The sequence below is a fragment of the Flavobacterium sp. GQ95 genome, assembly GCF_059758655.1.
In genome coordinates this window covers 1-44,764 of sequence record NZ_JCAXEB010000021.1, presented here as the reverse complement: position 1 = coordinate 44,764, position 44,764 = coordinate 1, and the positions used below count along the sequence as shown (strand labels likewise).

General features: G+C 33.9%; 20 protein-coding genes and 2 pseudogenes. 4 read left to right on the top strand and 18 right to left on the bottom strand.

The annotated features are described in order from the left end of the window. Window positions 1-4,244 precede the first annotated feature (4,244 nt). From AC6CH4_RS24620 to AC6CH4_RS24610, 3 genes are all read left to right on the top strand, one after another. Window positions 4,245-4,526 carry a DoxX family protein gene (locus AC6CH4_RS24620; protein ID WP_498107737.1) on the top strand — a complete coding sequence of 94 codons (282 nt, stop codon included), beginning with the start codon at window positions 4,245-4,247 and terminating at the stop codon, window positions 4,524-4,526. A gap of 2,089 nt (window positions 4,527-6,615) precedes the next feature. After that, window positions 6,616-8,091, top strand: coding sequence for a DUF1254 domain-containing protein (locus AC6CH4_RS24615; RefSeq protein ID WP_498107735.1), 1,476 nt, complete (start codon window positions 6,616-6,618; stop codon window positions 8,089-8,091). Between the two features lie 2,482 nt (window positions 8,092-10,573). After that, window positions 10,574-10,699 (top strand): hypothetical protein, encoded by a 126-nt coding sequence (locus AC6CH4_RS24610; RefSeq protein ID WP_498107733.1) that lies wholly within the window; start codon window positions 10,574-10,576, stop codon window positions 10,697-10,699. Between the two features lie 755 nt (window positions 10,700-11,454). On the opposite strand, the gene AC6CH4_RS24605 is transcribed toward AC6CH4_RS24610, so the two are convergent. The 10 genes from AC6CH4_RS24605 to AC6CH4_RS24560 form a co-directional block, all read right to left on the bottom strand. Further along, the gene (locus AC6CH4_RS24605; RefSeq protein WP_498107731.1) at window positions 11,455-11,727 is read right to left on the bottom strand and encodes a hypothetical protein; all 273 of its coding nucleotides are present in this window, start codon (window positions 11,725-11,727) and stop codon (window positions 11,455-11,457) included. Then, a complete protein-coding gene (locus tag AC6CH4_RS24600; protein WP_498107729.1) occupies window positions 11,727-11,885 on the bottom strand; it encodes a hypothetical protein in 159 nt (52 codons plus the stop codon). Before AC6CH4_RS24600 ends, AC6CH4_RS24605 begins: the two co-directional genes overlap by 1 nt. Window positions 11,886-13,261: 1,376 nt before the next feature. Then, window positions 13,262-13,954: a hypothetical protein gene (locus tag AC6CH4_RS24595; protein ID WP_498107727.1), complete on the bottom strand. Its 693-nt coding sequence runs from the start codon at window positions 13,952-13,954 to the stop codon at window positions 13,262-13,264. Between the two features lie 2 nt (window positions 13,955-13,956). Then, window positions 13,957-17,988: a PKD domain-containing protein gene (locus AC6CH4_RS24590; protein WP_498107725.1), complete on the bottom strand. Its 4,032-nt coding sequence runs from the start codon at window positions 17,986-17,988 to the stop codon at window positions 13,957-13,959. A 1,922-nt stretch (window positions 17,989-19,910) separates the two neighbouring features. Continuing rightward, a complete protein-coding gene (locus AC6CH4_RS24585; protein ID WP_498107723.1) occupies window positions 19,911-20,072 on the bottom strand; it encodes a hypothetical protein in 162 nt (53 codons plus the stop codon). Between the two features lie 747 nt (window positions 20,073-20,819). Next, a complete protein-coding gene (locus tag AC6CH4_RS24580) occupies window positions 20,820-21,818 on the bottom strand; it encodes a helix-turn-helix domain-containing protein (protein ID WP_498107721.1) in 999 nt (332 codons plus the stop codon). Between the two features lies 1 nt (window position 21,819). Then, a complete protein-coding gene (locus tag AC6CH4_RS24575; RefSeq protein WP_498107719.1) occupies window positions 21,820-22,800 on the bottom strand; it encodes a helix-turn-helix domain-containing protein in 981 nt (326 codons plus the stop codon). Window positions 22,801-23,269: 469 nt separating this feature from the next. After that, window positions 23,270-25,006, bottom strand: a complete 1,737-nt coding sequence (locus AC6CH4_RS24570; protein WP_498107717.1) for an OmpA family protein — start codon at window positions 25,004-25,006, stop codon at window positions 23,270-23,272. A 14-nt stretch (window positions 25,007-25,020) separates the two neighbouring features. Then, window positions 25,021-25,944 (bottom strand): PorP/SprF family type IX secretion system membrane protein, encoded by a 924-nt coding sequence (locus AC6CH4_RS24565; protein WP_498107715.1) that lies wholly within the window; start codon window positions 25,942-25,944, stop codon window positions 25,021-25,023. 287 nt (window positions 25,945-26,231) lie between these two features. Continuing rightward, window positions 26,232-27,458 (bottom strand): T9SS type B sorting domain-containing protein, encoded by a 1,227-nt coding sequence (locus AC6CH4_RS24560; RefSeq protein ID WP_498107713.1) that lies wholly within the window; start codon window positions 27,456-27,458, stop codon window positions 26,232-26,234. Between the two features lie 1,461 nt (window positions 27,459-28,919). On the opposite strand from AC6CH4_RS24560, the pseudogene AC6CH4_RS24555 reads away from it, so the two are divergent. Then, window positions 28,920-29,192: pseudogene (locus tag AC6CH4_RS24555) on the top strand (transposase); the annotation flags it as partial. A 1,266-nt stretch (window positions 29,193-30,458) separates the two neighbouring features. Here AC6CH4_RS24555 and AC6CH4_RS24550 read toward each other — a convergent pair. The 8 genes and pseudogenes from AC6CH4_RS24550 to AC6CH4_RS24515 form a co-directional block, all read right to left on the bottom strand. Then, entirely contained in the window at window positions 30,459-31,214 is a 756-nt protein-coding gene (locus AC6CH4_RS24550; protein WP_498107743.1) for a phage tail-like protein, read from the bottom strand. Between the two features lie 1,712 nt (window positions 31,215-32,926). Beyond that, a complete protein-coding gene (locus tag AC6CH4_RS24545) occupies window positions 32,927-34,288 on the bottom strand; it encodes a TlpA family protein disulfide reductase (RefSeq protein WP_498107711.1) in 1,362 nt (453 codons plus the stop codon). A 1,877-nt stretch (window positions 34,289-36,165) separates the two neighbouring features. Next, window positions 36,166-36,330: a phage tail-like protein gene (locus AC6CH4_RS24540; RefSeq protein WP_498107709.1), complete on the bottom strand. Its 165-nt coding sequence runs from the start codon at window positions 36,328-36,330 to the stop codon at window positions 36,166-36,168. Window positions 36,331-36,693: 363 nt separating this feature from the next. After that, complete coding sequence (locus AC6CH4_RS24535) at window positions 36,694-37,149, bottom strand: phage tail-like protein (protein ID WP_498107741.1); 456 nt, start codon at window positions 37,147-37,149, stop codon at window positions 36,694-36,696. Between the two features lie 1,485 nt (window positions 37,150-38,634). Continuing rightward, a complete protein-coding gene (locus AC6CH4_RS24530) occupies window positions 38,635-39,429 on the bottom strand; it encodes a phage tail-like protein (protein ID WP_498107739.1) in 795 nt (264 codons plus the stop codon). Between the two features lie 25 nt (window positions 39,430-39,454). Continuing rightward, window positions 39,455-39,727 carry a phage tail-like protein gene (locus AC6CH4_RS24525; RefSeq protein WP_498107707.1) on the bottom strand — a complete coding sequence of 91 codons (273 nt, stop codon included), beginning with the start codon at window positions 39,725-39,727 and terminating at the stop codon, window positions 39,455-39,457. Between the two features lie 160 nt (window positions 39,728-39,887). Further along, window positions 39,888-43,784, bottom strand: coding sequence for a tail fiber domain-containing protein (locus AC6CH4_RS24520; protein WP_498107705.1), 3,897 nt, complete (start codon window positions 43,782-43,784; stop codon window positions 39,888-39,890). Between the two features lie 136 nt (window positions 43,785-43,920). After that, window positions 43,921-44,764, bottom strand: a pseudogene (locus AC6CH4_RS24515) (hypothetical protein); the annotation flags it as partial.

Sequence of the window (44,764 nt, the reverse complement as noted above, 5' to 3'; positions counted from 1 at the left end):
ACAGATATGGAGTTTTAAGACCAATTAAATCCCATCTTCTATAGTTTAAATTATAACCCAAAAACTCTCCATTTAAGAAAGGCATGAAAAACATTCCTATTTTAATTGGAGTTTTTTTTACAATAAGAAAGGTTATAAAAGATGAAAAAAACGATCAAATTAACCACAATATTCCAATCTAATCTTGCCTTATTTTGAAATAATTGTCGTTTTTACATCCTCTTCCAGTATTGAAAACGTTTAATTATTAATACTCAAATTACGCGCATTCCTATAAAATTTCACGCTTCTATTTCTGGAAAATAAAAACATATGAAAGTGCAAAAGTTAAAAAAGAAGGATTTGACTTTGGGGTGAAATCGACCTGGAACTTTTAAAACATCATTGAGGATTACTAGAATAAACAAAGTTATTCTTCTCTGTTATCTCCTGAAAAAATGATATATACTCCAATTATAAAACAAATTACAAAGAATACCATTTGTAATATATCTTTAAAAGATACATTAAAGTATATCAACCAATAGGAAGTAATTGCTTTTAAAAAGCACAACAATAATTTCATCTTATTTAATATTTAAAAAATTAAATAGGTGAAAAAGATTAGGTTTTTGGGATTCGAAAGATAGTTATAATTTAAATTCCTTTTATCAAAATTCAGCATTTTTAAATAGGAAAAAGATATTTATAATTATATATTTTGAATCCAGATCTCACACAAGAGAGCAACCCATTGGAAATGGTTAAGATAGACATACTGAAGATATCAGTTAGATCTGCCGCATGTTGCTGGAAAAAAATTATCAGCCTCTGCTTATTTGGCGCTGGTTCGCTCAAGGGCTATCATTAAGATCACATCTTTGTGCTCGTTGATTAGGATCTTACACATAGATGGAATTAATACTCCTTGATATGACATTAAGTAAGTATTTGTCTGTGTTGAAGGCTCTTGGTCATCAGCTATACGATCCAGCCATAAGCTGTGAGCAGGCGAGTGATCTTTCAAAATAAATATTGGGTTCATTAGACACAGGCTATCATTACCCTCTTACTCCCCCATACAGATATGCAAGTTTCTTTTGGTGTGCGTTAATGATATATAAACACTTACCATCCTCATTAAATTTTTCTAAAAACCATTTCAGTGTTTTTATAGTACATAAGACTATGAAAATTTAACAATATCAAGTTATAAAAAAACTATAGGGTAAAAGATAATTCTTTACAGTAAATACAAAGTACAAAATTTTTAGTCTGAGATAAAAAGCAGGGATCCCATTTTATATTAAAAAATCAAATTTACTTCTTATCTTTTTTAACTGGATCATTAATTTGACTAAATAAATCTGTTCTTCCTGTTGTGAGTTTAACGATATCGGGAGAACATTCGTAATGTGAAAGTTTTAAGTTTTCAATGGTATTATGTATCCATACTTTAAACTTGGTATCAAGCCATGTAGCAAATTTTAAAGCAAGTAAGCCAAGCCATTCATATAGATATCTTGTTTAGGCTTTGAAAAACAAAATATCCTCTTTTTAAATACTGGAGAATAGCCATTTAAATCTGCGTTTCATTTTCAAGATACGCATTAATAATTTTTTTTGTACATTTTAAAATAACAAAATCACGGACAAACTTATTAAAAATCTTTCCTATTTCTGTAGCATTAACTTTAATATTCATATTGTTTTCTATAAGAAAAATGAATCTATATCCTGATAAATAAAATCTAATGTTTTCATAAGTTCTAAATTACGATAATAGTCTGAAAAAAGATACTCGAAGGAGAACCTTTAAAAAAAATCACATTAATTAAATTCGGCATTTAATCATTTCAAAATTAATTAAAGAAATATAAGATCTAAAGTAAAACACTACGTCGTTATACACACGCATTTTTTTAATCACATACTCATCAAAAAAAGCACTGCGATAAATCCTCACAATTGGTTTTTTAAAGAAATAATTTCCAATAGGTTACTTAATTTTAGCAAATATTTATAATAAATTTTCCCCAGTTGACATACTCCAGAGAAAGTTAATTTAGAAAATTTGCCCATGTGTGGACTATCTTTCCAGGAAATATTCTATATCGACAGGAAAATAATCCCGAAATGAAACAACATTTAAGGGCTCCTCTTTTTAGTTTTGAGTACCGGGTTTTTCAATAACTTTAATTTGGATCATGCCCAACCAGAGGTATCGCGGATCTAAATGAGAAGAGAATTAACACTAATAAAAACGGAATAGTGAATAATTAAGAAGTCTTGGTCAATTAATTATTATCTTTCACTACACATTATAAGAGAAAAAATAAGTAATGCAACAACTACAGCGATACTGTTTTGATTATGACAAATGGGATCCGGCAGCAAATTTACTAATACGAATTGGTTACCTAATATAAAATACATCATGGCAATCCATCAAGTTAATTTTTTTATGGAAATTCAAGATTATCTTTTAAATATTCAAATTATTGCAGTCCAAAAAAATATCATAGAAAAATACATGTAATGAAAGCCTTTTTGTATATGCTTTGCAGGCTGGAAAACTCAATTTCACCTAACTTAATTTTACGTATTAATCAGACCAAATGTGTCAATGAGCAAAATATGGCAGAATTACCTCAGATAAAAAACGAACTGACAAATCAATTATGCATTATTCACAGATTAATCGTTGTTTCCACTACTCATTACATTACAAACACATACAAATAAACACCTAACAAACAATACGTTAAATAATATTCCACTTACACAAGTATAACTGCGTAGTGTTTTTTCTTACATTTTCATATTTAGGTGTTACTTTTGGAATAAGTATATTACTTTTCTTGATCTAAAAGTAGTATAGTAATTTGATTTTATAGGTAAATCAAATGGGTTTTTAATAATTTGGGGGAAAAGGTGTCCGGCAATGGGCACCTTTTTCATTACAGTATTCGCCCCGCATTAAAAGCTTTTTATTTAAAATGCTTGAAATCGTAGATATATTATTTAAAAAAGATACTTTAAATTTGCGCTTTTGAAACTTTTAATTTTTGAATTATATACTTTCAAATAATCAAAATAGTCAATTTTGATATGCACTTACAGATTGCCAGTGGCTTACAATTGTAGTATTGAATTTTTATGCAGAAAAATAATTACTAAAGACAAGCCGCTTAATTGAATGATTCGCTAATAAATTAGATTATTCTAGCTTTAAAGGATTGAAAAAATTCCGGAACAATGAAAACCGATAAAGAAAATAAGATCTATTTTTCACCTCCATTCATATTTTAATATATATATGTGTATACCTGAGTAGCGCTTTTCCGTAAACCATATCATTTATTGTTTAATTTTATTTATGTCAATATTTAGAGTAAGTGAAATTTTGAAGTGGGAACATTCAAATTCTTTACGTTTTTTTTGAACTTAAGATGCCCGAAAGGGCATCTTTTTTGGCAATATAAATTATAAACTTTAGACCAGAATTTTGGACATATTAACAAAATAACAGCTATTTCTTTAAAGCTACATTTCTTTAAACATACACATATTAGTTTATCCAACTAAGACCTGTGAGTAGAAAAGGAAACCCTTAAAACAAAAATGTGTTATAAGAAGATCTAAACCATTAGTAAAAAACCTAAATTGATATTACCTATTAGTATCTTTAAAAGAGACAAACTCCCAAAATTTAAAATTGTTTGATACAGAGGGTGAATATAGATTTTCTAATAAAGTGAAATGAAGATTAATTTGCTATGAAAATTCTATTTCTTCTTTTTTTAAGCCAGTAACAATTTCCAATATCAAATCATCAGATAAGAAATCATTTCTTCTTTTTTTTGCGGCATCCGCCTGAATTTTCAATAATTTGGTAAGAATATATTTTGATTTTTCATTATTACATTTTTGTATTATTACAAAATAAAATGTGATATGCTAAAAAAATTTACTTAAGAGAAAATGAGGGTTTGCATTGCCCAATAACAATAGAGTGAATATTAATTGAATACAACTTTTGAAATTCAAAATATTAGTTATCAACTAGAAATAACTTTATAGGATTTTTTTCTAAACCCTATTGATACGTTTAACTATTAAGTACTTAATTAAACTAAACAATTACAAAATGAAAAAATCAATTAAAAACTAGATTACTGCTTTGTAAGCCAGTATTATTCGACATATTGTTTATTAATGCCGGACTTGATAAATTCTTTCACTATATGCCATTGTCAAAAGAAATGCCTGAAAAAATACTCAAAGCTTTTGGCTCTTTTATGGAAATTGGCTGGTTAATACCACTTGTAGACATTGCAGAACTTAATGGGGCTATTGATTATTATACCAAAAACAAGGACTTTAGGCGCGTTGATTCTCTTATAAGTAATGGTTGTGGTATACTGCTCACTAATATCTTTCAAGAATCAAGCGATTTACCAATTGCATTAATTTTAAGTACTATTCTAATTTGGATGATGTTTGAAAACAGACAACAATATTTTCCAATATTAAAACAAAATTAAAATAACACAATTTAATTTTGAAATTAGATGGATATATTATAAAATCTAAACTTATTAATAATGGTATTTTGATGTTTTTTATTCTTAAATATTGCTAATCAATTTTTATTAAATAAAATTCAACTTTAAAGGTTGAAATAGTAATTAAGAGTGGTTGGAATTACCATTTACGTTTAAAGTGTTGAAGGATTTCCATCAGAAAGCATTATAATTTGATAACTGTAGTACGTTCTTAATTCCATAACAAATTTATTTTTGGATCAAAAGCCTTTTTATGATCTATATTTTTCAAACTTGAAAACTTCGGTCTCCCGAACTTCATTTTAGACTATGAAAGCCAAGTGCATTTCGAAGCTAAATAAAGGGCAATACTTTAGATAAAAAAGGATCCTAAATCAATAAGGCATTATTTGTCAATTAATTTTTATTTTTCAATACGCATTAGCTCACAAAACAATCATCCAAACAACTCACAAACAATAAGTTAAATAATAATTTAAATACACAGGTATAACTGTGTAGCGTTTTTTCTTACATTATATTACTTTAGAATTACTTTTGAAATAAATATATTGCTTTTTTAATTACACGAAAAAGTTTTGTAATTTGATTTCATAGGTTTGGGTTTTTTGTTATTTTTGGGAAAAGTGTCCAGCGATGGGCACTTTTTTATTTTAGTAATTGTCATGCTTTAAAAAGTATTTTATTTTCTCTTTAACTAATTAAAATTAATTCGCATTTGGCAAGAAATATCATTCAGGAAAACAGTTGGCGTATATTAAAAAACAGTTTCATTACTTTGCATCTTTGACAAATGAAAACACCTCCCAGCCAATTTAAATAAAAAATTAAATGTAAATAAACATGTTTATTTTTCTCATTACGCGTTAACATACGAAGGATGAAAATACAGTAATTCTGCCACTTCGCCTATAAATATTTCCAAAAATCCAATTCTTCATCATATCATATGCATCTTCAGATCTCATGAATCCAAAAAACATATAAAAAACCAAACTAGGAGGCTTACGTTTTATACAAAAACATTTAATTGAACGCTAAACTTTTGAGTTACAATATCAATCAAAGACATTATCATTATATATTAGGTTATTTATTTCTGTAATTGATTTGCGAGCAATATTCAATTACAGATTTTATTTTTTTTGGCTCTCATATCAATTTAATTCATTTTCTAAATCGCAATTTTAAATTTTAATATCTGAGAGATCCAAGCCGTTTGTGTAGAGCGGAAAACCCATTTTACCCTATAATATGGGAATTTGAATAACATTCTCAATACTAAAAATTTACTTTATTGATAAAAAACTTTATTATAAACTTAATGCTTCTTGATAATCATAGTGGAAAAGTTCTTATAAATTCCAATTTTAAAAAAGCTTCAATTCACTACACAATTATAATTTGCGATAAAAAAACTTTTCATCTACTTAAATTAGACCCATTTTTTACAAAAAAGTAAAGTATAAAATTAATTAAAACTTTCTAAAGGTAGATTTACAAGATTTTTTTTTCACAAATATACATATGCAATTCTCAAGCCCTTATAAATAAACAAGTTATACTAAATTCATCTACACGCGTATACATGTGTAGTATTTTTCCTTAAATCGTGTTCTTTTACGATTACTTTTGAAAAGTAGGTCATTTTTGAATTCTATTGGGTATAGATTCGATTTGGTTAAGAGGTGCCCAGCAATGGGCATCTTTTTATATAGTTAAGTTTTTCTATTTAAAAATATTTAGCCAGCCTTATTTCTTGTAATAAATTAAATTATATAAGTATGAAACAAAAATTAAGTAGAATTTCAATAAGGATTATAACCTCGTATCGTTTTTTTTATAATTAGTTGAGAAAATGACGAATCATCATCAAATAATCAAAATTAAAGTATACAATGAAATTCGTAAAGCATTAGTTGAGCCATTTAGGTATTTACCAAAAAAACATAAATAATTAACCAATAAACAATTAAACCAAGAACAACTAATTAAATTTGAATAAAATAAGTAAAATTTGAACTAGATTAGTTTTCAAAAATCTTTAATTATCAAAAACAATTTTACAATGAGAACAATAAATTTTCGATTTTTTCACATTACAATCATAGCATTATTATTGATTACCGTATTTCAATCCTGCAAAAAATCTGATGCCATTAACAAGGCTAAACAAGCCGATAAATTGGTTGGCATTGCCGTACCAGGCATTGCTGAAACCAAAGCGATTGCCCAGGAAGGTTTTGTTTATGGATTACCCATAGTCATGAATTATGCTGTGATGCACGAATATGCAGTCAATACAAACTCAGGCCAGTTTAAAGCACCGTTTAATGAAATCAGCAACTCAGCCCATGTTGCTACATATGAGGATACCGCCATAGTATCTCCAAACAGTGATACTCCTTATTCCATACTCTGGTTGGATTTACGAACTGAACCCATAGTAATTTCTGTACCTGCTGTCGATAGAAAGCGCTATTATGTGGTACAATTGATAGATGGGAATACTTATAACTATGGTTATATTGGAAGTCGTAGCACGGGTATCGAGGCAGGGAATTATCTTGTTACCGGGCCAGATTGGAAAGGAAAAATCCCAAAGGGTATCAAGAAAAAATTTACATCCACGACTCCTTTTGCGCTAACTATTTTCCGTACGCAACTTTTCAATCCTGCGGATATGCCTAATGTGGTTAAGATACAATCTGGTTATAAGTCACAGCCATTGTCTAACTTTTTAAATCAACCTGCACCTGCAGCTGCACCAAAAATTGATTTTCTTCCTGCCACTAGTGCTGGAATTAAAGCGAATTTTTATCAGTATCTGGATGCAGCTTTGGCTTTAATTCCGATAACTCCAGAAAACAAGGACATTCGTGCCAAACTTGCAACTATAGGTATTGGCCCTGATAAAAAATTCGAATTCTCGGATCTGTCTTTAGAACACAAAGCAGCCATTTTATTAGCCATGAAGGATGGTGATGCTGCAGTTGCAAAATATTTGGTTCATGGAACCAAAAAGATTAATGGCTGGAATGTCAGTGCTTTTTTTGGAGGCGAAGAATTTTATAAGGGAGACTGGCTTAAGCGTGCTGCTGCTGCAAAAGGAGGTATTTACGGCAATGATGCTCTTGAAGCAATGTATCCAATAACAAGAGAGGATGTCAAGGGACAGACTTTAGATGGAAGCAAGCACAATTATACCCTTACTTTTAAGGCCGGCCAGCTTCCTCCTGTAAATGCTTTCTGGTCGGTTACTATGTATGATGGTAAAACGCAGTTTTTGATTAAGAACTCAATCAACCGCTATTTGATTAATTCACCGATGTTGACAAATATGAAAAAAAATGCTGACGGGTCATTGACATTATACATTCAAAAAGATAACCCGGGAACAGATAAACAAAACAATTGGCTGCCTGCTCCAAATGGAGCTATTTATTTAGTCATGCGCCTTTATTGTCCAAAAACTGGAAAACCATCTATTTTACCAGTTGGTTCTGGAAGCTGGAATCCACCAGGAATTATTCAGGAAAATTAAATTCTTTTTCGCCATTATAATCAAATCCTTGTTTCTGACATAAAAGCAGAATCAAGGATTGCCTTTTTTTAATAATACCTGATTTTATTTTTTTATTTGCAATAAGTTTCAAAACAATCTATGACTCAGTCATCTAAATTAACATCTTGTAACGTACTTAGATTCTTATTTCATATAATTAGCTTCACAGTTTTTAACATTGAATTAAACCATCAAAAACAAAGCAGTTGGTCGCTTGTTAATAATTTAGAATACTTATATCTTTATGCAGTCCATAAATTAATAATTAAACTCAAAACTAAAAAAAATAAAGAAGCCATCTCAAATCAGACGGCTTCTTTTAAAAATGATTGAGCTAAGATTGACTCTTTCTGACAACAGTTTTAGATATAAATCACTAAAGTTTTTTCAACATTTAATGACATATTAACATATAATATTTCACTTGAGACAAGTCTCAAATTCACCTTAATATCAAATACCACAAAGATATTAAAGGCAAAAACAAATTAAATTCCCAAAAACAAATTTAACTCTAAGAACGTGTATATGTGCTTAAAAAGTATTGTGGTAACCCTGAACTTTCAAAACTGCTAACAGAAACAAATAAGACGCCAGCACAACAACATCATAATTGATTAGTCTCTCCCTATATTTAAATCAATATATTTTTCAAACATTATTTGAATCCTAATGACGCAAATCTATACTAATAAACAAACTAAAGTCACTCAAAAAAGACATTAAAACAATACAATAAGTCACTTTCTCCAAAATAGGTTCAACTTCAGATTCTCCGTCTTTTTTTCTGAAATTTTGTCAAATTTCATTTCAAATAAAAAAAATACAATTGCTTAATAACAATTCTGATTCGAAATCATGAAGTTGTAAGACAATTTTTCAAACAATAGAGAGTAATTTTTTTAACACCTCTCTCCTTTTTAGCCAAAAACACACTGTAAATCATTTAATTATCCATTTTAAAATATAATCATAATCGAGCGCGATAAAATACCGCACCTTCTAAGACAGTAAATTAATTTAAGTAAAAATCGGATGCTTTTATCGTCGTGACATTAGTATTATCTTTGATAAAATTTAAAAGAATTGACATAAGGAGACAATTCACATCTGACATTAAAGAAGAAAAAACGATCTTTATTAATCACTTACTATTTTTCAAAATATTTTTTGATTCACTGAATTATTTACAACTGGCTTTCAAAATAGTCCAGAAAACTGCTATCAAAAACATTATTGTCGTTTTCTAGAAGTTCATGCAAATCAATTTTAATATTTTTATATTCAATCAAGTCATACCACACATATAACTTACCCATACAGTTTGGACAGATAGTTTTACCAGCCCATTTTCTAAGCTTAATTTTTATGCCTGTATTACAATTAGGACAAGTATGATATTCACTCCACATAATATAAAAATATAAAAACAACGAAGTAAGACAACATATTAAAATGATTCTTAATTTTTGCTTTGTTTTTCAAACTTCACCCATAACAGAGATTTATTCTCTCCAAAAACCATCTGCTAAAAATCAACTTTAAAGCATTTTTTACACTTTAAACTGTTTATCTCTTTTAAGCACTTCAAAATCAGAAGCAGGTGCAATAGCAAACACAGACCAAAAACATGTGTTTCTTTGTTTATTTTTTTTGAAAATAAACAAAGAAATTCAAACAAAAGGAAAAACATAACATTGCAGGCTTTGGCCCTTCGCAAGAATTAATTCTCAATTAAAACAATAAAAAAAACTGAATTGACATTACTTTTGATTATTATATAAGAATTAAAAATTATGAATAAATTAACGAAAAATACAAATCCAAAAAAAAAGCAATTCACGATAAACAATTATAACCCATACCACTTTTTTGTTTTATGCAAAAAATACTGTTGAACATTAAGCATACAGCATCTTTACTACAACTCCACACCTACATTTCTTTAATTTAACCTCAAAAAAATATTGAATAATTTCAAGGCCATGACTTATACCCATCAAGAATATTATATCTGTCTTAAAATCTTTAAAATCGCCTGATAAAAGGTTCGAATTTCGCAACGTGAGAGACACTAGAAATTAAAAGCTACCAGATCAATACACACAGGTTTTAGTTTCAAATGTGACTATGGAAAATTTAACCCATTAAGAGATAAACACACTATCTAATTCTTTTTGAAAAGATACAATTGTTTTTTTTCTTAATATCTTATTCAATTTTATCACAAAATTCGAATATTGCTTGCATGCATGTGCACCCCCCTATAAATGCAGAAAAAAATCCTGCTTTTTTTGCGCTTGCTAGCCGATCCCCGTCAGCCGCTCCATGATTAATAAAATATAGAAATCATAGAAACTTTAAATCAAAACCGACAGATCGTATCGGAAATTGAACTGACCTGCAAAACGAAAGCTCCCCTGCTTCTTGAAATCTCTCAATCTCTGAAGCAGATAAACAAATGACAAAAAAAGTGAAGGAAGCTGGAAGGCTTCCGGATATCATACTATCGGATTCATTAATTATAACACTAAATTCCTATTTACAACTTTGCAGATCAAAGGGATTTATACGCACATCTTTATAAATATTATTGGCTCAAATGCAATACAGCTCTATCACATTCAATACACCATAGTATGTGCCATGCTTTAAGATTGCTAAAAATAAATCCGAAGGTATTTATTGAAGGCATTACTGCCATTGCATTGGCAGTGTATTACGACTTGTATGACCTTATTAAACATTAATAATTGTAGGCAGATGTCAGGTAAAAAGAATATTTTGTAAGCATCCACATACCAATATATTATGCGATCTAATTCAAATCCAGCCAACATTTGCGCTTGTCATATTGACGGCAGAAAAGCAGATATAATATGCAAGAGCAATTACATATTGACCTGAAAAATTGGGATGCTAAAAAACAAAACCCGAATAATTTAAAGAACGGCCATTGGATAAACCAGATAGCAAATCTATCAGTTTTAATCAGGCTTATTTACACGACAAATAAAGAAAAAAGAATATTGAATAAACAAACTTAAAATAGGAAAAACAAATCTTAATCTCTCTCGCTAAAAGAGCCGGAGTTATTGATTTTACAAAATTTTTCAAAAATACCGAATACCAAAGACATGCAACATAGTGTTTTCCAAACTTAAAGCAAGTAAAAAAAAATGAAAAATAAAAACACGGAAGTACTTGGGATTATCCTATGAAAAAAGCACCCGGAAATTTAATCCCGGAAAAATAGTTCTCAGACGTTAAAAAAGAATAAAGGCAAGAACATAAAAAGATGCTTAACAAGACAATTCTCAAAAGAAGATAGTGTCCCACTAATTAAACACGGAAATACTCCGAACTATCGGAGCTTTTGCACTTATTTTGATAATATTCCAAAAGAATAGTTTTTTCGTTTAAGGACTCTTCTAAGGAAAGAATGGTATCTTTTAATTTTATAATTTCTAAATCTGATTGGTTTTCCTCATTTATATTAATTTCTTGATATGTTTCCTTATTAATCTGATATACCCAATACGAAATGATTGTTAATACCGGAATAGCTATAATTAGTGCAATTATTATTGCCCCTTCTATTTCTGGAGTAGTCATTATCTTTTTTTTATACTTATTCGAATAGATGCTCTTTCTGTGGTTGTTTGTTTTGATAAGTTTTCATTATCAAAACCGATCATTGTCAATAATACGATTAATGCTATTATTGGTGTTACCAATATTGCGAATGCTATAGTTAATTTTATTTTTTTCATAGTGTTATTTTTATCTTGAAAAGTACTAAGCGCTTTGTAGATGATAATGATTGTTGCTTTCAAAAACACTTTTGTTTCTTTTGTCTTTAACTAGTAGAATTTCCACCAATTACAATTCGAAATACTATTATTTATTTTCCCTTCATCTTCAACCCGAAGGGACATATTTAATTTCTCACCACCTAAAGAGATAGTAATTCTTCATTTTTTTAGCCGGTAATTGCGTAGCAAAGAGAGAAAAGCTCCAGAAATCAACTCAGTCACTTGTTGTTTTCTACTTCTTGGTCCGTATGAAAATGTTTCGAATAATTAATATCATCAATTGACAGCATAGCTTCTTTATTATGAAAATTTTGGAGGTATTGTTATAGATGACTGAGATTTTTTATCAATAATTCAGCATTCTTGTTGAGTATTCTCTACACTTCTCCTTCATTTACAATAGAACAATTATTCCTTTTTTTGATCGTGAATCTGATATTTTTTTATACTAAATTGCTATTAAAAAAAATTGAAACCCCATATTGTATTGTCTGCATCAAACAATAGCTCTTTTGAGTTAATACTTTAAAAAAAATAATATTATACATTTTAAAGTTGATACACATGCGAATAAAAAACATTGCTAATGTTGATCCTAATAAAATTTTCTCCATTTCGTTTTAATTTAAATTATTAAAACTGATTTAACTATTTTTGATCTGGATAAAAAAACGCCTAACGACACTACACGTTAGGCGTTATAAAAAAATATCCAAAAAACGAAAGTAATCAGCTTTCTTCATAAAGTAGCTGGCAAATATCTCTAAGTTAGTTAAATTATTCAAAGACATAAAGACATTAAAATAATAGATTTAGTCATCTTTGTAAAATCTAATGATTCTGAACACCTGTTTCTAATTTAAAATGTAGAAAACAATTAAAAGAAATCCATTTATGTGTTTCATAATTCTTTAGTTCTAGTTATTAGCAAGCGTCGATCTGCAGGCTTTCTATTCATTATTATATAAGAGGGTCAGAAATTGCAATATCATAAAAACAGATAAGCCCTTCCTATGCTTAAAAGCATATTGACTCACGAGCAGCAATCTAACACTAACCAGCAGTTTTGATTTTTTTAAAGTTTTAAACAAATAGTTTCATATATTCATCTCTCACTAATAAATAATATCTTTTTAATTTTTAAATTGCCGCAACCTATCAAATATTTTTTTTGCAACAGAAATATTTAATTCATTAAGAACATTCAGCACCGTGCTTAGAATTTGAGTTCTGTTGCAAAATCTATAGGAAGTGTTTTTGAGATAAACGCCCTGTCATAAATTCCTGATTGCTGCTTTAGAAACAACCCGGTTAGCAAAAAACAGTGATGTAGCTTAATTGGTCTTAAAACTCCATATCTGTCCCTTAGTCTGGCTTTCGTGGTTATCTTTCACTACAACCTGCCAAAAATACGCTGTATTGGGTTTCACGCTAACATCTGGTATCCTTGGCATGGTATTATCTGTAGCTATTTTTTCTGTTGGGGGATTTGTAGTGCCAAAATACACATCATAAACAAGCGTGTCGCCGGGATCCGGATCCGTAGCACTCCACTCAAGGGTTACAGCAGCTGTATTTTGAACAGGACCTGCCATAGGCTGTAATAGTTCGGGGACAAAAGGCAAATGATTTATCTTTGGATCACCAGCCGTATAAAAGCTTCTGATAGCGGAGTACCCACCAGAGAGTCCTTTACTATCAGTGGCTTTTACCCTCCAGTAATAATGAGCATTTTTTTCCAGTACAAGCATCTGATCGGTAAGCCCTGCTTCTTTTGTCTGGACAATATTTGAAAAGGCATTATCCAGGGCTACCTGAATTTGATAAACCACAACATCCTTATCCGGATCAACAGCTGCATCCCACTTAAATACTACACCATTGTCAAGACATAATTTTAAATCCGAAGGCACTGTCAATACAGGAGTCCCAGGTGCCCTATTTTCCGCTTCAGGAGATTCTTTGTCCTTGTCAGAACAAGCCGCCACAAGGACAACAATAAGGATCAAATATCTAAGATTCTTCATAACTATTTTTTTATAATTTTTACAACAACAGCTTTATCCAGCCCTATTTTAGCAAAATAAGTCCCCGAAGGCTGGTCTTCCAGTGTTAATTTAACCTTTGAATTCTCCACAGTATAAACCCTGTTTGAAATCAAACGACCTATTATATTGTACAGGGCTATTGAAACTTCTTTTGCCGATGTTGGAAGTTCAATTTCAAAACTTCCCGATGTAGGGTTGGGATAAGCCCAGACCATATCTTGTAATGCTTCAATATCCCTGGTGTAGATCCCTTCACAGGATTTGGCAGATTTCACCTTCAGTACATCCCCTTTTTTTACCGCTACCGAAAAATTCGAATCTCGGGTCTCAAATTGTTCTATCTCATTTACCAAAACAGAGAAAGGCGCACTTCCCTGTTCCATTTCCACTTCTATCTTATCTTTGGCCAGCTGTGATTTTGCCGAAATAGTGACCGCCTTGTCAATTACAAAAGTGAAATTCTGCTCAAAAAACGCTCCACCGATTTTTACTAAAACGCTGTAGGCTCCGGGAGCCAGTCGCTCCACTTTCAGGCTGTTGGCCGTGAAATCATAAGCAACACCATTGATAACCGCTGTATAGGGATAGGAGGCTTTCGCCTTTATTTCTATTTCACCATTATTTTCATTATCACACGATTCCCCTTTGGTGGTAATGATAAAATTGTCTCCACCCAGCTTTAACACATCCGGGGTTGTAAATGAAATTGTAGACCACTCGCTCACCCCGGCGCTGCATTTGTTTCTGATATGAAAATAATAGGTTGTAGCGGCTCTCAAAGAAACAGCATTATAAGAAGTATCCTCAGTGGCCATACCCGAAGAGACCGGATTCTCCGAAGAAGTATTTAAAACATACTCATAACCCAAAGAACCTAAAACCGCATCCCACATAACCCTTACAGACGACGCTATAGGATCTAGTACCCTTACACCCGATACTATGGCACAGGGAAGCGTTACCGTAATCATACCGGCAACTGTTTTGGTATGGTTCCCAGCATCGTTTGTCACCGTAAGGGCAACACTATACAGGCCCGGTTCTGTGAAGGTAAAACTTGGGTTTTGCTCTGTTGAAGTAAATTTCTCAACACCTGAACGGCTTATTTTCCACAACCAGGAAGTTGGCGCATTACTCGAAGTATCGGTAAAAGTTACACTCTCTGCTGTTCTCACCGCTGTTGAAGAAGCCGTGAAATTTGAGACCGGAAAACCTACAGTAATCATATCGACAACTGTTTTGGTATGGTTCCCAGCATCGTTTGTCACCCTAAGGGCAACACTGTATATGCCCGGTTCTGTGAAGGTAAAACCTGGATTTTGCTCTATTGAACTAAATTTCTCAACCCCCTCCCTGCTGATTGTCCACAACCAGGAAGTTGGCGCATTACCCGAAGTATCGCTAAAAGTTACAGTACCTCCTGTTTTCACCGCTGTTGAAGAAGCCGTAAAATTTGAGACCGGAAGACCTACAGTAATCATATCGCTAACTGATTTGGTATGATTTCCGGCATCGTTTGCCACCATTAGGGCAACACTATACAGTCCCGGTTCTGTGAAGGTAAAACTAGGGTTTTGCTCTGTTGAAGTGAATTTCTCAACTCCTTCCTTGTTAATTTTCCACAACCACGAAGTTGGTGTATTACTCGAAGTATCAGTAAAAGTTACATTATCACCCGTTTTGATCACTGTAGAAGAAGCTGTAAAATTTGAGACCGGAAGACCTACAGTAATCATATCGCTAACTGTTTTGTTATGATTTCCGGCATCGTTTGTTACCGTAAGGGCAACACTGTAGAGTCCCGCTTCGGTGAAGGTAAAACTAGGGTTTTGCTTGTCTGATGTGAATTTCTCAACTCCTCCCTTGTTGATTCTCCACAACCATGAAGTTGGTGTATTGCTCGAAGTATCGGTAAAAGTTACACTATCCCCTGTGCCAATCACTGCCGAAGAAGCCGTAAAATTCGAGACCGGAAAACCTACAGTAATCATATTGGAAACTGTCTTGGTATGGTTCCCTGCCCTGTTTGCTACCGTAAGGGCAACACTGTAGAGTCCCGCTTCGGTGAATGTAAAACTTGGGTTTTGCTGCTCAGAGGTAAATTTCTCAACTCCTCCCTTACTGATTTTCCACGACCACGAGGCGGGCGTGTTAATTGAGGTATCGGTAAAAGTTACACTCTCTGTTGTGTTGATCGAGGTCACCGAAGCTGTAAAATCGGCTAGCGGTACTGCTGTTACCCCAATCATATCTTTTACTCTTTTGGTATGATTTCCGACATCGTTTCTCACCATTAGTTCAACACTATACAGTCCCGGTTCTGTGAAAGTAAAACTAGGGTTTTGCTCTTCAGAAGTAAATTTCTCAACTCCTCCCTGCTTGATTTTCCACATCCATGAAGTTGGTACATTACTCGAAGTATCAGTAAAAGCTACACTCTCTCCCATTTTCACAACTGTTGAAGAAACTGTAAAATTTGAGACCGGAAAACCTACAGTAATCATATCGTCAACGTCTTTTACCTGGTAGCCGACGCCGTTACTTACTCTTAAACCAACACTATATACTCCTGGTTCTGTGAAGGTAAAACTTGGATTTTGCTGTTCCGAAGTAAATTTCGTAACGCTTCCCTGTGTGACTATCCAGAACCATGAAGTTGGTGCATTACTAGAAGTATCGGTAAAAGTTATACTCTCTCCCGTTTTCACTGCTGTTGAAGAAGCTGTAAAGCTTGAGACCGGTAAATCTACAGAAATCATATTGCTAACTCTTTTGATATGATTTCCGGTATCGTTTGTTACCATTAATTCAACACTATACACTCCAGGTTCTGTGAATGCAAAACTAGGGTTTTGCTGTTCAGAGGTGAATTTTACATCCCCGTCCTTACTGATTTTCCACAACCAGGAAATTGGTGTATTGCTCGAAGTATCGGTAAAAGTTATATTATCTCCTGCTTTCACTGCTGTTGAAGAAGCTATAAAATCAGTTGCCGTCACCATTATATAATCTCGAGCTATTTTATTACTACCCGCTGCATTGGTCGCCGTAAGGGCAACATTGTACAAACCGGCTTCGGTAAAAGTGAACCTTGGATTTTGCTGCTCAGAGGTGAATTTTACAACTCCATTCTTACTGATTTCCCACAACCACGAGCTAGGAGTATTCTCTGAAGTATCATGAAATACAACCATCTCTCCCTTAGAAACCTGACGTAAACCATTAACATCTTCTTGCGCACCTGTCACCTCTAATTCAGCTATAGCAGCAGTATTATCATTGCCATCAAACCCGGCTAAAGCCTTAAGGCGGATATAACGGGCACCAATCGTGAGTGTCACACCTTTGTTTTTATCCGTTAGAGTCTTGTCCCAGGAACCTACTATTAGCCTTCTCCAATCTGAACCATTAGAACTTATGGAAAATTCATAATCCTTAATTAGGCCATTTCCTTGATCATCGATATTCTGTTTGGGAATGTAATTAAAACCCTGCAACCTGTATTCTTTTCCCATATCAATCTGAATTTCATGCGGATACGGATTATCAGATCCCCCACCGGAGTTCCAACTGGTCTGCCTATCGCCATCAAAAGCTTTAGTTCCTGAAGAATCATCATTAGCCTGATTATCCGCATATTTTAAAGTCCAACCTGTCATGGGAACATTTTTAGAAACAAAAAAACGGGGCACAGGAGCTGTAGCTGCCCCAGTGCCGTTCTTTTCTGTTTTTGTGTGGCTTCCAAAAGCGCTCAAACCTGTAAGACTACTATACAGCTCCGGTTCTCTCAATATAAAACCCGGATATTGATCGGCTAAAGTTAATTTTACAGCTCCCCTGCTGATCTTCCACCACCAGCAATCAGGAGTATTTTTTAAAGTATCGGTAAGGGAGATACTATCAGGCGCTTTAGCAGAAGTGGACGTAAAATCAACCGCAGTAAAACTTACCCTATTGCTGGCAGACAAATAACAGCTGCTATACAACAAAAGCAAAAGTATATTTTTTTTCATATTTAAAAATTTAATTCAGTTTAATACAGCCTAACACTTCGTAAACAACCTGCGATTTGAATTATCAATTCGCTTAGTTATTTCCTTCATATCATAAATTTGGAATCCAAAAATTTATATAAAAAATTGAGTTAGAAAGATTAAATTCTCTATCAAAACTTAAATTTAGATTTGGTTCCAAAGATAAGAGGTCAGCAAATTACATGTAAGAAAATCTACACGTGAATATACACGTGTAGGTGGAATTCTATTTATTATGTTTGTTTTCAAAACTTTAAGATCATCTTCTTGGTATCATATGAGTACAAAAGTTTTATAAAGAAGCCCGTGTTTTAAAAATTCCTGAATTCCTCAGTTCCTCCATCTCTATAAAGATTACACCGTATCGGTTTAAACTGTATTGAATTTTGGAAGAGTTGAATTATATAATACCTTGTTTAAAACTCCATTAATAGCCTTTTTACATTCTGCTTTTCCCTATTTTACACTACAGCTTGCGCTTGGTCGCAAAAAAACTGTTCTTTTGCTTTTCTGCCATCCCTTATTTAGAGGACCAAATATTTTTTCAATTTCTTTCTGGTAGGTTCTGATTTTCTAATTGCCCGTAAATGGAGGTCATTTTTTTCTGTCTCTTTGGAATAAATATCATTGTGATTATATATATTAAAATGAGCACTATAGCACTGATAAATAAAACATTACTCCCTTTAAAATCTTTTATATTGCCCCTATTAATTTTTACAATCTCATTACACTTCTCTTTTGAATAATTTTCCGAAGGGTCAAAATTAAATGAAATATACACCACATTGCGCTCAGAATTTTTAGCAAAGCCTGCTCACTCCCAAAGAAAAGCTAACGGATTATTCTATTTCAATATTCCTGATATAAATACTAAAATATTATTCAATATGTTGGTATATATGTGTACTGTTTTTCTACATTCAATTATTCTATTGTTTCTATTTGTAAATAATAAAAAACGTTATAAAGATGAAGAATAATTTACAAAATGCACTATTAAGATATTACCAATTATGTCCGGTTCTTACGATCAAGCTGTAATAATAACAATGAAGAAGATCAAGAAGTCAAAATATTACAATAAACAAATATTAGTTCCCAAGCAAATGAATTAACAACAATGCCTTTGGAAAAATCAAGCGATTTTTCAAGAGAGCAAACAATAAGCAGTTAATTAAAAACAATTCAGGAAGTAATGAAATTGGTTTAAAAATCGATCTACAATCATTGGGCAAATTGATAACCAATACAAATCCCAAATTAAATATAGCCAAATTTGAAGAAGTAGAAACAAGTTTTACAGATCAAAATAAATGGAACCTTGCAAACAGTTTTATTTCAGCGTATTGCTGGCAAGAATAACAATGTGACTAATAGCCCCCATAACAGAGGAACGTTTCTAGTAGTACTTATTCCACTATACAGATGGTAAAATAATTAGTTACACCTAATCAACAAAGGAACTCTTACTGAAATATATGATTGTCCAGTGTCTGGCCGCCTGCTACAGACCTTCCAAAAGATGAAGTTCTTATACCGGGTTATTCAAACCTATTCACTTACCTTCAAATCAAACCAACAGCACAATGATTAATTATCAATTTGAAAGAAACTCAAACCAATGGTTCAACATCAGGACCAACGCACCATGATTGCTATACAATTAAAGCAATTAATAATGAAATTTATGCTTAAAAAATTACTTCTCCTTGTCTTAAAAAAATTTTGAATGATTGAAACAAACCTATGTCAGTCCAGGAAATATAATAATTAGATTTTCAGGAAATAACCTGTCTTCTGTCAATAACTGGCATAACCAAGTCAACTCGCTATTACTTACACATTGGAATATTCATAAAAACATAACAATCCTCAAGAAAGATTGTTGTGTTTTACTTTTATAATTTTTTAAAAACCAAGTGATCCGTTTCTCCATGATCATCACTTAAATCAATAAGCTCTATTTTTGAAGCGGTATAGGAAACAATATCCCCGTCCTCATTTAATTCTGAAAGACCAGAAGGCATTGAAACCAATACTAAAATCAATATCTTTATCATCTATACCATCTCTTGTTATTGACCACATTACAGTACGAATATCCGTGCCCTTAGTAGCTTTCAAAATATTACCTGACTCAAAAGCAAAAGCATAATCAACAAACTGATCTGTTCTATCTATTCTGTACAAAAAATAAGTAAATCTCCATTCAACAGAAATCATTATACCTTAATTAGATACTCAGTAACAGACACATCGTCATGGCTATCATCGTCCGAGCAACAAAAAAAGAAGCAAATAATATCGAAAGCATAAAACAAAAAGATTTTTTTTATGTAAGAACATTTAATTAATTTATATTAAAATTCAATTGAACGAAAATAAACTTTCATAAAAACCTGAATAATGATCTAAAAAACCTAATTCTGTTCTTCAATGCCATATCAGGGTATTTACAACAATTAAATTCAAAACTAGGAGATACAAATATCAAATTGTCGCAGACAACAAAAACAATAGTGCTCTTTTTTCAAAATAAAAAGACATCTTCCACAATGGATTATATCCAAACTGTATTTCTCCTGACCAAGAAAAAAAAGAAGCAATGATTGAAGTAAAAAAAACAAACAAAATATATTACTTCTCAAACGCCCCATAAGAACATCTATCATAGACTAAAAACATTACTATATAATTATACAAGGTGTGATTACTGATTAGCATGATTTTCAACATTATCGGGCAAAGCAAATAAAGCACAACTCTTTTACTCAAATATAATTCACTCTTTAATTAAACTCAATATGCTATTTTATGCATTTCTTCTTTTTTACTAAATCCTCTTTAGGCTTCCTTTTAAATAAATCTAAATATTTTAAGCTAAAATAATCCAATTTAGTATAATTCAATTCGTAGACTACTTCTGTCAAAGTGTAAAAATCACCGCTTTGCAAAAGCTCATGGGCAAGCTTCATTTTTTCTTGTATAAATACGTTTTTAGGAGTATCTGAAAAATATTTTTTAAATAACATTTTAAATTTCGAACCAGACATTCCCGCCATTTTGGACAAAAAGGGAATTGAAGGGAACTCATCCCGCAAATTATCAAGAAGGTATTTTTGAGTAACAACAATCGCTTCTCTTTCCGGGTTGTTTTCTTCTCCAACACTACAATCAACCGGATCTGCATCACGATTTAAAAAATTACTCAATAATTTTAATGAAATACCTTTTATAAAAGGGTCATAAAAATCATCAAGTACAGATTTGTCTTTTAAGGATAAAATTTCTACGATACTATTACTGTCAATGTAGTTATAGTAAAATAATTCATTTTTTGCAACTGTAATTTTTCGCTTAGCATATTCTGATTTAGGATGGTGTTCGATAAAATCATTCATTATTTTTTTATCGACAAATATACGCAAAGCAAAAGTTCGCTCTCCCGTAGCAGGCTTAAAGAAACTCTCATCCTGATTGTTTAATACCGCTAAACCTAAATTAATAGTATAACCAACATCATAATCGATACCAGCCATTCTTATGGTATTCACTTGATCACTTAAGTCAAAATGAAAAATATATCGTTCAGTAGTATCTTCAATCCGCTTTATTTCAAATGATGCTTTTAAAACAAAATCCATCAGGAACACAGCTATCCCCGGAATAACTTGAATAAAAAAAGTATGACCTGAACCAAATGATTCAGGTAAAATAATTATTTTGTTTTTTACAAATTCGCCGCCTATAGATTTAGCTATACTTTCTTGCCATTCTGGGGTTACACAATAAAATTGATTATTCATATTACATTTTTTTTATAAAATCCCTAGGCGTTAGCCCAAAATAATCTTTAAACTTCGACGTAAAATAGGAATAATTAGAGAAATGGAGTCGATCGGAAACTTCAGCTATTGATAACTGCTTTTCTTCAATAAGCTCTTTAGCTCTTATAAGCTTATTGGTCATAAAAAATGCATTTGGAGTTGTACCTGTAATTTTTTTAAATAAGTTTTTAAATTTCGTATCAGACATATTAGCCATACTTGCTAAAGAACTTATAGCAGGAAACCCTGCATCTGAATAGTCCGCTAAAAAATGTTGAGTTTCAATAATACATGCTAAATCCAGGTCATCTACCTTTTCTATAACTATAGTATCGTTAAGCATTTGATTAATAAAATCAGAAACAAGCAAATATGATGTCCCTTTAAGTTGCAAATCAAATATATCATCACCTATTGTTAATTTTCGTAAATCTTTAAGAAAATGATAACTTTCATTAGACATTCTGTCAAACTTAATAAAAGTGTTTTTTGTAGAATCCATTATTTTATCCATATGCTCAAAAAAACCATCATTTTTCGTGGCAAATAAACTCACAGTACTCTTTCTTATAAAAATGCAAAGAATAAAAGATCTACTACCTTCCTTCACATAATAATCCATTGACAAACTACTATCAATAACAAACATATTATAACCAAAACGACCAATATTATACATGGAATCATAGTCCTTCTTAATAGCCTCGCCATCAGTTAAATCATAAGTAAGGCATATAAAATCAGTCTTAGTGTTTTTTTGAATAAAATGCAAATCTGCATGGTAGCTTACATCAATATACAAAGCGGAAGCATCTTCTCCACAATCAATGAAATAATAAGTTCCTGTGCTAATACTCTCTGGTAGTTTTATAAAATTACCCTCAACAGTTCCTTCACATTGATTTACAAAAGGCTCAATCCAATCAGAATCTATGCTATAGGAAAGTGTGATTGTCTTCATAAATGTAACTTTTAGATATTTAAAGATACACAAATATTTCACAAATAAACAAATTATTATAATAATATTCTTAACAAAAAAAAATAATAACTAAATATTATCTCATAAAAATAAAACGGAATGATCAACAACCATCTATTGCGCATTTTTAAAATAATACTAATCTTTGATCTGCTAACAAAGTAGGTTAAAGAAAATTAAGCTTAACTAAAAGCAAAACTGCTAATTCAGATTTTCATCCTTTTTTTAAAGTTTAAAAAAAACAAATCAAAAATACTTTCTATCGTTTAGCTCTAATAGTCAAGCCATGTTTTAGCACTCTTTTACTTTATACTTTTTCTCGATCTTACTTTTTTTAGTCATCAATTATCCCTACAACACTCTCCTAATAGAAAAACTAAACAGGTGTGCGTGTTGAAAAAGACAAAATATCTTTCAACACGCACATCTTTCATTGATTCTATATGATTTATTTTTCTGTAACAATAAACTCGACACGCCTGTTTATTTGATGTTCAGCCTTAGAACATTTTACCGCATCTGAGCAGTGGTTAATCAATAAGGTTTCTCCATAACCTTTTGCGCTAATCCTATTTCTATCCACACCATTCTCTATTAAATAATCCATTGCGGCTTTAGCCCTTTTATCCGATAATTTCAAATTGTAAGCAGCAGGACCAGTACTGTCTGTGTGTCCTGAAATTTGAATTTTCATTTGAGGGTAAATTTTCAATAACTCTATTATTTTTTGAAATTCAATCTCCATATCATTCGTAATTTTGTATTGTTCCAGGCCAACTAAAAAATTTTTTAAATTTAAATGTTTACCCAAATCATAGCCCACTTCAACAACAAAATTTTTCAAACCATTTTCAGCAACAATTAAATCATCTTTAGAAACAATCATATTAACCTTTTCGGTTTTGACTGATTTAATCTCTGTAAATCGATAAATATCATCTTTCCCCTTTCCCTCCTCACGATTAGATGTAAAAAAACCAAATTGAGAATCATCAATTTTAACAAAATTAAAATCATCAAAAGAACTATTTATTGGCTTCCCGAGATTCTGGACTTGAGAAAAAACTAAACCCGTTCTGACATCAGTTACAAACAGATCCAAACCTCCTAAACCAAAATGCCCATTAGATGCAAAATACAATCTTCCCTCATTACTCATATACGGAAAAGTTTCTTTTCCCGAAGTATTAACAATAGCACCTAAATTTACAGGAGTTCCATAACCAGCCTTACTATCATCAATAATTACTTCATAAATATCACTGTCCCCAAACCCTCCTGGCATATCAGAAACAAAATATAATGTTTTTTCGTCAAGACTTAAAGCGGGATGAGTACAACTATACAAATTATTGTTAAATGGTAAAGCCGTTACGTCTTTCCATTGACCATCAATAAGAGTCGCTTTATAAATTTTCAATACAATAGCCGAAACAGCACTGGCCTTTCGTTTCTGAACATCACTTCTGGCAAAATACATAGTTTTCCCATCTCTGGTAAAAACAGGACTTGATTCATGATAATCACCCTGAACTTCTTTAGCAAATGCCTGAACCCCACTTAAAGAACCATCTTTAGACAGAGTAGCTGAATAAAGTGACGTATAATAGTCCGAAGTCCAATAATCTTTCTTCACACTACCTTTTTCCGGCTTACGCGAAGAAGCAAAAACAATCTTATCATTATAGGTAGCAACACCATAATCAGAAAACGGACTGTTTATCCCTGCATCTTCTATAAGATAACGATCTGAACAGTCCTCTATTTCAGAAAGATAATTACAATTAGTTTGATACTTCTTTGCGAGCAGATCATTACCATTAAGCTGAAAAAATTGCTCGAGAAAAAGAACAGATTTTTCAATCTCCCCAACCGATTTCAATGTTTGAGAATAACGATAACAATAAACAGCATCTTTAGCTCCATCAAGCTTAAACAATTCACCATACCACTTATTTGCCTTAATATAATCTGAATTAAAAAAATAAGCATCTCCTAATTTACCAAAAAGATCTATAGATCTATAACCTTTTTGAGCTACTCCTTCATAAACCTTAATAAATTCAGAATAAGCATACTCGTTGTACAACTTGTCTCCTTTAGAAAATTTTAGATCTTTTTTATCTTGCGAAAAAGAAGTAGTAAGACACAATAATGTTACTATTGTTGATAAAGCTAATTTCATATATTAAGTTTTTTTTAAAAAAATCGTGCGTTAACAATTGGCTTTACACCATCAAATACGTCGAAACGAAGGAATAATTCATGAGAACCTGAATTAAAATTTCCCAGTTTAGTGGTATCAAAATCATAAGCATAACCCACCATCATACCGGGTGTAACTTGAAAACCAGCCATTCCGCTCACCGCAGCATCCCAACGGTATGCAAACCCAAGATTGAACTTCTCCATAAACAAGAAGTTAGCAGACAAATCTATCTGCAACGGTGCCCCCATTACTACTTTAGCAAGGAATGCTGGTTTAAACTGCACCTCGCTAGACAAATCAAACACATACCCACCCATAAAATAACCATGGAATTTTTCCTCAAAATCAGATGCACTGTACTCTTTAGAATGGCTAGTTTTCAGCATATAAGGCACTGACAAACCTACATACCATTTCTCTTCTTGTAAATAAACTCCCGCACCAACATTAGGCGAAAATTGATCCACATTATTCATATATTTAGGATCATTCTCATATTCATTATCCAGCTTACTATAATTCACATTCATAAGATTAGCAGAAGCTTTTACTCCAAAATACAATCTTGCATATGGACTTACAAAAATATTATATGAATAATCAGCTGAAAAGTTAGTTTCATTCACAGGCCCAATACGGTCATTTACCAATGAAATACCTAAACCTGTTCTGTCCGCAACAGGTGCATTGATTGATAAAGTAGCTGTTTGCGGAGCTCCATCCAGACCTACCCATTGCGTCCTATAGAACCCCGCAATACTTAACACATCCCTCGAACCTGCATATGCCGGATTTATAGTATTGGTACTATACATATATTGTGTAAATTGTGAATCTTGTTGCGCTTCTGCCGTAAAAATACCCCCCGTTACAAACAGAACTAATACTTTTATTTTTAATTCAATCTTTTTCATAATGCTTTTTTTTGATGATGTAATATCCAAAGTTGTATTAACCTTAATTGCTTTATACGATGAGCACTCACATCTTTTCTATTGTTTTACTTTTTAGATTCGTATTGATTCCCTAAAAAAATTAAAGCATCCACACTCTAATATACAAGAGTACACACTTACTGAATTTTTGCTAACCTCTAGAAGTTAGCAAAATATCACAATAACCCCTTTTTTTAACCACACTAAAATCGAAGCTAAAGAATCAAAAACAATACATGCTTTAAAATAATTATTTTATACCTGAACTATTGACTGATATATAAATAGCCTGCTTTTTTAACCCTTGTATTATTATCATTTACTAAATTGACGATGTAGAAATAAGTACCGTCCGGAAGTTTTTCTCCACGATTCACTGTAGCACGGCCCTCAGAAATCCCCCTAAAAACATTACCCGAAGTATTGTACCCCGAAGTTTCATATACTTTAACTCCCCAACGATTATAAATCTCCACGTTACTATTGGCACATTCCTGAATGCCTGCTATATTAAAGTAATCATTTATTCCATCCTCATTAGGCGAAACAGCATTATGGATCATTATGCTTTTTCCCCCACAAGTAAGCAAGTCCGGTGTTTTCACCCTAGCCAATGTAAAGACACCATAAGCTTTCAATGGATCCACAACCATACTAACCTGTTTTGTATCAGGATTAGCTGCGCCGCCTTCGTCAACCCATCGGTTTTGAACATCATCCCAACGCACAATATGAATATCATCAAAAGGCGCTCTATAAATAGCACTTGGCGTAACATCTTCATTCCAAGTCAATGTCAAAAAGACCTCACTATTACCGGAAGTTTTGTCAATCTTCCAATACTCTGCGTCATCTATATCGAGAATTTCACTATCTTTATTACTGTGTGGGTACTGTGTATTCGAGTTTTCTAAAAAATATTTCCCCGTAAAACCATCTTTTTCATTTGAGGGAGCCGAAATTCCCATAGGCCCATACATTCCGCCAGAACCTGTAGGATACACAAAAGCCTCATTCCCAATTTTACGCACATCACCCTGTATATAACTGTCGCTGCTTGCATTCTGATGACTCGAACCGTTTTCAAACACCATCAAACCACCGTAAGTATCACCATCTATTATGCCTTTATTAAAAGTAGCAACACCGTAAATTTGCACATAATTATCTAAATGAAAAGCAGATCCTGAACCACTGTTATTATTAAAGACGACATGATTCCATTCCATCGGCACATCACCAGCTATCTTTTGAGAACCTGCGGCTCCATTCAGATGTGTTGTACCTGTTAGACCACCTGGAGTAAAAGCAACCAAACCATCGTTATTATAGTTCCCGTAAACATATAACTCACCATCATTAACCAACACTGCTGTTTGAGCATTACTCAGTTCCTCCACGGTGCTAACTACTGTACCAGGCACTATATACAACTCCCCTGTATTTACAGTTTGTGCCATACCCATAACTGACAACAGTAAAAAACTACTCAAAAGCAACCCGTTTTTTGTTATTAATTTTTTCATAAAATTCTATAATTGTTTTTCCATTTACTCGTACTATTTTAGCACAACATCAACAAATCATTTACTTACTTTAAAATAATGTGCAAAGATATTTTTGACCCCACTTACAAACCACCTCAAAAAGACGCAAAATCATCACAATAAGACATATTTTACAAAAGGCAGTCATCTTGACATATTCAACAGTACAAACATACCTCCAAAACAGCATTCCCTCTCCCCCTGCAAGACAGGACACTATCATAATAGGACATTTTAAAGCACATCATATATCTGCTAGTTAACTAAATTATACACAGATTTCAACTTAAGACATTATCAATACATACATTAACAATCAGAGTTAGATTATTGTTTTAATCACTAGAAGTATTTTTATTCACAGATTCTCTAATACTACATTTTAGATCTCATAAAAATTTAAATACAAAGAATAATTCGTAAACTATTTCACAAAACCTTAAGAATATCTAACTCTAGCACAAACCAACGGTTTAATAGCCAAACTCAGATTAAGAGACTATTTTATATACAAAAACAAAACAGTAGCTTTTTTTGCCACTGTTTTTTCTACACACAATACTATCCTGGCGATATTGCATTAGGACGTAGTGAAATTGAGAAATTACCTGTCACACATAAGCTCTTACAATTTTAAAAATACAATCATTGTTCTTTCAACAGACATTTTTAAATTTCCTTAAAAACACCTGATCCTGACAATTGTATCAGCTCTTCCAACACAATTCATAATTTACTTATCACTTGTCGCCACCTGTAGCAAGCTAATCATTAGCCTCTGCCACATTGAAAGAATCTTTTCATAATGATATTAAGGAGATATTTCATTTGTACTTAGGAGAAATCAATTCGATTCCAAAAGAATACAGAGACTCTAAATTGAGCCCGAAAGGACTCTTTAAGCAGATAACTGTTCAGGATTTTCCAATTTGTAGACACCAGACACATCTTTATATTGCCCTTAGAACATAGCTTACAATCAAGATACTGGAAAAGTTGTCCAGGGATTGGAATTTAGTAGCAGACAGAACCCGTCCAGCCCAGGAGTTTGTATCTTTTTTAAAAGAAATCAATAGATTCCAAGCCAAATAATTGTAATGCCATTGCCTCGGTTTATGACGTTTCCGCTAGAAATTTACAATCTCAACACAAGGATTTTCTAAGTAATTTCAAAGCTTGAAATCAAAAACCACAGCTAAAAAACAACCTCCCCCCCCCTAAGAACATTAGAAAAAGTTCCTCTATAGACAAAACCTCTCTCTGTAATGGAGAACTCTATACTATTGCGACTAATAAATCCACTAAAGACACAAAAGAAACTATAGCAGCCATGGTTGCCAGAAATAAAGCCCAACACAGTAATTTCAGTTCTTTTAAAAAAAAAAAAAAAAAAAAACTCTCAAAGAAAGGAACCTGGTCAGAGAACTTACTTTGAACATGGCTGACAATATGGAATTAATTACCCACAAATGTTTCCCTGATACAACTCGAGTTACTGACCGTTTTCATATTCATAAGCCGACCACTGAAGCCCTGCTGGAGATTAGAATCAAATACCTCTGGAAAGACACAGATCAGGAAGATGAAGCTACGGGAGGAATTAAAAAATCAAATGTAAATTTCGAATCCAAAATACTCCCTAATAGTGATACACTTAAACAATTACTTACCAGGAGCTGATATTTCTTATACAAAAGCAAAATCTAAATGGATTTCAAACCAAATAGAACGTGCTGCATTATTATTTGAATTATGACCTATATTCAAAAAAGATATAATCCCACCCAAGAGCTTCGAGGTATCTTCGAGAACACAAAAGATAAAATCGTTGGTTTTATCAAACTAGCTAAATAATTCAAAAAAAGTAAATTAATCCGGTTTTAAGTCTTTAAATACAATTTCCCGAACAATTATGAATCATTATCAAACCATATTGAATTATTTCGAAAACAGAAGTACAAACTTTCAATGCAAAAACAAAAGCTTTTAGATCTCAATTCAGAGGCGTCAGGAATGTAGAGTTTTTCCCTTTTCGGCTAATTAATATTTATGCTTAAATCTTTAATGATCCACAGGTTTTCGTATTGATCCACAATACCACTTCATAACCCGGATGCACCACAGACCAGACAAAAGAAACCATAAAGCTAAAAACTTCCAGTCAATGTTAATTCCGGCATATTAGGGAACTATACCCGAACTACGCAAAGCAACAGAATAGTTCCTGACATCAAAGCCCCTCCTGACACTAAAAACACTACCCATTTTATAAGAATTGATCGCATTATCACAAAACCAACACAATTACTTGTGATTACTGAACCATTATAAGTTTCAATACAATTTGATAAATTATTAATCCCGAAACAGGTGAAACAATTAGACCAAATTATATAGTCGTTAGTCTTGATATAATAAAAATAAAAAAAACAGTAGCCGCGACAACCTCCAACATAACCAATACTGCGGCGTTACTGTCAAAACCCTACTTGAGCACAACAGACACCACTTACCAGCGAAAAAAGCAAGACTGTCACATTATTAAATCCTATCTTATTATTTTAGTTCTTTTTAAATTTCATACCCACTCTGATCAATTGGCCGCTATAGTCCTGCAAAAGTAGTATAAGTCTAATTTTCACATGCACATAACAAGACATAAACCTGTCATAATAAAATCACACTTAAAACTTAGCCGCTATTAATACGAGAACCTGAAAAGATAATTTTTAGTTAGCAGCAAAATTAGCAACACTAGCCCACTACCAACACAAACTTCCGCAACATAGACTTGTATATAAAACCTACCTTGACAACACTACTAGGGTTGTTTGCTATTTTCACAAGACCACCACAACAACCCTGCAAAAATGCTAAATGATAAATTTTAAGCAAGCACTATATAATTCCTAATCCAAAACTTCCCACAACTATCCACACAACAACTTACCAAGAAACATTATACTGTACATCTCGCTGACAAACCGACCCAGAATCGTATCTCACACTCACAGGCGCTGGGCGCTGGGCGTAGTTCGCAACGAAGAAATAATTATTATTTGTCCCGCGGTGCCCCGCACCTGCCCCACACCCCGAACAACCGGTGATAACACCTCCAGGCGGTGGCCTGACCTCCACTATATACCCGCTGGGCCACTCTGGCTTATTATTCCCTGCATCCGCATATAAAGAGGCAGCAGCAACGGTCCCTGCGACTACCTTGACAACTACAGCATTCGAAACCTGCGTTCTTCCAGACGATGGCTCACTCACAACCACATGATAGGTATATGTCCCCGCGGTAGGCATGTTGGTTATTCTTAAAGAATTTGTGGTAGCACCGCTATAATATGTGCTATTTCGTATAAAAAGAGTACCATTACGGTACCAATCATAAGTTAGCGAGGTCCCAGTCGCCACGACGGATATTGTTTGTGTGTATCCAACAACATTACACACATCAGCCGGCGATGTAGGCTGTCTTGTTATCAATGGAGCTAGCGTCCTACACATGCTTACCCAGCTGCCGCCATCATAAAACTCATCACAACTGATCGTGGTGTTATATACAATTAACCCCACAGCAGGCGACACAATTGAATTACGCTGTGCTGTACTCATACGCGGAATCAATAAACCCTTATTGGTAGAAGCAACATCCAGTATTGCCGACACATGAGGTGTTGTTACCCCAATTCCCATTTGACCGTAACATACACCAGCTACAAGCATAAACAACAAAACAATGTTTTTTTTAAATTTTATCATTCTATTAGTTCTTTTTAAATTTGATATACATTTCTATCAATTGGTTGTTATAATACTGCAAAAGTATTACAAGTCAAATTTTCATAAACATCTAACAGGACATAAAACTATCGTAATAAAATCGCACACAAACTTAGTTAGCATCAACACGAGAACTTGAAAAGATAATTTTTCGTTAGTAGCAAAATTAACAACACTGCTCATTACCAGCGAAAATCCTTTCCAGCATAAGCTTGTTTATAAAAAACCACTCCGTAAATACTACAAGCAGCTTGGTGTTTTACAGGAATATCGGCGCTAAAACTGCTCTATTTTAGGCAATAAATCTCAAGAGGCATATTTACTCAATGTAAAGATCTAAATAACCATCTACATATCAATTTACCAACTCACCCGATATGCTCTACTATTAATACATGCATTGGCACTATCGCAATATACCAACACTGTCTTCGGCGATGTGTTTTTATTCAGCGGGATACAGCATTTACCACCCGAAGACCACCCGAAGCATGACATACAACCACTGAAACCTTGAATAAGATCCGCAGTTGGCGGTTTCAAAATCTCCATTGCCACGAATCCAGGTAGCTACGACCTACCAGCACCGATACTAGTAATTAACTCCGTAACTTGTGCAGTCCTGCTAATCACGGAAATCAACACAACACTCGACATCACATACTTTCCAGCTGCACCGCGAACAATTACATAATAAATCAATACCTTCTTGACTTTAGCACATAATACTTAGAAACACAAACAACAATACAGTGATTTTTTAAAATTCTTTCATTACTCTACTATAGTTCTTTTTAAATCTTACATGCCCTTCCTATCAGGTGGCAGCTCTAATAATCGTTGGACGAAAATATTTTAAACGCATGAATAAAAACATGGATTCCATAAGTTTAAAAACACGCTTCCAATCATTTAGAACACGCATATTACCTATGAGGTACATTTCTTTTATATTTTATTTTCAATAAAGGCTATATTCCATGCGTTTAATGATAATTACAGGAATTACCCAACGCTATATATAATAGTACAAAAACACCACAAACCCAGTTTTCATACTCAACCAGCCAAGACATAAAACCATCAAAAATAAATCCACACGTCACGCTAATCAGGAATCAAGACAAAAGGCTGAAGTAAAATATCCAATATTAAGTTTGGTATTTCTAAATTATATTGATAGGTACCACACCTAATCCGCAAACAATTATTTTAACTAGGCAACATATAGAACTATTTCCAAAAAAGTGAATACTATAAGATTTTACAAACCTTCAAAAGCTACCCAGTGGCTAGTTTGTACCGATATAAAACATCCCTGAAAAACATTAAACAATACCCACAATACCTATTTTCCCAACACACAAACCATATCATTATACGATCAATCAAATACAACAAAAAACTAAACTTATAATAACCTTATTTCATCCAAGTTGTTTAAACTCTCTTTTGCACACACCATTACATTCTATCTACTCCATTTACACAAATCAATTAGAAAAATATATCCAAAAAAAAAGCAGCAAATATTTTTGCCACTTTTACAACATAATTTAGCCGATAAGATTAAAACATTTTATGACTGGGGCACACAAAACAAACTACGATTCACAACTCATAACTTAACGACTTACATCATGCATGGATAACCAAGAACCTATTTGTGACGCATTAAAAGGTTTAAGCAAAATAACATTATTAGTATCCAACAAGTACATAGTAGGGGTAACAAAAACACCATAATCCACCGCACTTTTGGCATCCCATCCTTTAAAATCACAACTTGACACCCACGGAAAATCTTGCACAAAATTGATATAAGCTATCGGATCAGTATCCACTGATACAAAAACAATTTCTACATCATACTTATGCTGCCATTCAGAATAATAATTTTTCAAATCCGGTATATCCTCTTGGCATTTCGGGCACCAGCTAGCACCAAAAACAACCACTTTATATTTGTTTCTAATATCAGTAATATTAGAAAAACCTTTAGTATTATTAGGCACCAATTGCAATTCCGGAGCCATTTTACCAGCCGCCATTTTTACATACTGTCCGTATAATTCAGCACTTTTATTATCTAACGTACACGTATTATCAGCTAGCATTTTCAAAGCAAGAAACTCAGCTGATTTAAACAAGCTTCGTTCTTCCAATCGTTTACATAAATACGCTGCAATTTCTTTTTTTAATTCCGGATAAGCATTCATGTTTTTTAATAGCACATCAGTTGCTTCGTTGACATGTTCGCTCACTTTATCCGGATCACCGTAACTTTCCAGCATTTGATAAAAACCGTTAATCAAATCTTTAATCATCCCTGAATACAAAAGTCTTGGATCAGAAAAATCAATTGTCTTGAAATCTTTTTCATTCTTAGCAATACGCTCAGGGTAATGATTTGCAGTATTAGCCATATCTTGCGCTAACCTCACCAATGATAAATAATAGACAGCAAAAGACGACCTAGGCAAAGTCTCAATAAAATCTAAAAAAACATGTTCCTGCACCTCAATTTCCTTATTGATCCATTTCTGTTTATTGACAGAATCAACATATAGAGGTTTCAAATATTTCAATCCATTTAATATTTCCTCGGACTTTTTATAGATCATTATTCCCCTATAAAGAGCAGTATTTTCAACGGAAGCAGCAAAACGAAGCGATCCTAAATCTTCAAAATTACTCCAGTCTATCTCAAAATTTTCTTTATTCAACAAAACAGTTAAACTCATCCCATCCTTCACTTTCAACATCGCAGCACCAACATAGCTTTCAGGATAAGACAAAACATAATTACCTCTGGCATCACTAGTGGTTTTCGCCAACAGGCTGTCTTTTAAAATTTCAAATCCCCATAATTCTATTTCCCTACTACTGCCTTGCGGAAAATTCCCCTTAATACTATAACCCTTCTGAGCGTTAGCCATAAAATTTATCAGAAAAAGCAAACTCAATGTTATTTTTTTTAATGTCATTATGTTCATCTTAATATTTGTTTTGTATATATTTTCGCACCAAAATAATAATTTTAAACCAACTGCAAAAATAATTATAAAAAAGCATGATCCAATACCTCTATAAGATACACAACTATCACAAAAAGTCTTTTTTTACTTATTTTATACTCTATAATTCTCTTTTATAGCAAGTCAACATTAGGATAGTTTTCTATCTACAGAATAATTTTTAGAATTTAACTAATATTCTAAATTATTTCGCCTCAGCAAATTAAAACTTATATATCAACTTAAAAACAATTGATATCAAATTCAATTATGAATTACTTATACCCCATAAAAAAACCAGAATATAACTTCAAAAAAAACTAAATCAATTATAATTATTCTTTACAATTTATCGTTTCAATGAAAATTTGATTTGAATCTTTTCTTTACACCTTTCTCCGTATAACCCAGAATAAACCAACAATCCGAAGAAGGCAATAGCAACCCGTCATATATTTCACTCAACGTTTGGTCTGTTGAATTAATCTATTTTTTAAATATTTTACCGTAACAGACAAGAATATTCATCACAGTACGTCATGCTGTTGACTTGCTCTAAATCACTAATCCCACCCCTATTAAAGTAAAAAAAATAACGATAGTCTATTACAAATATTGATTTATCCCGATCTATACACTCATTTAAGTCTGTAATTTTAACAAAAGCATTTACGACAATACTCTTTATATACTCTCTAAATTCTACCCTCTAATTTTTCCGTTCCACACTGTTTTATACAAGAAAAACGCCTAAATGATTACAAATGCAATACTATTAAGCGCCCTTTTCTTCAAATTACAACTAAAAATAACCAGTATGAAATGCAAATTTGGTCAAGTCTTTCAATTCTATCCCACCAAATAAGACATTAAAACATCATTAAAAGCCATTACTTGTATTCAGCGATCTGAAATATATTAATAACACTGTTTTACATTCATTAAGGTCATCGACGGTAGCCCTATAGTTTTTTAAACCATTAAATTTGAGCAGGTACTTTTTAACCAAACTAAAATACAACTATCATCATTATTTACATAATTCTAATCTTTAATGCATCGTACTTTAACATGATCACTATTATAACGAGTACTTAACGACGGTGTGGTGTCGGTCATCACGAGCGAACGAAGAGACGACGCGTTGTTTTCACTTGTTGCGTAATAACCCTTTGTACCTACATCCATCGGGCTGCCTAAATAAATCACTCCGGCTGACGGTAGATTCAACGTCGAGTTCATCATCCCGTAGCGGTTCTTTGGACTTACAGAGTTAACAAGAACTGTCCACTCAGCGTTGTTAGGAGTGTGATAGCCTGACGGGCACACCATTTGAGACGGCTCTCGGTCATAAAAGTTTCCGTATGATTGAGTATCGTTAATACTTGTTGCAACACGATTCGCACCCACGTTCCTATCTTTCCAAACACGACCATCCGGCCCGCATACATCATCCGATGCTAATACATAGAAATCAAAAGTACACCCTGGATTAGTATTCAAGTTAAAAGAGGTAGTGACACCTCCTGTTACAGGAGTACCAGTTGCGGTTAGCACTATATTTTGGATCCCTGTACCTGCAAAAGTACCTGTACCTCTAAATGTTACACCATTGGCTGTTGCGATTATATTGTAAGTACCCGCGGTTACAACCACAGCACTAATTGTTTGGATTACACCGCTTACCACGACACCAACTTTTAAGTTGCAACCTGTACTCTGTATGCACGTATAACCAGGTACGACTCCCGTACCATTTGCAGAAGGAGAAACACTGGAGATACATGCAGTTTTCCATTCTCTCTGCTTACGAAAATCAACACAATTGGTTGTCGTATTGTATATCATTAGCCATCTGCCGGACTTATTATAGCATTACGTTGCGTTTCGGTCATACGTGGTGGTAATAACCCACTATTGACAGAAGTGATATCCAGTATTGCCGATGCGTGAGGTGTTGTTATTCCAATACCCAGTTGACTGTAACATATAGCATTTACAAGCAAAAGCAATACAGTGATTTTTTTATATTTTATCATTTTATAGTTCTTTTTAGAATTTAATATACTTTTCTATCAAGTGGCAGCTATACAACTGCAAAAATACCACATGCCCAATTTTCACATGCCTCTAACAGGACATAAAACTTTCATGATAAAATAAAACAAAACTTAACCTATAATAGATACGAGAACTTAAAGAGATATTTTTTAGTGAATTGCAAAATCAGCAACACCACCCAATATTGATACAAATCATTTGTAAAAAAAGCTTTCGCTCAAAAAAAGCCGCAAACTTAATACTGACAACCCACTATACTTTAGCAAGTATAACCATCATAGATACCATACATATCTTAATCCAAAACTATCTAATTAGGGAAATACATAAGTGCGCTCCGATTGGCAGGGAGTACCTGCGTCGTAGACCACTCTAAATGTAGCATTACGGGTTGCATAAGGCCCCTGTTCGCTGCTCCATTCCGGTCGGTTGCTCCTCGTATTCCTCATACCACTTCCTCCAATGATATAGTAAACAACAGAATTAGGCGGATTCCTAAAACCCGTATACCACCAAGGACCATCCTGGAAGTTGTAGGTTGTCATAGCTGACACATGGGGAGTACACGGAGGCTTGCACATACTCACCCAGCCACTACCAGCATAAAACTCATCACAATTAGTCGTGGTATTATACACAATCAACCCTACGGAAGGCGATGCAATTGCATTACGTTGGGCTGTGGTCATACGCGGAATCAACAACCCTTTATTTGTAGAAGTTATATCTAATATTGCAGATACGTGAGGTGTGGTTGTCCCAATACCCATTTGACTGTAACACGTCCTACATAAGAGCATAAACAATATTACAGATGTTCTTTTTTTTTTAAAATTTATCATTTATAATTCCTTTTAAATTTTATAACATCCCCTATCGGACGACAGCTATAATAATGCAAAAATACCACAACCCCAATTTTCGCATGACTCCAGCAGGGCATAAAACTATCAGAATAAAATCATGTACTACACTTACTTTGAATACGAAAAGTCGAGGTAAAATAACAACTATTGAGTCTGTCTTTTCTAAATTACACCTGCAGGGAGAGGTAATAAGTCCAACCTACAAATGGTACATAGAACTATTTTCAAAAGAAATAAAAACGATAAATATTCATAAGAATTAAAGACGGCAATGATGCCAAACGCATCTCATAAATAAAACAGGCAGAAGAAGATGAATTTTAAAGGTGGAATAACAACAAATTCAGCAATGGAAAAAACTTCAAAACAGAGGTTGTACAAAATGCTAATACAATATAAAGTCTTTGCTAACAAGCAGAGAAGTTCATTCAAAATTTACAAAAAGAATTCCATTCTTGTAGAGAGGCATGCGGTGTTGTTGTCCCTATACTTACCTGGCTATAGCAAATGCCACAAAAGAAGACAAACAACACTACAGCTGCTTTTTCTAATTTTATCATATTATTCTGGTCTTTTAAAATTTTGTGTGAAGTTGCAATTTTTAATCATCCAAAGATATCCGAAAGACCAGGCTTACCACACCCCTATAGGACATAAAACTATCAGAATAAGTCTACATATCAAACATATTGGAAATTCCAAAAGATAAAGCGAAATAGCAACTATTGAGTCCGGTATTCCTAAAACACACTGCTAAGCAGATAAACTTGAGCCGCAAATAATTAACTCAACCAATGGCTACATAGAGCTATTTCAAATCTATCATAAATAAAATAGGCAGAAGAAGATAAATTTTAAAGGTGGAATAACAACAAATTCAGCAATGAAAAAAACTTCAAAACAGAGGTTGTACAAAAAGCTAATGCAATATAAAGCCTTTACTAACAAGCAGAGAAATTCATTCAAAATTCACAAAAAGAATTCCATTCTTGTAGTTGTTCAAAATAAAGCCGACAGCTATTTACCCAAAGACATTAATAACAAAGAATAATACACCAATACAAGCATCTTTGCCATAAGTCCCAAAAATAGTACCTAGTCATTATACTCTATTTTCCTTAGGGCTATTGTCCCGCTTTAACCGTATAGGAAGCGGCTTTAGAACATTTACTACGCATAAAAAAGAAGATTTTCATTAGTTACAAATAATGGCATTAATCTAATACCACCGTAAACTCTTTACAACAAAGACATACCCATAAAAAATCAGCCAAAAAATGCTGCAGGGGTTATTTAGTGTTTTACAAGGTTACCGCCGGTAACCTTGTAAAGTTTTTAGATCATAGGTCTGAGCAGGTACTATTTAGCCAACCCAAAACCTTCAATAAATTAATAATTTAATGTATAAGTATAAGATGCGGCAGCGTTGCATGCGTCGGCTGCACGAGATAGACGCACAGTCAGTGTTGCTGAGTTATTGTAGTTACGTAAGTTTGATGGTGTCCAAGCTGGCAAACCACACGGTGGCTCAAGAAAGGCGCTCGCCAACGTAGTCCAACCCGCGCCCGACCATGTTTCGAGTGTCCAATTATAAGGCACCCAATAATAGTGTTGTCCATTTCTACTCCAAATGCAGCCCGGACCCGGATCGGGCCACGGCGTAATCGCGGTCGCATACGCTGCGACCACGGCTGATTTGCGGAAACTCCCATCGGGTGCGGTGACTACACAATGATAATCGCTACGACCTAGCCACGGGACTTTTGACACTGTTAGCTCGTGCGTGGATGAACCTGACACTACGGCGTCATCGGACAACGCCACGTTATTTCTATACCAACGGTATGTCAAATCCGTCCCGGTGGCTGTCAGATACATGGTTTGCGTTCCGCAACCCACAAGCACCCCTGTCGGGGATACGGGTTCTACGGTTATAGCGAAACACATATCAATCCACCTACTACCTGTATACATGTCATTACAATTGGTTGTTATATTATAGACTAGTAACCCCGCGACTGGTGACGTTATTACATTCCGCTGTGTCGTAGTCAGACGCGGGATCAATAGCCCTTTATTCGTAGAAGTGATGTCTAGTATCGCCGATGCATGCGGTGTTGTGGTACCAATCCCAATCTGACTGTAGCTCAGTACTCCGCATAGCAGCGTAAAGAATAAAATCATTATTTTTTTTTTCATATTGAAAAAATTAATTTGTTGTACCTGTACACACGTTATACCAGCCAGTATTGTTCCTGAATTCAACACAATTGGTGGTTGTATTATAAATCATCAAACCAGGTGTAGGTGATGGGATGGCATTGCGCTGCGCAGTGGTCATTCTCGGCAGTAATAAGCCCTTGTTTGTCGATGTCACATCTAACGCTGCAGATGCATGTGGGGTTACTGTCCCCACCCCGGATTGGCCATAGGATACCCCACAAGCCAATATAAAAAATAATATTGCTAATTTATTTTTCATAATTAAAGTTATTTTATAATTTAAAATTCTAATTTGATAACGTATAAAATAGTACACTCAGATGACAAACACATGTTATCTAATATATAACATAGTCAATTAAGAATATTTATTAAAATACTAAGGATAACTTAGTTATAAGTTATCCTGTATTTTAAAACTATTTTTTTATAGCATTCAAAATTACATCAATCTGTTGCTGTTGTTTCTCGATTTGTGCTTTTTGTATTTCTATCTGCAATTGTTGTTCCTGAATTGCTTTTGTTAGAATTGGAATAATCTCTATATAATTAATACTCAAAATTTTATCGGTATCTTTACCTTCTTTTACCAAATCCGGCAATACTTTTTGCACTTCCTGAGCAATAAAACCTTCTTCCTTTATTGTATATTCTGAACTATTCAATTCCACTTTCTTTTCATAAGTCACAGGACGTAAAGCATTAATTGTTTTTACTCCGTTGTCTAAATTTTTTATATTTCTTTTCAAACGTACATCAGACGTAGTTAAAATAGCTGCTGCTTTAATATTACCGGCAACATCCAGTTTTTCTGTTGGAGTTACAGTACCTATACCCACATTACCATCATCCTTTATAGTCATAACACGTCTTTGTGCACTAATAGTATTACCCCATGTTAAAAAATGAATATTACCCCCATTTCCTGTATTACGAGTACCTACTTCTAATTCCATCCCAGTAAAACCATCAGCTCCATTACCAGATTTATTTCCGATAAACCTTGATCCACGTTCTAAAACATCATGCTGGTTATTACTTTTATGAAAACTTGTATATAAATTCCCGTTAACGTCTAGAGGTGAGTAAGGTTCTATTGTAGCGATACCAACTCTCCCGTTACCTAGCCATGTCATCACATCAACTTCAGGAGCAGATACGGCGCCATTACTTAACTTTAAATCAAGACGACTTTGCGCGCTTGTTGATGTACCATACGAACCTAAATTAAAATCAGCAATTACATTATATTTCTGACCACTCACTCCTGGTCTAGTCCAACGCTCAATATTTACCGGAGTAACACTTGCTGTTCCTACACTTTCACCACTAACTTGCATACTACCTGTAGCTCTAGGATCAACAACCGTTAATTTTTTATTCAATTCCACTTTCAAACCTGCAGGATGAACCGCTCTCGTTGCATCTGTACCGGTTGTCGTCTCGTCAGCTGTTGCCAATTCTACTATCCCCTTTGCCGTTTCTGTTGCATCAGCTATCGTAGTTGTCGGTATAGCCCAAGAAGCGAGACCCGCTGCGTCTGATGTTAATACTTTTCCAACACCAGGTGTACCACCCGATATTTTAATAGTACCAGCAACATCTAGTTTTGCAGCTGGTGAAGTTGTACCAATACCTACATTTCTTTCTACGATAGTCATTGTTTCTGTACCTGTCCCACTACCACCAGTAGGTTGTGAATAAAAACGAATAGACTTTCCTGCTCCACCACTATAATTAAAATACGAATCTCCCTTTGAACTTATTATCAAAGCTTCAGAAGTATTAGTTCTTATCCATGAACCTGATGTTTGATCTGGAGCACTAGTTCCTGCAAGAATTTTTAAACCAGCAACCTCTACATTTCCAGTAAATGTGGCACCTGTTAAATTTGCTTTTTTATTCAATTCCACTTTCAATCCCGCAGGATGAACTGCTCTTGTTGCATCAGTACCGGTTGTAGTCTCTGCAGCTGTTGCCAATTCTACTATACCACTAACGGTTTCTGATGCTGAAACTACAGCAGGAATCGCAGTAATTTTTGCATTTACATATGCTGTCGTAGCGAGTTTTGTCGAATTGTCTGCCACTGCTTGTGTTACCCCAATAGTACCTGTAGGCAAAGTTGGAGTTCCTGTAAATGTTGGCGAAGTAAGATTTGCTTTTTTATCCAACTCCACTTTCAATCCCGCTGGGTGAACTGCTCTTGTTGCATCAGTACCGGTTGTAGTCTCTGCAGCTGTTGCCAATTCTACTATACCACTTACGGTTTCTGATGCTGAAACTACAGCAGGAGTCGCAGCAATTTTTGCATTTACATATGCTGTCGTAGCGAGTTTTGTCGAATTGTCTGCCACTGCCTGTGTTACCCCAATAGTACCTGTAGGCAAAGTTGGTGTTCCTGTAAATGTTGGTGAAGCAAGATTTGCTTTCAACCCTAAAGCTGTATTCATAGTAGTTGTATCCGCTTTTAAAGCCACAGACTCAACAGTTGCTTTTTTATCCAACTCCACTTTCAATCCCGCTGGATGAACAGCTCTTGTATTATCCGTACCTATAGTAGTTTCCGCAGCTGTTGCCAATTCTACTACCCCCTTTGCCGTTTCTGTAGCATCAGCTATCGTAGGTAATGCTGCCGGTGTAGTCCAGGAAGCCAGGCCCGCTTCATCAGATGTTAATACTTTTCCAATACCAGGTGTACCACCGGATATTTTAATTGTACCTGCCACATCTAATTTTGCAGCCGGTATTGTTGTACCAATACCTACATTGCCATTTCCTAACCAAGTCATCGCTGTCATATCACCCACCACTGAATTCCCATTTGACAATTTCAAATCGAAACGAGTCTGTGCACCTAAGGTAGCAGCATAAGACCCTACAGCAAACTCTGCTCCTGCAGGCCATTTTGTGCCATTTATTCCCAAACGACTGAAACGCTGAATAACTTTAGGTTCAAAATTTGTTGGCCCTAATAGTGACGAACCATCAACAATATCAAGCTTTGCTACTGGATTTTGTGTACCAATACCGACATTCTGATCATTATAATTTAAAGCTAAAACAGGTTCCCAATTTCCTGGGTCATTTGATATTGCAGCATCAGCACCACGTCTAAATAAAAGAGATCCTCCTCCAACATCAAATTTATTCATAATATTCCAATAGTGGGTTTTTCCTCCACTTGTAGACGGAATGTTAAAAAAATTATGCTGATTCCCACCTGCCGGATTCGTTTGACCAAAATTTAACCCCCCAGCAATTCTAACCTCACCATTCACATGTAATCTACTTGTCGGGTCAGTAATACCAATACCAACATTCGCATTATCCTTTATAGTCATAACACGTCTTTGTGCACTAATAGTATTACCCCATGTCAAAAAATGAATATTACCCCCATTTCCTGTATTACGAGTACCTACTTCTAATTCCATCCCAGTAAAACCATCAACTCCATTACCAGATTTATTTCCGATAAACCTTGATCCACGTTCTAAAACATCATGCTGGTTATTGCTTTTATGAAAACTTGTATATAAATTCCCGTTAACGTCTAGAGGAGAATAAGGAGCTATTGTACCGATACCAACGTTTCCACCTGCCATGATGCGCATTCTCTCCAGATTATTTGATTTAAATGGTAAATCAAAATTACCTGTAGTACCCAGATAACTAGCTTCTGTCCCAGTATTCCCTGCAAGACCCCAACCTTTTGTAGCTTCCACAAATGCAGTAGTAGCCACCTGCGTTGTATTTGTACCTGCCACTGCTGTTGGCGCTGTTGGTGTGCCAGTAAATGCTGGTGAAGCCAGATTTGCCTTTTTATTCAGTTCAACTTTTAATCCGGCAGGATGAACTGCTCTTAATGCATCTGTACCTGCAGTTGTCTCAGCAGCTGTCGCCAATTCCACCTTACCTTTTACTAACTCCGTAGCATCAGGAACTGCAGAAGCCGTAATATTTGCCTTAACAAATGCTGTTGTAGCCAATTTTGTTGAATCGTCCCCAGCTGTCTGCGTCACCCCAATAGTACCTGTTGGCAAAGTTGGAGTACCCGTAAAAACAGGCGAAGCAAGGTTTGCTTTTTTGTCCAATTCCGCTTTCAATCCAGCTGGATGAACTGCTTTTGTTGAAATTAAACCTAATTGAATATCAGCCCCTGTAGCAAATTGCACAATACCTTTTGCTAATTCTGTACCATCAACAATAGGAGTATAAATTACCTTCTCTCCTGAAACAGTCGCTACAGTCTTTGTCTGCGCTATCATTGCCCCACCACTAAGTATAAGCGATAAGCATATAATTTTTTTCATATCAAATTAAATATTATACATTCGTAATATTATTCATTCAAAAAACATTACGAATGTAGTAAATTTTACCATGTTAATTTAAAATTTTCAAAAAAAAATGTAAAAAACATTTAATTGTAATTGAAAATACTTTGAATTATCTAAAATAATCAATAGCAACAACATCTCCTATAGCTAAAGAATATGTGTCATTTTTTGTTGAGTCATAAGTTGCAGTACTTCCTGTAACGGATATTGCATCATTTGGAATCCTAACTCCATTGATATACAACTTAATAGACGTACCTACGGATGGAGCTGATAATGCAAAAGTACTTTGACCTCCTGATGCTATAAACTCCTGTATTACTTGTGTAGAACCTAAAATAGGAGTCAAATCCAGAGCCCCAGCCGCTACACCATTTACCGTTGTTACTAAACTATTTCCTGTCAAATTGTTCACAACCGTATTTACCGCAGGTGCCGTTTGAGATACACCATTTACAACACTTGTAATTGTATTATCAACACTAGACAACGCATTAGTAGTTGCAGCAGTTACTGCACTTGAGATATCTACCCCTGTAGCAGCAACTCCATTTACAGTAGTAACTAAGTCTGTACCATTCACAATATTACTAACAGTTGTCGCAGCCGTTAAAGCAGTTGTAATATCTACTGGTGCAGCATCTACCCCGTTTACTGTAGTGATTAAATCTGTACCTGTAAAAGCATTGGCAACTGTAGTTGCAGCAGCCAAAGCCGGAGCTAAATCTACTTCTGCACCTGTTACCCCATTTACTGTAGTTGTTAACTTATCACCATTCAAAGTATTACTAACCGATGTTGCAGCTATTAAAGCACTTGTTATATCTACCGGTGCAGCATCTACCCCGTTTACTGTAGTAATTAAATCTGTACCTGTAAAAGCATTAGCAACTGTAGTTGCAGCAGCCAAAGCTGGAGCTAAATCTACTTCTGCACCTGTTACCCCATTTACT

Coding starts and splice junctions, on each gene's coding strand:
- AC6CH4_RS24620 (WP_498107737.1), top strand. CDS start 4,245: ATGCCTGAAAAAATACTCAAAGCTTTTGGCTCTTTTATGGAAATTGGC.
- AC6CH4_RS24615 (WP_498107735.1), top strand. CDS start 6,616: ATGAGAACAATAAATTTTCGATTTTTTCACATTACAATCATAGCATTA.
- AC6CH4_RS24610 (WP_498107733.1), top strand. CDS start 10,574: ATGACAAAAAAAGTGAAGGAAGCTGGAAGGCTTCCGGATATCATACTA.
- AC6CH4_RS24605 (WP_498107731.1), bottom strand. CDS start 11,727: ATGACTACTCCAGAAATAGAAGGGGCAATAATAATTGCACTAATTATA.
- AC6CH4_RS24600 (WP_498107729.1), bottom strand. CDS start 11,885: ATGAAAAAAATAAAATTAACTATAGCATTCGCAATATTGGTAACACCA.
- AC6CH4_RS24595 (WP_498107727.1), bottom strand. CDS start 13,954: ATGAAGAATCTTAGATATTTGATCCTTATTGTTGTCCTTGTGGCGGCT.
- AC6CH4_RS24590 (WP_498107725.1), bottom strand. CDS start 17,988: ATGAAAAAAAATATACTTTTGCTTTTGTTGTATAGCAGCTGTTATTTG.
- AC6CH4_RS24585 (WP_498107723.1), bottom strand. CDS start 20,072: ATGATAAAGATATTGATTTTAGTATTGGTTTCAATGCCTTCTGGTCTT.
- AC6CH4_RS24580 (WP_498107721.1), bottom strand. CDS start 21,818: ATGAATAATCAATTTTATTGTGTAACCCCAGAATGGCAAGAAAGTATA.
- AC6CH4_RS24575 (WP_498107719.1), bottom strand. CDS start 22,800: ATGAAGACAATCACACTTTCCTATAGCATAGATTCTGATTGGATTGAG.
- AC6CH4_RS24570 (WP_498107717.1), bottom strand. CDS start 25,006: ATGAAATTAGCTTTATCAACAATAGTAACATTATTGTGTCTTACTACT.
- AC6CH4_RS24565 (WP_498107715.1), bottom strand. CDS start 25,944: ATGAAAAAGATTGAATTAAAAATAAAAGTATTAGTTCTGTTTGTAACG.
- AC6CH4_RS24550 (WP_498107743.1), bottom strand. CDS start 31,214: ATGGGAATTGGGGTAACAACACCTCATGTGTCGGCAATACTGGATGTT.
- AC6CH4_RS24545 (WP_498107711.1), bottom strand. CDS start 34,288: ATGACATTAAAAAAAATAACATTGAGTTTGCTTTTTCTGATAAATTTT.
- AC6CH4_RS24535 (WP_498107741.1), bottom strand. CDS start 37,149: ATGGGTATTGGGACAACCACACCTCACGTATCTGCAATATTAGATATA.
- AC6CH4_RS24530 (WP_498107739.1), bottom strand. CDS start 39,429: ATGATTTTATTCTTTACGCTGCTATGCGGAGTACTGAGCTACAGTCAG.
- AC6CH4_RS24525 (WP_498107707.1), bottom strand. CDS start 39,727: ATGAAAAATAAATTAGCAATATTATTTTTTATATTGGCTTGTGGGGTA.
- AC6CH4_RS24520 (WP_498107705.1), bottom strand. CDS start 43,784: ATGAAAAAAATTATATGCTTATCGCTTATACTTAGTGGTGGGGCAATG.